The sequence below is a fragment of the Paenibacillus sp. SJS-P3 genome, from assembly GCF_056711585.1.
Window position 1 is genome coordinate 267,501 of sequence record NZ_CM160043.1, and the last position, 57,671, is coordinate 325,171.

Sequence of the window (57,671 nt, forward strand, 5' to 3'; positions counted from 1 at the left end):
AGCAAACCTCTTTCAAGCAAGATTTCTTCATCGTTTGGTGGCGATGGCGGAAGGGAACCACGCGTACCCATCCCGAACACGACCGTTAAGCCTTCCAGCGCCGATGGTACTTGGACCGCAGGGTCCTGGGAGAGTAGGACGTCGCCAAGCGGTGCATTCTTGCGCCAAAAAATAGTTGTGGTTATGTCTTCGGACATGATGATGACAAATATGGAAGTGTCTTTTACTGAGGTAATACTCGGAAGAAGGTTCGTCCGTAAAAACACTTGTTCCTTGAAAACTGGATACGAACGAATATGAAATGCTGAAACATCCTTAGCTGTTTCTTAACCAGGCTATACAGCCTTAGGTTAAGCTACTAAGAGCGCACGGAGGATGCCTAGGCGCCAGAAGCCGATGAAGGACGTGGCGAACCACGATAGGCCTCGGGGAGCTGTAAGCAAGCGTTGATCCGGGGATTTCCGAATGGGGAAACCCAGCTGGAGTAATGTCCAGTTACTGCAGAGTGAATACATAGCTCTGCGTGAGGCATACCAGGGGAACTGAAACATCTAAGTACCCTGAGGAAGAGAAAACAATAGTGATTCCGTCAGTAGCGGCGAGCGAACGCGGATTAGCCCAAACCAGGAGGCTTGCCTCCTGGGGTTGTGGGACGTCTCACATGGAGTTACAAAGGAATGGGTTAGGCGAAGAGGTCTGGAAAGGCCCGCTACAAGAGGTAAAAGCCCTGTACCCAAAAGTCCATTCCCTCCGAGACGGATCCCGAGTACCGCGAGACACGTGAAACCTCGTGGGAATCCGGCAGGACCATCTGCCAAGGCTAAATACTCTCTGGCGACCGATAGTGAAGCAGTACCGTGAGGGAAAGGTGAAAAGCACCGCGGGAGCGGAGTGAAATAGAACCTGAAACCGTGCGCTTACAAGAAGTCAGAGCCCTCTATATGGGTGATGGCGTGCCTTTTGTAGAATGAACCGGCGAGTTACGTTCACGTGCAAGGTTAAGTCGGGAAGACGGAGCCGCAGCGAAAGCGAGTCTGAATAGGGCGCCATAGTACGTGGGTGTAGACCCGAAACCGTGTGATCTACCCCTGTCCAGGGTGAAGGTGCGGTAACACGCACTGGAGGCCCGAACCCACGAATGTTGAAAAATTCGGGGATGAGGTGGGGGTAGCGGAGAAATTCCAATCGAACTCGGAAATAGCTGGTTCTCCCCGAAATAGCTTTAGGGCTAGCCTCGGTGTTGAGCATGCTGGAGGTAGAGCACTGATTGGGTGCGGGGCCCGCCAAGGGTTACCAAGTCCAGTCAAACTCCGAATGCCAGTCATGTATAACCGGGAGTCAGACGGTGAGTGCTAAGATCCATCGTCAAGAGGGAAACAGCCCAGATCATCAGCTAAGGTCCCCAAGTGTGTGTTAAGTGGGAAAGGATGTGGAGTTGCCCAGACAACCAGGATGTTGGCTTAGAAGCAGCCACCATTTAAAGAGTGCGTAATAGCTCACTGGTCGAGTGACTCTGCGCCGAAAATGTAACGGGGCTAAACACACCACCGAAGCTATGGCATGTACCATTTGGTACTTGGGTAGGGGAGCGTTGTGTATAGGTTGAAGTCAGACCGTAAGGACTGGTGGACAGTACACAAGTGAGAATGCCGGTATGAGTAACGAAAAGATCAGTGAGAATCTGATCCGCCGTAAGCCTAAGGGTTCCTGAGGAAGGTTCGTCCGCTCAGGGTAAGTCGGGACCTAAGGCGAGGCCGAAAGGCGTAGTCGAAGGACAACAGGTTGATATTCCTGTACCACCGCAAGCCGTTATGAGCAATGGAGTGACGCAGAAGGGTAGTGACGCGGACCGATGGATGTGTCCGTCCAAGCAGTGAGGCTGGTTTGTTGGCAAATCCGCAAACCGTAAGGCTGGGCTGTGATGGGGAGGGAAACTTTAGTACCGAAGGTCATGATCTCCAGCTGCCAAGAAAAGCTTCTAGCCAGGCGAAGGTGCCCGTACCGCAAACCGACACAGGTAGGCGAGCAGAGCATGCTAAGGCGCGCGGAGTAACTCTCGTTAAGGAACTCGGCAACATGACCCCGTAACTTCGGGAGAAGGGGTGCCTCGGTAGGGTGAATAGCCCGAGGGGGCCGCAGTGAAAAGGCCCAAGCGACTGTTTAGCAAAAACACAGGTCTGTGCGAAGCCGTAAGGCGAAGTATACGGGCTGACGCCTGCCCGGTGCTGGAAGGTTAAGGGGAGCGGTTAGGGGCAACCCGAAGCTGTGAACCGAAGCCCCAGTAAACGGCGGCCGTAACTATAACGGTCCTAAGGTAGCGAAATTCCTTGTCAGGTAAATTCTGACCCGCACGAATGGCGTAACGACTTGGGCGCTGTCTCAACGAGAGATCCGGTGAAATTTTAATACCTGTGAAGATGCAGGTTACCCGCGACAAGACGGAAAGACCCCATGGAGCTTTACTGCAGCTTGATATTGGACTTTGGTACGATCTGTACAGGATAGGTGGGAGCCTTAGAAGCCGGAGCGCCAGCTTCGGTGGAGGCACCGTTGGGATACCACCCTGATCGTATCGGAGTTCTAACCTGGTACCGTGAAGCCGGTACAGGGACCGTGTCAGGCGGGCAGTTTGACTGGGGCGGTCGCCTCCTAAAATGTAACGGAGGCGCCCAAAGGTTCCCTCAGAATGGTTGGAAATCATTCGCAGCGTGCAAAGGCATAAGGGAGCTTGACTGCGAGACCTACAAGTCGAGCAGGGACGAAAGTCGGGCTTAGTGATCCGGTGGTACCGAATGGAAGGGCCATCGCTCAACGGATAAAAGCTACCCTGGGGATAACAGGCTTATCTCCCCCAAGAGTCCACATCGACGGGGAGGTTTGGCACCTCGATGTCGGCTCATCGCATCCTGGGGCTGAAGTAGGTCCCAAGGGTTGGGCTGTTCGCCCATTAAAGCGGTACGCGAGCTGGGTTCAGAACGTCGTGAGACAGTTCGGTCCCTATCTGTCGTGGGCGCAGGAAATTTGAGAGGAGCTGTCCTTAGTACGAGAGGACCGGGATGGACGTACCGCTGGTGTACCAGTTGTTCCGCCAGGAGCACCGCTGGGTAGCTACGTACGGACGGGATAAGCGCTGAAAGCATCTAAGCGCGAAGCCCCCCTCAAGATGAGATTTCCCAGTATGTAAGACCCCTGGTAGACGACCAGGTTGATAGGTTCGGGGTGGAAGCGCAGCAATGCGTGCAGCTGACGAATACTAATCGGTCGAGGGCTTATCCTATGGGTAAGAAAAGCAAATGGACTCAGCATCCATGATATTCGTTCGATCCAGTTTTCAGGGCGCAATTGCCTCACGTTTCCAGTGTCGAGTACAATGGAGCGAGACCAATTGTTTGGGCATTTGGCGATGCCTTACCTGAAAAAATGTGGCGGTGTAGCTCAGCTGGCTAGAGCGTACGGTTCATACCCGTGAGGTCGGGGGTTCGATTCCCTTCGCCGCTACCACTATATGGAAGCTTAGCTCAGCTGGGAGAGCATCTGCCTTACAAGCAGAGGGTCGGGGGTTCGATCCCCTCAGCTTCCACCATATCTTCCTGGAGCTGTGGTGTAGAGGCCTAACATGCCTGCCTGTCACGCAGGAGACCGCGGGTTCGAATCCCGTCAGCTCCGCCATTTTTTCATTTAAGCACGGCTTGGTAGCTCAGTTGGTAGAGCAAAGGACTGAAAATCCTTGTGTCGGCGGTTCGATTCCGTCCCAAGCCACCATTGACTTTCTAAGTGAGCTATAAGGCGCATCTTAGAGCAATTGTGGAGGGCTAGCGAAGTGGCCAAACGCAGCAGACTGTAAATCTGTTCTCTGACGAGTTCGGTGGTTCGAATCCATCGCCCTCCACCACTTCATTTTTAAGAGCCATTAGCTCAGTTGGTAGAGCACCTGACTTTTAATCAGGGTGTCGAAGGTTCGAGTCCTTCATGGCTCACTTCTTCCCCAATAATTAACATTCCACGCACAGACGATGTCTGTGTTTTTTTGTTTTTTAATCGAAGATAAAATTTTAACAGGCATTTCTGGCTGGTTGAAGTTAATCGCAAAGCTGGTTGAAGTTAATCGCAAAGTCAGGTTATTTCAATCGCAAATCATGCTCTACCGGCGACGAGGTTGGCGGGTAGGAATGCCTTCATGGTAAACTTGCTTATATATGGATGCATACGGCCTGCAAGGGCTGGTGCGCAGGAGGCGGGACATACGATGGCATCAGGAGAGTGGCTGGAGGAACTGCGCGGCATTCTAGGGACGGATCTCGATATTCGCCAGCTCTCCGCGGCGCAGTGGCGGGACATGGCAGGCGGCGGCATCAAGGCGGAGCAGAATGGAAATTGGATTGTAGACAAGGACCGAATATTGGTGAGGCTGACCGGAGACGGGATGAAGGTCGAGTGCCTGGAAATCAACCGTACGGAGCCTCTATCAGAAACCGAAATGCGGCTTCTCCGTTTGACGCTTAAGTACGCCAGGCCGGATCGTGCCTGGAACGTCAAGCCGGCGACGGGGATGGAGAAGACGGCAGCCGAACTGGGTCGCTGGATCAATGGCCAGCTGGACAGCTCGAGACATGATCCGCTGCCGGCTTCGCTAGCCGAGGGCGGCCGGCTGTACGCCGAGATGATTCCGATTCTGCTCGTGCGGGAATACCCCGGAGCGGCCGACGATTCCTACAGCGAGCTTGAGAAGCTGCTCCTGTCTTTCTTCCCGGAGGAAGTGCTGCTGATTCCGCTTCAGCGCAATGAATGGCTCATTCTGAGTCCGGTATCCCTGCTTAGGGATTCCCAGCTGGAAGGAACCGAAGAGGACGAATCGGAGGAAGAAAGCTTGAAATCCATCGGCCTCGGCCTTCATGAGATGCTGGCGAGCGAATGGCTGGGCGAATGCCATCTTGCGCTGTCGCTGCCGATGCAGCCTCTGAAGTCGCTTGTCGACAGCGCGGCTCTGCTGAAGGAGACGGTGGAGCTGGGAAGACGGTTCCATGTCGGCTCGAACCTCCATCTGCCTTGGCAGCTGCATCTCGAGAGCTTGCTCAGCTCCATCCCGGAACGGGAGCGCAGCAAGTTCATCGAGCAGACACTCAGCCGGTCGGATTACTACATGGAGCCGGAGATCCTCACGACGCTGGAGACGTTCTTCGCCTTGGACTGCAATGTAAGCGAGACGGCGAAGAAGCTGTATATCCACCGGAATACCCTTCTTTACCGATTGGACAAGCTGAAGCAGGAAACGGGACTGGACGTCAGGCTCTTCCGGGACGCCGTCATGGTCAAGATCATTCTGCTATTGGATAAAGTCACGAAAAGACCTTAGTTTTTTTGTAGGGTTTGTGCATAGTCATACGCTTACATCTTCGGTTAATATAGATTCATAAGATCATTCAACCGTAGAGGTATCACCTACTCACTCACATAGGGGGAAACAAACATGGCAGGCGTACGTTTAGAACATGTTTACAAGAAATACCCTGGATCCGACAACGCATCGGTAAAAGACATCAACCTGGACATCAAGGATAAGGAATTCCTCGTCCTGGTCGGTCCTTCCGGCTGCGGCAAATCCACGACGCTCCGCATGATCGCTGGTCTGGAGGAAATCTCCGAAGGCAAGCTGTTCATCGGCGATCGCCTTGTGAACGATGTCGCCCCTAAAGACCGCGACATCGCGATGGTATTCCAATCCTACGCCCTGTACCCGCACATGAACGTGTACCAGAACATGGCTTTCGGCCTGAAGCTGCGCAAGTTCAAAAAAGCGGACATCGATAAGCGCGTTCGCGAAGCGGCAAAAATTCTTGACATCGAACATCTTCTGGAGCGCAAGCCGAAAGCTCTCTCCGGCGGCCAACGCCAGCGTGTCGCCCTGGGCCGCGCTATCGTCCGCGAACCGCAAGTGTTCCTGATGGACGAACCGCTTTCCAACCTTGACGCCAAGCTCCGCGGCCAAATGCGCGCTGAGATCAGCAAGCTGACGAAACGTCTGGAAACGACGACGATCTACGTAACGCATGACCAGATCGAAGCCATGACCATGGGCGATCGCATCGTTGTCATGAAAGACGGCCTCATTCAGCAAAACGCAACCCCGGATGAGCTTTACAACCACCCGCTGAACATCTTCGTAGCCGGATTTATCGGCGCCCCAGCGATGAACTTCATCACCGGCACGCTGAGCGAAGCAGGCGGCGCGATGCGCTTCAAGGCTTCGGGTGTTGATGTTGTTCTTCCTGAAGGCAAAGCCAACGTCCTGCGCGACAAAGGCTTCGTAGGCAAGGAAGTCGTTCTGGGTGTTCGTCCTGAGGATCTGCACGAAGAGCCGGTCTTCCTGGAAGCATCGCCTAACAGCATCGTCAATGCCAACATCGAAGTGGCGGAGAACCTTGGCCACGAAATGTACCTGTACCTGAACGGAATCGGCAACGATACGGTTATCGCCCGCGTTGACGGACGTTCCGGCATGCGTGACGGCACGAGCGTCAAGCTCGCTCTGGATATGAACAAAGTTCATGTCTTCGACAAAGCGACTGAGCTGAACCTGTTCGAGAACTAATCATAAGATAAAAAAGGCTGCCGATCATGGGAACATGATCGGCAGCCTTTTTGCATATAGGGCCAGGCCAGCCGACTCTTGCCGATTGGCCTTTATCCCGATGTCCATGAGCTGCTTTCAAAAAGAATAAACGGACTTACTTTCGATAGGCATCCAGCACTTTGAGGGCATCCTTATTGAGCTGATCGACCGAAATAGAGCTTACCTTGCCGTCTGTCATCTTGTACTGGAGCTTGCGAGCCATGATGCGGTAGACGCTTTCGTTCAGCCGAGAGGCGGATATCGTTCCGTCGGCAGCAGCTTGCCGAAGCTTCTGCAGCACATGGATGATATTGTCATTGCCATGCGAGACAATGACGATATCTCCGCCGGCAGATATGGTTCGGACAGCCGCATCTCCGACATCGTAGTTGTCCAGGATGGCCCCCATGGTCAGATCGTCGCTGAACACAAGTCCGTTGAATTTCATCTTATCCCGCAGCAGTCCGGTAATGACAGGCTTGGACATCGAAGCCGGATACTCGGAGTCCAGCTTGGGCAGCAGAATATGAGCGACCATCACGGCGTCCGCTCCCTGGTCGATGGCGGCCTGGAACGGCGGAAGCTCCACCTCCTCCAGCCTGCTTAAGCCGTTGCTGGTGACGGGAAGCTGCTTATGGGAGTCGACGGATGTATCTCCATGCCCTGGGAAATGCTTGAGGACACCGAGGATGCCCTCCTTCTTGAAGCCCAGCATGGCGGTAGTTCCCAGCCTGGATACAAGCTGAGGGTTGTTGCCGTAAGAGCGGTCGCCGATGACCGGATTGTCCGGATTGCTGTTGACGTCGAGTACGGGAGCAAAGTCAACGGAGAAGCCGAATGCTTTGACCCTCCTCGCCAGCAATTGGCTGACATCGCGTGCGTATGCCGCATTGCCTGACTGGCCGATGATGCCGTTGCTCGGTATTTTCTCGACCGATGCCGGCATCCGAGTCACTTTGCCGCCCTCTTCATCGACCCCGAGCAAAAGCGGGAGATTTCCTTCCGCCTTGTTCAGAGCCTTGAGGCTATTGAGGAAATCAACGGTTCCTTGCAGAGTCTTCATATTGTCTCGGAAAAGGATGAATCCCCCGACGCGGTAGTCTCGGACCAAAGTTTCGGTTTCTTTGTCCGGCTTGATTCCTTCCACGCCTGCGATGACCAGTTGTCCGACCTTCTCTTCTGTACTCATGGATCCGATTCTTCTAGCGATTTCCTGGCTTTGTGCATTCGTCAGGCCAATTACGGGCGGCCAGGAAACGGTCGACTCGTCCACAGCCCGAGTCTTGGCTGGAGCAGCCGCGACAGGCTGCAGTCCGGATGTCGATACGAAGCTATGATGGGAGGGGCCGTATTCGGCCCATGCCGAGCCGACAGCTGCAGCCGCAAGGGCAACGGCAATAAGAGCGGGCCGGGCGAAACGGCTCGGGCTGCCGCGATGAATTCGTTTGGAGCGCATTTTTCCACCTCGCTTGATGGTAGTCTGCTAGATCCATTGTAATGGACGCAATGGATCGCGTAAATGTTGTGGATGCACGCTACGTTGCGCTGGTGCCCGTTTTCCTTTAGGATGGAACTAATAGGCAGAAGGCTCTACGAATTGCCCGCAAGCAACGTACATATGCCCTGGAACAGGGAGACATACAGGAGGGCCCTCATGGCTAAAAAAGTCAAGGTATCCGAATTGGTGCAGCCGTTTCAACTGGAGATTCTGGCAGGAGAAGACGGCATGCAGCGAATCATAACGACCGACGATCTGTACCGGCCCGCGCTGGAGATGGCCGGCTATTTCCATTATTACCCGAAAGAGCGGGTTCAATTGCTCGGCAAGACGGAATTGGCGTTCATCCAGACGCTGGACAGCCGGGAGCGCAAGGAGAGATTGGAAAAGCTGTGCAACGATGAGACGCCATGCATCATGCTCACCCGCGGATTGGAACCGCCGCTCGAGCTGATCGAGCAAGCGGCGGAGAAGCATATTCCGGTGCTGCGAAGCCAGATTTCAACGACGATCTTCTCCAGCCGCCTGACCAACTTCCTGGAGCGCCGGCTTGCGCCGACAACGACTATCCATGGCGTTCTCGTGGATGTGTACGGCATGGGCATCCTCATTACCGGCGGCAGCGGCATCGGCAAAAGCGAGACGGCGCTCGAGCTCGTGAAGCGCGGCCACCGGCTTGTCGCGGACGATGCCGTCGAGATCAGGCAAACATCGGACGGCCAGCTGCACGGAACGGCTCCGGAGCTGATCCGGCATCTGCTGGAGATTCGGGGTCTGGGCATCATCAATGTGATGACGCTGTTCGGCGCGGGCGCCATCCGCAACAACAAGCGCATCAGCGTGGTCATCAAGCTCGAGAATTGGCAGCCGGAGAAGCAGTACGACCGCCTCGGCCTGGACGAGGAGACGACCCGTATCATCGAGACGGATGTTCCGCTCGTGACGGTTCCCGTCCGCCCTGGACGCAACCTTGCCGTCATCATCGAGGTCGCCGCGATGAACTACCGCTTGAAGCGGATGGGATACAACGCCGCGCTGCAGTTCACGAACAAGCTTACCGAAACGATCGCTGATGACATGGACGACTATGAATAAGGGCAATCTTCCTATGGAAAGAGGTCGGCAACGATGACGGAATACTCTCTTCGTATCAATCCCATAGCCTTCGAGCTTGGACCGATAACGGTCCACTGGTATGGAATCATTCTCGGACTGGGGGCTCTGATGGGACTGGTGCTGGCGATCCGGGAAGGCAAGCGCTTCGGCATCTCGTCCGATTTCTTCATGGACCTGCTCCTGCTCGGGGTCCCATCCGCGATCATAGCGGCCCGCGCCTACTTCGTCCTGTTCAAATGGGATTATTACCGCCAGCATCCAGGTGAGATCCTGGCGATCTGGAACGGCGGCATCGCTATCTACGGAGCCTTGATCGGCGCCATTATTTGCGCGATTTTCTATGTGCGCCGCAAAGGCTTCAATTTCTGGCGCATCGTCGATATATGCGCCCCGTCTCTGCTGATCGGCCAGATCATCGGCCGCTGGGGCAACTTCGTCAACCAGGAAGCCTACGGCGGCCCCGTAACGCGCCGGTTCCTGAGCGGCGAGCTGCATCTGCCGGACTGGATCGTGGACCAGATGTATGTGGAAAGCACCGGCCAGTTCCATCATCCGACTTTCTTGTACGAATCGGTGTGGAACATCATCGGCATCCTGCTTATCTTTGTCCTTCGCCGCCGTCCTTGGGTCCGCGCCGGAGAAATGTTCTTCACCTACCTGATCTGGTACTCGATCGGCCGCTTCTTCATTGAAGGGCTGCGTACGGACAGCCTTGCCTTTGCAGGTCCCGCTTGGCTCGAATCCCTGATGAACGGCCTGTGGTCCCCGATGAAGATCCTGTTCGAACCGGGCTATCTGGATCCGGCCTATGGCAACGTCCGCAGCTCTCAGCTGATCGCCGTTCTCGCCATCCTGTTCTGCATCGTCATGATTATTGTCCGCCGGTCGACAGGACTTGCCGCGGAGCGGTATTCCGACCCGGTCATCAACCGCAAGACCGGACTTCCCGCTGGCGAAGAGCCACAGGAAGCACAGCCCGTTTCCGAAGCAATAAAGGAGAATCATCACGATGAAAACACCCATACGAAACCTACTTTTTGACTTGGACGGCACCATTCTCGACACGAATGAATTGATCATGCGCTCCTTCCTCCACGCGCTGCAGGGAATTGTCCCCGCAGACTTCGGGCGGGAGCAGATGATCCCTTATATGGGCCTCACTCTGGTCGACCAGATGAAGCGTTTCTCCGGCCAGGAAGAAACCTCGCATCTGATTTCCCTGTACCGGGAAATGAATATGAAGCTGCATGACGATCTCGTCGTGCCGTTCCCGCATACGGCCGAGGTGCTGGAGCGGCTCAAGGCGGCAGGCTACAAGCTTGGCGTCGTCACGACGAAGATCCGCATGTCCACGGAAAAAGGGCTTCGCCTGACGGGACTGCTGGACTATATGGATGCCATCGTCACGCTGGATGACGTAGACAACCCGAAGCCGCACCCGGAGCCGGTCCTGCGCGCCATGGAGATGCTGGGAGCGAAGCCGGAGGAGACGATGATGGTCGGCGACAGCACGGTGGACATCCAGTCCGCTCTCGAGGCGGGAGCTGTGCCGGTCGGCGTCGCCTGGTCTCTCAAGGGTGAGGCGCTGCTGCGTCAATACGGGGCTGCCCATGTCCTTCAGGACATGAGGGATCTGTATGCCCTGCTCGGATTGGAGCAGGAGGCCCGGTGAGGAACGTCGAGCGTTATCCGACCGACGGGCCGAATGCGCTGTGGCAGGTATACCGGACGGTAAGCCGCTTCAAGGCGGTACGCAACTTCGCCGCCATCCAGATCTCCCGCTATTGCCCCTCCCTGCCGGTCAAAAACTGGATCTACCGCCGGATTCTCGGCATGCGGGTCGGCAAGACGACGTCGTTCGCGCTCATGGTCATGGTGGACGTCTTTTTTCCCGAGCGGATCACAGTGGGGGACAACTGCATCATCGGCTACAATACGACCATCCTGACCCACGAATATTTGATCCATGAATACCGGCTGGGAGATGTCGTGATCGGCTCCAACGTCATGATCGGAGCGAATACGACGATCCTCCCCGGAGTGACGATCGGCGACGGCGCTGTCGTGGCCGCCGGTTCTCTGGTCCATCGGGATGTGCCTGCCGGCGCATTCGTAGGAGGGAATCCGTTCCGGATCATTCGCGAACAGGACTGAAGCAGGACATAGACAGGACATGGATTGGGACATATTCAGGACATATTCAGGACATATTCAGGACATATTCAGGATTGAAGCCAGGAAGCCAAGGCAACTTTTTGCGGACAGGACTCGTTTACAGGATTGGCCTCTATTGAGGATGCCAGTCCACCCTGCAAGGAGAGAACGCGATTGAGTACCGTCAAGCGGTTTTGGCTGCTGTCGGCTGTCCTGGCCTTCGTTCTGTGCCTGACGGCTGCCGGCGCGGCTGCCGTTCGCTACCGGGAGCACTTCCCGGCCGTCAAGCGGCTGCTGTCGGAAGCCCCTGCGATGAGCGAGGAAGCAGCCGGAGGGGAATATAAGGATCTGAAGCCCGGAGAACGGACGCCCGAGGGCATCTATTACCGCAATAAAGTCATTGTCCTGATGTACCATGACGTTCAGCCGACCCCTTCGGACACGAAGGCGCTGGCCTTGGACAAGCTGGAGCGGCAACTCGAGCTTATGCGCGACAACAACTTCCATGTCATCAGCATGGATGAATACAAGGCTTTTATCCTGAAGCGCAAGCCGGTGCCCGATAACGCGGTTCTGCTTACATTCGATGACGGCTACGAATCCTTTTACCGATATGCCTATCCCGTATTGCTCAAGCAACGGCTGACCGCGACCAACTTCGTCATTGCCGGCACGATTGGAAACTCCAAGCATACCGGCGTGCCGAAGCTGACCTGGGAACAGATGAGAACCATGCGCAAGCATGGAATGGATTTTTACAGCCATACGTACGATTCCCATGCTTATGCGCCGGAGAATGAGAAGGGAAACAAGCTGGTGCCTCTTCTGGCCGGAAGGATTTACCGGAGCGGCCTTGGCAGACGGGAGACCGAGAAAGAATACGAAAGCCGCATTCGCGAGGACCTTGACCATGCCAATCGGAAGCTGCAGAAGGAACTCGGCGTGCGCAACGATGTGCTCGCCTTTCCATACGGGGCTTTCTCGCGGCCGCTGCTTCGCACATGCAAGGAGCTCGGCATCAACGTGACGTTGACGGTGAAGCCGGGCATGAACGGTCCAGGCAGATGGAACGGATTCCGGCTTAATGCCGGTGGAGCGGCGAACGATCCCGAGCTGCAGATCGAGCTCATGAAGGAGGCTCCCCGTCTGATCGGCCACAATCGCTATCAGCCTCCGGATCGGGCCTACTTGCTGCTCGCGCTTCCTCTGCTCGTCATGTTTGTCGGCGCCCTATGGCTGCGATCGGCCTGGGAGGTCATGATTCTGCGCCGCAAGAAGCTGTCTCAGCGTGCGTCGAAGTCTCAATAACCAATCAACGAGCTGTCGTCAAGCTCGGGGAAGCAATCCTTGAGGTCGGCCCATGGCGATCTCTGCGGTCCCTCATAAGGACCGATCTCTCTCACTCTAATACGGTATGGCACGAGCCGCCCGAACCCGCAAGCAAGACGGTTCAGGCGGCTCGTGTCCGGTTGACGGGAGAGACCGAATCATGATAGGATTACAAATACCTTTACTTTGGCAGTATGGTAACTTGGTAGCACATTAACTTACTAAAGCGAATGTTTGAAGCTCCTTGCTTCAAGCGTCTGTCTATATTAGGAGACAAGACCGATGTCCAAACCAAAAGTATTTGAAAAACCGGTAGGCGTCAAAGACTATCTCCCCCATGCCGTATCCAAGCTCAGGCAGATCGAAAGCAGCGTGCTGAGCTGCATGGAACGATGGGGCTACGATCAGATCATGACCCCTACGCTTGAATATTACGACACCGTAGGCGTCGCCAGCTCGACGTCCGATCAGCGGCTGTTCAAGCTGCTGAACAACCGCGGAACGACGCTCGTGCTTCGTTCCGATATGACCGCGCCGATCGCGCGTGTCGTATCCTCTCTGCTGCGGGAGCAGCCGTTTCCGCTGCGTCTCTCCTACCATTCCAGCGTATTCCGCGCGTTCGAGAACGAAGCGGGACGGGATGCGGAGTTTTTCCAGACGGGCGTCGAGCTGGTCGGCGATGCGTCTGCGGAAGCGGATGCCGAGGTCATCGCCCTTGCGATCGCATCCCTGCAAGCTGCGGGGGTAGAGAAATTCCGCATTGCGGTCGGCCACGTGGGCTTTCTGAACGGATTGCTGGAAGAGCTGCTGCCGGGGCGGGCGGAATGCCAGGGCAAGCTCAAGGATTATCTGCTCAACCGGGATCATGTCGGGTACCGGGACCAGCTTGGAAGATTGGGGCTGACCGAGCAGGTCCAGCAGGAGCTGAAGGGGCTGCTCCGCCTTCGCGGCGGCCAGGAAATCTGCACGCAGGCGATGAGCCTGACGCCGAATGACACGGCCCGAGAGTCGATTCGCCATCTGTGCGAGATATGGGATGTGCTGGAGGCGTACGGCGTGAGCGAGCATGTGCTGATCGACCTGACGATGATCGGAGATTTTTCGTATTATACGGGCATGACCTTCGAGGGTTATGCGGCGGATCTCGGATTTCCCGTCGTCGGAGGCGGGCGGTACGACAACCTTCTCCAGCAGTTCGGGCGCCCGGCGCCGGCAACCGGCTTCGCGGTCAAGACGACCCGGGTGCTGGAGCTGGTCGGTGAGGAGCAGGAAGCTCCGCGACGGATTCTGATCGGATACGACGGCCAGGGGCGTGAGCGCGCTCTTGCCGAAGCGATCCGGCTGAGAGGGCAAGGAGCGGCGGTCGTGACGGCCGGCATGGAGGCTCCGGGAATCCGCCATGGCGAATTCCAGGGCAGCGAAGAGCCGGAGCGGACCGCACGGCGTCTTGCCGACGGCGAGTCCGTGAAATATGGCGGCATGGTGTATGGGACGTTCCTGCCCTTCTTTGACGGGAACCAAGAGGAGGGGGACGAGCGATGAGAACGGACGGCAGGGCAGAAGGCGATATTCTCAAGGTCGCGATGCCGAAAGGACGCATCTACAAGCAAGCCTCCCGGCTGTTCCGGGAAGCGGGCCTCCTTATCAACGAAGAGGTCGACGAATCGAGGAAGCTGATCGTCGAAGTGCCGGAAGCGCGCATGGAATTCATCATGGCCAAGCCCGTCGACGTGCCTACGTATGTGGAATATGGCGTCGCTGATATCGGCGTCGTCGGCAAGGACGTGCTGATGGAGGAAAACAAGGACGTCTACGAGCTGCTTGATCTGGGCATCGCCCGCTGCCGCATGTCGGTCATCGGGCTGCCGGACTGGAAGCCGGTCATCAATCCTCGCGTCGCGACAAAATATCCTGCGGTAGCTTCCCAGTATTTCCGGGAGCGCGGCCAGCAGGTCGAGGTCATCAAGCTGAACGGCTCCATCGAGCTGGCTCCTCTGATCGGCCTTGCCGACCGGATCGTCGATATGGTGGAAACCGGACAGACGCTGCGCGACAACGGGCTTGTGGAGATGGAAGAAATCTTCAGCATCACGAGCAGGCTGATCGCCAACCGCGTCAGCTACCGCATGAAGAACGATGCGATCCAGAGTCTTTGCGATCGTCTTCAGGCGGCATTGGGCGCGAAGGCTTAGAGATCAGATGAGAATCATCGGTCCAAGAAGCCTTCACGGGACCGATTCAGACGGAGGAATGGCGATGACGGCAATCAAGGCAGTGGTCTTCGATTTTGACGGACTGATTCTGGATACGGAGACGCCTTCCTACGAGGCGTTCGATCGGGTATACCGCGAGCATGGAGCGGAGCTTCCGCTGGAAATGTACGCCAGGTGCGTCGGAACCTCCTTCGCGGCTTTCGACCCTTATGCTTATCTGGAAGAAATCCTGGGCAAGCCGATGGAGAGAGATCTCATCGAAACCCGGTTCAAGGAGATTTATTCGTCTATCGTCCAGGAGTCTTCCATCCTGCCGGGAGTCCGGGAGAATCTGGCGCGCGCCCGCGAGCTGGGGCTTGCCGTCGGTCTGGCATCCAGCTCTTCCTGGGGCTGGATCGAGCCTTTGCTGACGAAGCATGGACTGCTGGATCGCTTCGACTCTTTCCAGACGAAGGATAAAGTGAAGCGGATCAAGCCGGATCCCGAGCTCTACCTCGCCTCGCTGAGAGAGCTTGGCGTCCACGGACATGAGGCCGTATCGTTCGAGGACTCGCTCAACGGCTTCACGGCTGCCCGCGCTGCCGGCATGCGGACGGTAGTGATCCCAAACTCCGTCACGCGGCATTTGACGTTCAGCGGAGCCGACTTGCAGCTGGAGTCCATGGCGGATCTGACGCTGGACTTGCTTTTGGAGCGTCTGGAGTCGCACAGCTAGGAGGAGATCCGCTTCCGAAAGGGCTTGAGGCGAAAAACACCTCGAAGAAGCGATAATGATAGGAAGGGGGAAGCTGCATGCGCATAATGCGGGCGGAGCAGTTCAAGTTGACCCGGGAAGTGGAATATGGAACCCCGGAACAGAATGAGTCGGTGCGGAGCACGGTGGAAGCTCTGCGGACACGCGGCGATGAAGCGCTGCTGGAGCTGACGGAAAAATACGACGGCGTGTCTCTCTCGGCGTCGGACCTGCGGGTGACGGAAGAGGAGATCCAAGCCGCCTACAGCCGGGTGGAGCCGGATTTCCTGGACGCCATTCGCGGCGCGGCTGCGAATATCCGCCGCTACCATGAGCGCCAGCGGCGCCAGTCCTGGATGGACGTGCAGCCGGACGGCACCGTGCTGGGCCAAGTGCTGCGTCCCTTGAAGCGGGTAGGCGTTTATGTGCCGGGCGGCAAAGCCGCTTATCCGTCCTCCGTGTTGATGAACGTCATTCCGGCGCAGGTCGCCGGCGTTCCTGAGATCGTCATGGTCACGCCTCCGGCGACGGGTGGCAAAGCGGGCGTCGACCCGTACATCCTCGTGGCGGCGGCCGAAGCCGGCGTCAAGGAGATGTACCGCGTCGGCGGAGCGCAGGCGATCGCCGCGCTTGCCTACGGAACGGAGAGCATCCCGCCGGTGGACAAAATCTGCGGTCCCGGCAACATCTACGTCGCCCTCGCCAAACGCGCCGTCTATGGCGCCGTCGATATCGACAGCATAGCCGGGCCGAGCGAGATCGCGGTGCTGGCCGACGATACGGCCGAGCCGGCCTATGTTGCAGCCGACCTGCTGTCGCAGGCGGAGCATGACGAGATGGCGTCGAGCATTCTCATTACGCCGTCGAGAGAGCTTGCTGAAGCGACAGCAGCGGAGGTGGAGCGCCAGCTGGCGCTGCTGCCGCGCGCTGCGATCGCGAGGGAGTCGATCGACCGGCATGGAGCCATCCTGCTGGTCGATTCCATCGCAGCCGGCGTGGACATCGTCAACCGGCTCGCGCCGGAGCATCTGGAGGTGCTGACCGCCGACCCGATGGCGCTGCTCGGCTCCATCGAGAATGCCGGAGCGATCTTCCTCGGGCCGTACAGCTCGGAGCCTGTCGGCGATTACTACGCAGGACCGAACCATATCATCCCGACCAACGGCACGGCGAGGTTCAGCTCTCCGGTCAATGTGGACGACTTCATCAAAAAATCCAGCCTGATCTCGTACAGCCGCGAGGCGCTGCTGCGGGACGGCCAAGCGATCATGACGCTGGCTCGGCATGAAGGACTGGAAGGCCATGCCCGCGCGATCGAAGTGCGTTTGGAGCGGGAGGCCGCACCCGCCGCAGGAGCGGCGAACCAAGCAACGGACGGAAAGAGGGAATAAGAGATGGCACAAGACGACAACAAGCCGCAACAAGACCGCCGCGCCGAGGTGGCGCGCAAGACGAACGAAACCGACATCAAGCTCGCGTTCGGCGTGGACGGAAGCGGCCGCTCGGAGATCGAGACGGATGTTCCTTTTCTGAACCATATGCTGGATCTGTTCACGAAGCACGGGCAGTTCGACCTGAAGGTCGAAGCGCGCGGCGACGTCGATATCGACGATCATCACACGGTGGAGGACATCGGCATCTGCCTCGGACAGACGCTGCAGGAGGCGCTTGGCGACAAGCGGGGAATCAAGCGTTATGCGAGCGTGTTCGTCCCGATGGACGAAGCTCTCGCCCAGGTTGTCATCGATCTCAGCAACAGGCCGCATTTCGAGTATCGGGCGGAGTATCCTTCCCAGCAGGTGGGCAGCTTCTCGACGGAGCTCGTGCATGAATTCCTGTGGAAGCTGGCGCTCGAGGGCCGCTTCACCCTCCACGTCATCGTCCATTACGGCAAAAACACGCATCATATGATCGAAGCGGTGTTCAAAGCGCTTGGACGCGCCTTGGACGAGGCGACCTCCATCGACCCGCGCGTGCAGGGAGTGCCTTCGACGAAGGGCGTGCTGTAGATGATCGCGATCATCGATTACGGTCTCGGCAATCTGCACAGCGTCAGCAAAGCGGTGGAGCGGCTCGGATTCGAAGCCGTCGTGACCGCGGACAGGGACGAGATACTCGGCGCGGATGCCGCCATCCTTCCCGGCGTCGGAGCTTTCGGGGATGCGATGGCGTATCTGCGCGAGACCGGCATGGACGATGCAACGCGGGCATACGCGGCTTCGGGCAAGCCGCTGCTCGGCATCTGCCTCGGCATGCAGCTGCTGTTCGCCGAAGGCGAGGAGCATGGCAGCCATGAAGGGCTTGGCTTGCTGCCGGGCCGGGTCGTGCGCTTCGAGGGGGACTACAAGATTCCTCATATGGGCTGGAACCGCCTGGACTTCCTGCAGCCCAGTCCGCTGACGGCGGGTCTGGAGGAGGGGCATGTCTACTTCGTTCATTCCTATCATGTCCATGTCGGCGAAGAAAGCGATCTGATCGCGACGGCCAACTATCATCAGCCTGTTACGGCCATCGTAGGACGCGGCAACGTGTACGGCATGCAGTTCCATCCGGAAAAAAGCGGCGAGCTCGGCATGAGCCTTCTGCGCAATTTCCTCGGCTTGGCTCGCGGATAATCCGCAAGTCGGAGATGAGGCTGCCGGGCTGCTGTACTGAGCGGGCTGCTCGATTTTCCTCAGTCTGACTCTTGGAGATAAGCTGCCTGGCCGGAATCATCATCCTTTTCAGCAAGCCTGCGGCTTGCCCATCTCATTTGTGGAGGAATCAACGTTATGTCCAAGTTCACCATCTACCCGGCCATCGATATCCGCGGCGGCCGCGCCGTCCGTCTCGTGCAAGGCGACTACAGCCAGGAGACGGTCTACAACGACAGCCCCGTGAACGCGGCTCTGGAATGGCAGGCGCAGGGCGCATCATGGATCCATCTCGTCGATCTCGACGGAGCCAAGGCGGGATATCCTGTGAATGCGGAGCTGATCGGGCAGATCGCGGCCGCGGTCGACGTTCCGGTGCAGCTTGGCGGAGGCCTTCGCTCGGAGGCCGATGTGGAGCGGCTGCTCGGGCTTGGAGTCCGGCGGATCATTCTCGGCACGGCGGCGATTGAAGACCGCGCATTTGTGGAGAGAGTGCTTGGCCAGCACGGAGACCGGGTAGCGATCGGCATCGATGCGCGCGACGGACTGGTCGCGACGCGAGGATGGCTGGAGACGTCCGAGGTCCGGGCGGAGGAGCTGGCACGGGAGCTGGCGGCGAAAGGCGCAGCGACCTTCATCTTCACGGATATTTCCCGCGATGGAATGATGGAAGGTCCAAACGTCGAGGCCATCCGTTCGCTGGCGGCGTATTCCGGAGCCGATGTCATCGCTTCGGGCGGAGTCAGCCGGATCGAGGATCTGCGCGCGCTGGCGGCCTACAAGGAAGAGGGCATCAGCGGAGCCATCGTCGGAAAAGCCCTGTATACCGGAGCGATCGCGCTATCCGATGCCGTACGCGAGCTGAACTAGCCGCAGAGTTCGATTTTCAGAAAAGAGGTAGCGCCTATGTTAGCCAAACGCATCATCCCCTGCCTGGACGTGAAGGACGGACGCGTCGTCAAGGGCGTCAACTTCGTCAATCTCCGCGACGCGGGCGATCCGGTCGAGCTTGCGGCGCTTTATGACCGTGAAGGCGCCGACGAGCTCGTCTTTCTCGACATATCCGCCTCTGTCGAAGGCAGAGCGACGATGATCGAGGTCGTCCGGCGCACGGCGGGGGAAATTACGATTCCGTTCACAGTGGGCGGGGGGATCTCCCAGGTCGACGACATGAAGCGGATTCTCCGCGCGGGAGCGGACAAGATCGGCATCAACACGGCGGCGGTGCTCAATCCGCAGCTGATCTCGGACGGAGCGCGGCGCTTCGGCTCCCAGTGCATCGTCGTTGCGGTCGACGCCAAGTTCAATCCGGAGTGGGGAGAGTGGGAAGTCTACACTCACGGCGGCCGCAAGGCTGCCGGCATCCGTGCGCTGGAGTGGGTGCGGCAGGCCGAGTCTCTCGGCGCGGGGGAGCTTCTCTTGACCAGCATGGATGCAGACGGCACGAAGGACGGTTTCGACATCGCGCTGACCCGGGCGGTCTCGGATGCGGCAGGCATTCCGGTCATCGCCTCCGGCGGCGCCGGGCGGACGGAGCATTTCGGCGAGGTGTTCCGCGAAGGACGCGCCGATGCGGGGCTGGCGGCGACGATCTTCCATTATAAGGAGCTGACGGTCGCGGCAGTCAAGGATGAGCTGCGCCGGGAAGGAGTCGAGGTCCGATGAGCGGCAAGGAAATGGCGCGCGGGACGGCGGGTGCCGCCGATCTCGATGCGATCAAATATGATGCGTCCGGGCTTGTGCCCGCCATCGTGCAGGACGCGGTTTCCAAGGAAGTGCTGATGCTCGCCTACATGAACGAGGAATCGCTGCGCCTTTCGCTGGAAAGCGGCGAAACCTGGTTCTGGAGCCGCTCCCGCAGCGAGCTGTGGCATAAGGGCGCGACGAGCGGCCATACGCAGCGGATCCGCTCGCTGAGCTATGACTGCGACGGGGATACTCTTTTGGTCCTCGTGGATCAGAAGGGGCCGGCCTGCCATACGGGCAAATACAGCTGCTTCCACAATCCGCTTCCGGTGGCGGGCTCTTCGGGAGATTCCGTATCGGCTGAGGCGAGCCGCTTCGACATGCTGGGCGAACTGGAGCGGACAATCTCGGAGCGGTATGCGGAGCGGCCCGAAGGAGCTTACACGTCCTACCTGTTCGAGAAGGGGCTGGACAAGATCCTCAAGAAGTTCGGCGAGGAGAGCATCGAGGTGGTCATCGCGGCCAAAAACGGCGACAACGCCGAGCTTGGCTCCGAGGCGGGCGACTTGATCTTCCATTTGATGGTTCTGCTTCGTGAACGCGGGCTTCCGTTGGACTCCGTCATGGACGTTCTCCGCGAGCGGCATGGCAAGCCGACGACGAACAAGATGAACCGCTGACCACTTTGGTGGCCCGCTCGCTTTTAGCGATGCGGGCTGCTGTTGTAGGTGAAGGCGGCTTCGCGGCTGACTGGGGGAGCGTCGCTCCGTGGGCATGCCGTAGAAGATCGCTCCGCGGGAATACCGTAGAATACCGCTCCGCGGCTGACTGGGAGCGCCTCTCTCTGCGGGCATACCGTAGAAGATCGCTTCGCGGCTGACCATTCTTCCGATCGCTGTTGAAGCCGTATTCCTTTTATTTGGATAATATTTGGTTGGAATACGCCTTCAAAGGCGAACGCTTACGCTTCTACAGAACGGTCAGTCCGCTGCCGCTAAACTACGGAAACCCGCAGAGCCCGCGTGCGCTCATCGCGCCGCGGAGCAGGGCCCGCGTGCGCTCATCGCGCCGCATAGCCAGGGCCCGCGTGCGCTCATCGCGCCGCATAGCCAGGGCCCGCGTGCGCTCATCGCGCCGCGAAGCCGGGCCCGCGTGCGCTCGTCGCGCCGCGAAGCCGGGCCCGCGTGCGCTCATCGCGCCGCGAAGCCGGGCCCGCGTGCGCTCATCGCGCCGCGAAGCCGGGCCCGCTTGCGCTCATCGCGCCGCGAAGCCGGGCCCGCGTGCGCTCATCGCGCCGCGAAGCCGGGCCCGCGTGCGCTCGTCGCGCCGCGTAGCAGGGCCCGCGTGCGCTCGTCGCGCCGCATAGCCGGGCCCGCGTGCGCTCGTCGCGCCGCGTAGCCGGGCCCGCGTGCGCTCATCGCGCCGCGAAGCCGGGCCCGCGTGCGCTCATCGCGCCGCGAAGCCGGGGCCGCGTGCGCTCGTCGCGCCGCGAAGCAGGGCCCGCGTGCGCTCATCGCGCCGCGTAGCAGGGCCCGCGTGCGCTCATCGCGCCGCGTAGCAGGGCCCGCGTGCGCTCATCGCGCCGCGTAGCAGGGCCCGCGTGCGCTCGGATTTAGATGCACATATCCGCGAAAGCGGACTGACCGTTCTGAAGAAACGCAAGTGGTCGCCTTTGAAGACATATTCTTACCTATAAATACCTTTTAATGAAGAGAATATGGCTTCAACAGCGATCGGAAGAATGGTCAGCCGCGAAGCGCAACAATTGTGCATACCCAGCCGCGAAGCGCACCGAATGCGCATACCCAGCCGCGAAGCGCACCGAATGTGCATACCCAGCCGCGAAGCGGCCCGCAACCTCAAGTGAATTCCATCCAAGCGAAGGAGAAAACCCAATGAGCATCCGCATCGACTATCACACCCACCACGAGCGCTGCGGCCACGCCGTCGGCGGCCTGGAGGACTACGTCCGCCAGGCGATCGCGACCGGACTGGACCAGATCGGCCTGTCCGACCACATGCCGCTGCTGCACGTCAAGCCGCATGAGTATTATCCCGGAATGGCGATGGCGATGGACGAGCTTCCCCGTTATGTCGAAGAGGCGCTGGCGCTCAAGGAGAAATACAAAGGCGACATCGACATCCGGGTCGGAATGGAAGGCGATTATATCGAAGGCTGGGAGGAAAAAATAGCGGAGCTGATCGATGCATATCCGTGGGATTACGTCATCGGCTCGGTCCATTTTCTCGGCACTTGGGACATTACCGACTTTCGGCAGACGGGCGGCTGGGAGATGCGCGACCCTATGGCCGTCTACGAGCGCTACTACGATGCGGTCGCCAAAGCCGCGCGAAGCGGCTTGTACGATTATATCGGGCATATCGACGTCATCAAGCGGTTCGGCTTCCGTCCGCAGGACGACGTGACCCGCCTGGAGGACGCGGCGCTGGAAGCGGTCCGGGAGGCCGATCTGGCGATCGAGCTGAACGCATCGGGACTGCGGATGCCTTGTGCGGAAATGTTCCCTGGGCCGCGGATGCTGAAAAAAGCCTGCGAGCTAGGCATTCCGGTAACTCTCGGCTCCGACTGCCATCAGCCCGAGCGGCTGGAGCAATACTTGCCGGAAGCGCGCATGAGGCTGAAAGAAGCCGGTTACGGGCAGCTTGCCACGTTCCAGAGCCGAAAACGGGTACTTATTGATTTTTGAATTCTGCGGCATACCATGTATAATAGACGTGTCGAACATGCAGGAGTTTAGCAGGATGATGTCAAATTTTTGGTTGGAACGCTCAGGAGGGTATCATGTTTAGCGACAAGTTGCGAATTTTCTCGGGTTCGTCGAATCCGGAACTGGCGAAGAAGATCAGCGGGGAACTGGGACTGCCGCTCGGGGCGATCAAGCTGTCCAAGTTCAAGAGCGGAGAGATTTACTGCCACTACGAGGAGACGATCCGGAACTGCCACGTGTTCCTGGTGCAGTCGTTCTCGTATCCCATCAACGAGCATCTGGTGGAGCTTCTCGTCATGATCGATGCCGCCAAGCGCGCATCGGCCAAGACCGTCAACATCATCATGCCGTACTACGGCTATGCGCGCCAGGAGCGCAAGTCCGCGCCGCGCGAGCCGATCTCGGCCAAGATGCTGGCGGACATCCTGACTACAGTCGGAGCGACGCGCATCATCACCATCGATCTTCATGCTCCGGCTATCCAAGGCTTCTTCAATATTCCGGTGGACCATCTCACGGCTCTTGACCTCATCAGCGACTATCTCAAGAGCAAGAACATCAAGAATCCCGTCGTCGTATCTCCGGATGCAGGCCGGGCATCTACCGCTGAGAAGCTGGCCAACTACCTGGACTCGCCATTCGCAATCATGATCAAAAAACGCCCGGCCCACAACGAGTCGGTCATCACCCACGTCATCGGGGACGTGGAAGGGCAGACGCCGATCATCATCGAGGATCTGATCGATACCGGCACGACGATCGTCAACGTCGTCGAGGGGCTCAAGGAGCGCGGGGCCGAGGACGTTTACGTCTGCGCGACGCATCCGCTCTTCTCAGGCAACGCCATCCAAAAGCTAGACCATCCGCTGATCAAGGAGGTCGTCGTGACGGATTCGATTACGCTTCCCGAGATCCGTTCCGACCGCTTCAAGGTCCTCTCCGTCGCGCCTATGCTCGCGGATGCGACCAAGATCATCATGCAGGGCGGCTCCATCAGCACCCTGTTCAAGAACGCCGGCATCTAGCCGCCTCGGAGGCGGACAGGTCCCTTCCCAATCGTCGAGGGAGAGCCGGCATCATCAAAGCGGAAGGCCGTCCCGGCCTTCCGCTTTTTTTTCTCTAGGGGAATCGGTCGTTCATTCCACATTTTCTACCGTGTAAGGAAGGAACGGTTATGGTATAATCGGATGCATTCGAGTTTTGGGAGATAGAAGAAGGAGGTGCCTTGACCGGGTGGAAGAGGAGAAAAGAACGGCTGCGGACCAGGCAGCAAAGATTATACCGATCCAGTGGGACGCAACGTTCTTCTTCGAGCGCGCCGTGCGCTCGATGGACCGCTATCACTACGACAAGGCGCTGAAGTATTTTCGCCGGGCCGTCGAGTACGAGCCGGAGAATCCCGTCAATCACTGCAATCTGGCCGGCATCCTGTCGGAGATGGGCAGCTACGAGGAATCGAACCGGATCCTGATCGAGATTTTGGAGTCTGTCGATTCGGGCATGACGGAATGTTACTTCTATCTGGCCAACAACTACGCCAACATGGAGCAGTACGAAAAAGCGGAGCATGCGCTTGTCCGCTACCTGGAAGAAGACGCGGAAGGGCATTATCTGGAGGATTCCGAGGAAATGATGGAGCTGCTGCAGTACGAGCTGAAGCGTCCGACCCCGGTCGTCACGATCAAAGCCCGCGGCGGAGCCGCCGAGCATGACCAGGCCCGCGCTCTTCTGGAGGAAGGCAAGTTCGCCCAGGCCGCCAAGCTGCTGGAATCGATCGTTGCCGGCAATGCCGATTTTCTCGCCGCGCGCAACAATCTGGCGCTGGCTTACTATTATATGGGGCAATTCGAGAGGGCGATGGAAACGATTCTCGAAGTGCTCGAGCTGGAGGAAGGGAATCTCCACGCTCTCTGCAATCTGGCTATTTTCTATCAGCATGCCGGCGAAGCGGAAAAGCTCGCGCCTTTGGCTGGCTTGCTGAGCCGGACGCTTCCTTTTCATCAGGAGCATGTGTTTAAATTGGCAACTACGATGGGCATTCTAGGGGAGCACGAGTGTGCGCTGCGCCACTTCAAGCGTCTAATTAAGGAAGGTTCGGCGGAGAGCGACGGCTCCTTGTACCACTATGCCGCCGTTGCCGCGCTCCATGTCGGCCGCCCGGAAGAAGCCCGCCAGCTATGGCGCCAGGCGCTGAAGCGGGATCCGCAGTCCGACGTCGCTCCTTATTACTTGGAGCAGCTTCAGCGGGGAGAACTTTCCAGGGAGCCGATCGCGGCCAGCTACCACTACCACCTTCCGTTCGAGGAGCAGTTCCGGATGTGGGAGAAGCTGCCGGGCGGCATGCCTGACGTCATGAAGACGAATCCTCTCGTGCGCTCCTCCTTCTTCTGGGCGCTGCGCAACGGAGACCGCAAGACGAAGCTTCAGGTGATTCAGGCGCTCGCCTTGATTGCGGACCATGAGGTGAAGGAAGCCCTTCAGGCGCTCCTGCTCGAACCGGAAGAGGATGACGATCTCAAGCGGATGGCGCTGTTCGCTCTTCGTTCCATCGGCGTGGAGGATACCCTTCCTGCGGTGATGGGCGGAGAAGCCAGGCAGCTTGCCCCAGGCTCCGGGCCGTCCAGGCTGCCGGTATGGGAAGAGAAATGGCAGCTCGTACTGGATGCGGCCTATGAGAAAATGGGCAAGCAGTACGGCTTGATCCAGCAGTATGAGCTGATGACGCTCTGGGTCGACTTCCTGACGCGCGTCTATCCAGATGTGCCGAAGCTGGGCAAGGCGGAAGGATGGTCTGCGGCGCTGGAATACTTGACGGCCAAGATGCACCGCCGCGCCATCTCCTACCAAGAAGTGGCGCAGCGCTACGGAACATCGGTCGCCACCGTCAGCAAGAACGCGAAGCGCATCGATGAAGTATGCGGCATCAAGGAAAAGGCCAGAAGCATCCGATCGGTCTTCCTTCCTTGATGGAAGATTAATCCAGCACATGAACGTTTCATGAAGAAGCGGCGGCGTCTTTGACGGATTGCCCTGCCATGGATTAGAATAAGAATAATTATAATCAAGCAGGGCAATTTAGGAGGTAACATTCATGTACAAATCCATTATCATCGGTACCGGCCCGTCCGGTTTGACCGCTGCAATCTATCTGGCTCGCGCCAACCTCAACCCTCTCGTCATCGAAGGTCCGGAGCCGGGCGGCCAGCTGACAACGACGACGGAAGTCGAGAACTTCCCCGGTTTCCCGGATGGCATCATGGGCCCTGAGCTCATGGCCAACATGCGCAAGCAGGCCGAGCGTTTCGGCGCAGAATTCCGCACGGGCTGGGTCAACAGCGTCGATCTGTCGGAGCGTCCGTTCAAGATCCAGGTGGAAGGCCAAGGAGAGCTTGTCGCCGAATCCCTGATCATCTCGACCGGCGCATCCGCGCGTTACCTCGGCATTCCCGGAGAGAAGGAGAACGTCGGCCGCGGAGTGAGCACTTGCGCTACATGCGACGGATTCTTCTTCCGCGGCAAAAAGATCATCGTGGTCGGCGGCGGCGATTCCGCCATGGAGGAAGCCAACTTCCTCACCCGCTTTGCGACCAACGTCGATCTGGTCCACCGCCGCGACGAAATGCGAGCCTCCAAGATCATGCAGGACCGCGCCAAAGAGAACGAGAAAATCAACTTCGCACTCAACCGCACGCCGGTTGAAGTCGTGGCTGGCCCGCTCGGCGTAACCGGCCTGAAGGTCCGCAACAACGAGAGCGGACAAGAGGAGATCCTGGAGACGAACGGTATCTTCGTCGCCATCGGCCACACGCCGAACACGAAGTTCCTGGGCGGCCAGATCGATACCGACGATCATGGCTACATCATGGTGAAGCCGGGAACGACGGAAACGAACGTCCCGGGCGTATTCGCTTGCGGCGACGTGCAGGACTTGAAGTACCGCCAGGCCATTACGGCCGCCGGCAGCGGCTGCATGGCAGCGCTGGACTGCGAGAAGTTCCTGGAAGGCTCCATGGTGCATGACTGGAGCCAGACGCTGTAATCGAGCTTATCCCATAGAGCTGCTATCCGGATCAATGCCAGTTGACCGGGTGGCGGCTTTTTTCAGCCTTTCCGGGGAGATTCGGTTCAGATAAGGAGAGTTCAAGAGACTCGAATTCACGGTTTTCCGGGATTTTCTCGGCTGCGCTTGGAACCGGCAGGCGCGGCGGCGGCGCGATTCGCCGGGCCGCGTTGTTACCTTGACCTGGACTATGGCTTGCCTTATAGTAACTTAAAGAAGTTAACTTATAATTGAGGTGGCTAACACATGTCAGAAACAATCTACGTTGGAGCGGATATCGGCGGCACCGCCATCAAAGTTGGAGTTTGCAGCGCGGTGGGCGAGCTGCTCCGGACGTATGAGGGCCCGACGGAAGCTTCCCAGGGCGCAGAGCGCATCGTGGACAACATCGTGGCGTACGTGCGCCATGTAGTCGGCGAGGCGGGCTTTGCCTGGGAACAAGTAGGCGGAGTCGGCGTCGGGATCGCAGGTTTCCTGGACATCCCGAATGGCATCGTGAAGTTCTCCAACAATTTGAATATACGCAACGTGCCTCTCAAGCAGCTGCTTGAAGAGAAGCTGAACAAGACCGTCAAGGTCAACAACGACGCCAATGTCGCCGCTCTCGGCGAAGCTTGGGCCGGAGCGGGCCGCGGCATTCCGAACTGCGTCTGCTACACGCTCGGCACCGGCGTAGGGGGCGGAGTCATCATCAACGGCCGCATCTATGAAGGCTTCGGCGGCATGGCCGGAGAGCTCGGCCACATGTCGATCGTGCCCGATCTGGAAGCGATCCAGTGCACTTGCGGCAAAACCGGCTGCCTGGAGACGGTATCCTCCGCGACCGGCATCATCCGCATGGCCAAGGATGCCGTTGAGCGCGGCGACCGCACGTCGCTGTCTCTCGAGCCCAACATCATGGCCAAGGAAGTCATCGACGCCGCCAAAGCAGGCGACGAAGTGGCATCCCGCATCGTGAACCGCGCCGCCTATTACCTGGGCAGATCGATGGCGGCTACCGCTGTCATCCTGAATCCGCAGCGCTTCATCATCGGCGGAGGCGTTGCCAAGGCCGGCGATTTCCTGTTCGATCAGATCCGCGAAGTGTTCGCCAAATATACGCAGGACCAAGCCAAGGAAGGCGTAGAGATCGTCGCCGCTACACTCGGCAACGATGCAGGCGTCGTCGGCGCGGCCGGACTCATTCTCCGCTCTTAGCAGGCGAAGCCAACCCGGGGGCTGGATATGGATCGGCGGATTTATTCCGGCACCCCCCTAGGGAGGAACGGCATATGGAAACGAATACGCCCAAGCTGGTCATCATTACGGGCATGTCCGGCGCAGGCAAGACGATCGCAGTTCAGAGCCTCGAGGATCTCGGGTTCTTTTGCGTCGACAATCTGCCTCCGGTGCTCATCCCGAAGTTTGCCGAGCTGATCGACGGCTCCAACGGCAAAATCGCCAAAGTGGCGCTCGTCATCGATTTGCGCGGCCGCGAATTTTTCACCGCTTTGTCGGAGTCGCTCGATTATATCAAGAACCATTTCACCTTCCAGCATGAGATTCTGTTCCTGGACGCGACCGACGACGTTCTCGTGCGCCGCTACAAGGAAAGCCGGCGCCGGCATCCGCTCGCTCCCAACGGCTTGCCGCTCGAAGGCATCCATCTGGAGAGGCAGCTGCTGGAGGAGCTCAAGAATTCGGCGACGCAGACGATCGACACGAGCAAGCTGAAGCCGGCCGAGCTCAAGGAGTCCATCATTTCGCGGTTCACCAATGCCAAGCAGGCGCCGTTCTCGGTCAATGTCACCTCGTTCGGCTTCAAGTACGGCATTCCGATCGACGCCGATCTGATCTACGACGTCCGGTTCCTGCCTAATCCCCATTATGTCGAGCATCTGCGTCCCCGCACCGGACAGGAACAGGATGTATATGAATATGTTATGAAGTGGCCGGATACACAGATGTTTCTTACCAAGCTTCTCGACATGCTGCAATTTCTCATCCCCCTGTACCGCAAGGAGGGCAAGAGTCAAGTCGTCATCGGAATCGGCTGCACGGGCGGCAAGCACCGTTCCGTAGCCATTTCGGAATATCTCGGGCGCATGCTCGGCAGCAGCGAGACGGAGTCTGTCCGGGTAAGCCATCGCGATGCCGGACGTGACCGTCCATAAGGCGGGGCTTATATGGCAAGCAGCAAAACAAAGACTCCACTTCCGAAAATCGTTGTCATCGGCGGTGGCACCGGGTTGTCCGTCATGCTCCGCGGCCTCAAGGAGAAGCCGCTCGACATCACGGCGATCGTCACTGTAGCCGATGACGGAGGCAGCTCCGGCGTCCTTCGCAACGAGCTCCAAATTCCTCCTCCGGGCGACATCCGCAACGTGCTCATGGCGCTGGCGGATGTCGAGCCGCTTTTATCGGAGATGCTCCAATACCGGTTCCCGAGCGGCACCGGACTTGCCGGCCACAGCCTGGGCAATCTCATGCTGGCGGCGATGACGGATATATCCGGCGACTTCGTGACCGGAGTCAGGGAGCTGAGCCGGGTGCTCGCCGTGCGCGGCACGGTGCTGCCGGCGTCGGATCAGGCGATCGTGCTCAAGGCCGAGCTGGAGGACGGAAGCATCGTCGAGGGCGAGTCCAACATTCCGCTGGCCGGGCAGCCGATCAAGCGGGTGTTCATCGAGCCTCCCGACGTGGAGCCGCTCGAGGAAGCGTGCCAGGCGATTCAGGAAGCGGATGCGATCCTGATCGGACCCGGCAGCCTGTACACGAGCATTATTCCCAATCTCCTTGTGCCGAAGCTGGCGGAATGCATCGTTCAGTCGAATGCGATCAAGATTTTCATCTGCAACGTCATGACCCAGCCGGGAGAGACGGACGATTATGCGGTGAGCGATCATCTGGAAGCGGTGCACCGTCATATCGGCCACCAGCTGTTCGATTACGTCATCGTCAACGACGGCGAGATTCCGCCGCAGGTCCAGGACCGTTATGCAGAATTGGGAGCGAAGGCTGTCCAGCTCGATCTGGACGAAGTCACGCGCCGGGGATACAAGGTCATCGCGGACCGCCTGGTGTTGTTCCGTACTTATTTACGGCATGATGCCGTGCGGTTGAGCCATCATATATATCAGCTTGTAGAAAGCTGGATGCAGAGAAAGGGGTGAAGAGATGAGCTTTGCGGCCCAGACAAAAAAAGAACTGACGCTCGTGGACAACCAGGACGCCTGCTGCGAACGGGCGGAGCTGTCCGCTCTGATCCGGATGAACGGATCGGTCCACTTGGTTAGCCGCAAGGTCATCCTCGACATCTCGACGGAGAATGCGGCCATCGCGCGCCGGATCTACAGCCTGATCAAGAAGATATTCGACGTCCACACCGAGCTGCTTGTCCGTAAGAAGATGAGGCTGAAGAAGAACAATGTCTACATTGTCCGGATTCCGGCCAAGGTCCAGGAAATTCTCAAGGATCTGAACATCGTTTCCGAAGGATTCATGTTCAATCAGGGCATAGATAAGAATATGATCAAACGTCCTTGCTGCAAGCGCGCTTACCTGCGCGGCGCTTTTCTGGCCGGCGGCTCCGTCAACAACCCCGAAGGCTCCTCTTATCATTTGGAGATTTCCTGCATGTACGAGGAGCATTGCGGGGCATTGGTGGCGCTGGCCAACAAATTCGGGCTGAACGCCCGATGCATCGAGCGCAAGAAGGGATTCATCTTCTACATCAAGGAAGGCGAGAAGATCATCGAGCTGCTGAACATCATCGGCGCTCATCAGGCTTTGTTCAAATTCGAGGATGTCCGCATCATGCGCGACATGAGGAATTCCGTCAACCGCATCGTCAACTGCGAGACGGCCAACCTCAACAAGACGATCGGGGCAGCTGTGCGCCAGATCGACAATATCCGTCTGCTGCAGAAGGAAATGGGGCTGGAGAACCTGCCGGAGAAGCTCCGCGAGGTGGCGGAAATCCGTCTTCTGCATCCCGACATGAACCTCAAGGAAGTCGGCGAGATGCTGAAGGGCTCCGTCAGCAAGTCCGGCGTGAACCACAGGCTTCGCAAGATCGACGAGCTGGCCGAAAAATTGCGTGGAAGCTGAACTTTTAACTTACACGGGCCGATGGTATAATGGTAGCAATCGTGGCCAGATTTCCTCATACCTGAAACGGATGATGTTACCGAGCGCGTGAAGCGCCGTTGCAGCAGTGAAAATGAACTAGGGGGTATAGATTTCATGACCAGACAACCCGTTGTCGTTAGACTCAAGACGGGTCTTCACGCAAGACCGGCTGCACTCTTCGTGCAGGAAGCGAACAAGTTCTCTTCCGAGATTTTCGTGGAAAAGGACGAGAAGAAAGTAAACGCCAAGTCCATCATGGGCATCATGAGCCTTGCGATCAGCTCCGGCACGGAAGTTTACGTCAGTGCCGAGGGTTCCGATGCAGAGCAGGCTGTAAACGCTTTAGTTTCCCTGGTGAGCAAGGAAGAGCTCGAGAACCAATAAATCAGCCTCCGGGCGCTGCAAGAGCAGCTTTGGACGCGCTTCACGAAAGCTCCCGTAGGGGGCTTTTTTTGATTTCTGCAGGCTGTTTGTCACGAGTGTGTTTCTGATCTGAAACCGGCTTTGGTTGGTTGGCGGAACTTTTGAAACAGCCGTCGTTATAGGGTTGTTAGGGCCGGTTACTGGTTCGGAGTGTCGGAATGGAGCATGGGCGGGGTGACATTGGGGTCGCAGTATCCTGGCAAGCGTTGCTTCTGCATCAGGTATTCAATGAGCATAGTCGGTTGGAGGCAGAGCAATGCCTTTAGCGAAGAAGCTGAAATCGGTATCGGACATAGGATCCGCTATTTGGTTCGATTTTGCCATTAAAATAAATTTAACGGACATGAAATCCGTTATTTTCTTTAAAAAGGGTCGAATGGACACGTTTGGCCCGAAATAGCGGATCGTATGTCCGATAAGATTCAAAATGGGCTGAAATCGTTGAAATAGCGGATCGTATGTCCGATAACATGGAATTGGGCTGGAGCCGGCCGATGTCGAAGGATACCCGATACAAACTAAATCGGGATTAAGGCTGTTGAAACAATATGGTTACCGTATGTGATGTTCGTCGTCAAATCGAATTGGGGCGCCGGAAACGGAAGGTATGTCCGATGCAAATCAAACCGTGCTGGGACAGCGGAGACGGAAGGTATGATCAATGCAAATTGAACCATGCAGGAGACGGCGGAAACTCAATGCGGTGCTCGACATCAATCGTGCTAGAGGCTTCGTATGTTGAAGGTATGTCCAATACAATCGGGATTGAGGCTATTAAGATCCTGCATGCTATGCCCGATATCAAACCGAACTTGGGCGCGGATACGGAAGGTAGGCCCGATGCCAATCAAACCGTGCTGCAGCCGGCGGATACTGCAAGCTATGCCCGACATGGAACCGGGCTGAGGCTGGGATTTTCGGCAAGCCGGGCCATCCCTTCTCAGGCTGGGTCCGCCTGAGACTCGGCTCCGTCCGCTTTCAGGTCTCAAAGTAAACAATATCGTCAATCCTTTAGGATAAATGCAACCTTTTGGATCTGCATGCCGTTTCAAGAGGACAACACCTAAGGAGGCGCTGGGAATGGACAAACGAAATGCGGCTGGCGGGCTGATGCATAAGAGCAAGGTGCTGCTTCTAGCGGCGGGAATCACAGCGGGATCTTTGATGGCGTGGAATGCCTTTGGCGGTCAGCCGCTCAACAAGCCGGCATTTGCCGCAGGAACGGAGAATGCAGTGTTGAATACAGTCGCCGTAACGGGTACAGGCAAGGTGTCGGTCGCGCCGGATATCGCCTATGTATCGGCTGGCGTTTCGGTGACGGCCAAGACGGCCAAGGAAGCGCAGGCTGGAGCGGCCAAGAAATACGACGCCGTGCGCAAGGCGCTGACAGGCACTTTCGGAGTCGCGGAGAAGGATCTGAAGACGACGAACTATTCGGTGCAGCCGCAATACCGCTATACGGATAAGGAAGGCCAAGTGCTGACCGGATACACGGCGGTGCAGGACATCCAGATTTCCTACCGCAACATGGATAAGACAGGCGATCTCGTCGACGGTCTTGCAGCGGCCGGCGCCAATCGGATCAACAACATCTCCTTCGGAACGGAAAAAGGAGACGCCTACACGCAGCAGGCGCTGCAGAAGGCAGTGGAAGCCGCCAAGGTCAAAGCGATGACGCTGGCCCAGGCATCGGGCCGCACGCTCGGCGAGGTCGTTTCAATCTCGGAGAATGGAGCCCAGGTCGTGCAGCCGATCATCGAGAGAGCACAGATGAAGATGGCAGCAGCGTCGGATTCTTCGGCCAACACCGTCGTGGATGCAGGCGAGGTCGACGTCACCTCCGACATTACCGTATTGTTCTCTCTCAAATAGACAAAAGAACAGCAGCCCCCGGAAAATCCGGGGGCTGCTGTTCTTTTGTCTATTCAGCCGAGCTTACAGCTTCTCGATGACTTTGTCGACGAGGCCGTAAGCCGTCGCCTCTTCCGCGCTCATGAAGTTGTCGCGGTCGGTATCCTTCTCGATGCGCTCCAGCGGCTGGCCGGTACGTTCGGACAGGATGGCGTTCAGCTTGTCGCGCATCTTGAGGATGCGGCGGGCACGGATCTCGATGTCGCTCGCCTGGCCTTCGGCTCCGCCGAGCGGCTGGTGGATCATGACCTCGCTGTTCGGCAGCGCGTACCGCTTGCCCTTGGCGCCTGCTGTCAGCAGGAACGCACCCATGGAAGCCGCCATGCCGACGCAGATCGTGGAGACATCCGGCTTGATGAACTGCATCGTGTCGTAGATCGCCATGCCGGCCGTGATGGAGCCGCCGGGGCTGTTGATATAAAGCGAGATGTCCTTCTCCGGGTCGTCCGCTGCAAGGAACAGCATTTGGGCGATGATGGAATTGGCCACCACATCGTTGACGCCGGTGCCGAGGAAGATGATGCGGTCCTTGAGCAGCCGGGAATAAATATCATAGGCGCGCTCACCGCGGTTGCTTTGCTCGATGACCATAGGCACAAAATTCATGTCCAAGTGCGAATCCCTCCTTATAACCTTCATAAATAGTGGAGTATGCGGGGTGCTGCTTTTTCATTTTAATGGATTGCGATTTTAAAGTCAAATTTGGTCAAAGAAGTCGGGACAGCCGTCAATAGCCCAGTTTAACCGGCTTCCTTATTCTTTAAACGCGGAGTTTCCGTTCCGGCAGCCGGAAGCGATGAGGCGCCTTTCGATCCTAAGTCCGATCCCCTCCGGATGCAAAAAAAAGGATCGGCACGGATGCCGATCCTTCTATGTATGTATCCATATGTGTAAATTGGCGCGCCCGCTAGGAATCGAACCTAGATCTCAGGCTCCGGAGGCCTACGTCATATCCATTGGACCACGGGCGCTTGTAAAAACGTAACGTCTAAGATTGTATAACAGCTGGCAGGAAAAAGCAACACTAAAGGTTTCCGTGAAAAGAAATCCGAAAATCGGGTGTCGGCAACCGTTTACATCGGGTATTCCTCACTTGCGGGGGTTATCTAAAAGAGGTAAAATGATGGTGTGGGACGTAAAATGAATGGCTGGGACTAAAAATGTCCCATTATGGCCATGCACGAGTGGAGTGGGGGCGCTCATGCGCAGCATTATTGATTTGCAGCGTCAGCTCGTTCCGGATCTCGTCGATACGCTCCGCCGCCGTTATGCGATCCTGCACCAAGTCATGCTCTCGGATATGATCGGCCGCCGGACTCTGGCTGCCTCCCTGTCGATGACAGAGAGGGTGCTGAGGGCGGAGACGGATTTTCTCAAGGAGCAAGGCTTGCTTGAGATCAAATCCTCCGGCATGTCCATCAGCCCGGCCGGACGGCGGCTGCTGGAGGAGATGGAGCCCGAGCTCGGAGGGCTGCTTGGCCTCAGCGATCTGGAGGAGAAGCTCAAGCAGCGGTTCGGCTTGCAGAAGGTCATCATCGTTCCCGGCGATTCCGAGAAATCGGATAGCGCCAAGCGGGAGCTTGGACGCGCCGGAGCCGCAGCGCTCCTGCAGGTGCTGGGCGAGCGGGATGTCGTGGCGGTGACCGGAGGCACGACGCTTGCGGGCGTCGCGTCGCAGCTCGCCTCGAGCTCGCCGCGTCGGAGCAACCTGTTCGTGCCGGCACGGGGCGGGCTCGGAGAGAGCCTGGAATACCAGGCGAGCACGATCGTCTCGACGATGGCCAAGCGGACGGGAGCGCAGTACCGGATGCTTCACGTCCCGGACCATCTCAGCGAAGAGGCCTACACGAGCCTCATGCAGGAGCCCGGAGTGAAGGAGATCGTCGAGGTCATCCGCAGCGCGCGTATCGTCATTCACGGCATCGGAGATGCCATGGTGATGGCCCGGCGCAGACGGATCGACGGCGCGCTTGCCGACTCGCTCAAGGCGGAAGGCGCGCTTGCCGAAGCCTGGGGCTACTACTTCGACCGCAGCGGCAACGTCGTGCACAAGATGCAGACAGCCGGCATCCGGCTCGAGGACATCGTGACGACCGAGGTCGTCATCGGTGTGGCCGGCGGCCGCTCCAAGGCGGAGGCCATCTCGGCGGTGCTGAGGTTCGGCCACGAGGACATCCTCGTCACCGACGAGGCTGCCGCCCTCGAAATCGCGGCGTTGACGGAATAAGAGCCATGCCGCAAGGCGATAATGGTTCTTGTCCATGCGGTCGCCGCGGACAAACTTGTTTTCATGGCAATCCGCGGGCTCTGCGCCTGCCAGGGGCAGGGCATGCGAATTGCTTTGAGATAAATGCATCATCAAACTTCATTTAACAGGAGGAATATCAACCATGGTTAAAGTTGGTATTAACGGATTTGGCCGTATCGGACGCAACGTCTTCCGCGCAGCACTGAACAACAGCGAGGTTCAAATCGTCGCTGTGAACGACCTGACGGACACGAAAACGCTGGCCCACCTGCTCAAATATGACACCACCCACGGCGTCCTGGACGCTACGGTAGAAGCTAAAGAAGGCGCGCTTGTCGTCAACGGCCGCGAGATCAAAGTCTTTGCAGAGCGCAACCCGGAGAACCTGCCTTGGGGCTCCGTAGGCGCCGAGATCGTCGTTGAATCGACGGGCATCTTCACGGCTAAAGAAAAAGCCGAGCTTCACCTTAAAGGCGGAGCGAAAAAAGTCATCATCTCCGCTCCAGCTACGAACGAAGACATCACGATCGTTATGGGCGTAAACGAAGAGCAATACGACGCTTCCGCTCACACGGTCATCTCCAACGCTTCTTGTACGACGAACTGCCTGGCTCCTTTCGCCAAAGTTCTGAACGACAAGTTCGGCATCGTAAAAGGCATGATGACGACGATCCACTCCTACACGAACGACCAATCCGTACTGGACGTTCCTCATAAGGATCTGCGCCGCGCTCGCGCTGCCGCAGAAAACATCATTCCTTCCTCCACGGGCGCTGCCAAGGCCGTATCCCTCGTTCTGCCTGAGCTCAAAGGCAAGCTGAACGGCATGGCTATGCGCGTTCCTACGAAAAACGTTTCCGTAACGGATCTCGTAGCCGAAGTGAAATCGAATGTAACGGTTGAAGAAGTGAACGCTGCCCTGAAGGAAGCTTCCGAAGGCTCCATGAAAGGCATCCTGTTCTACTCCGAAGAGCCGCTCGTATCGAGCGACTACAACGGCAATGCCGCTTCCTCCACGATCGACGCCCTGTCGACGATGGTTGTTGAAGGCAACATGGTCAAAGTCATCTCCTGGTACGACAACGAGTGGGGCTACTCCAACCGTGTCGTCGACCTGGCTGCTTACATCGCTTCCAAAGGCCTGTAAGAAGTCCCTAATCGCATAGACGATTCCACAGCTAAAGAGGAGAGACGATTGATCGTTCTCCTCTTTAGCAATGTTTTATCCATAGAAATCACTACCGGGAGGGCGAGCAGCTGTGAACAAGAAGAGCGTTCGTGATGTGGAAGTAGCGGGCAAGCGCGTATTCGTACGCGTCGATTTCAACGTGCCGATGGAAAATGGATCGATTACCGATGACACCCGGATCCGGGAAACGCTGCCTACGATCCAGTACCTGATCGAGAAGGGCGCGCGCGTCATTCTGGCCGCGCACTTCGGCCGTCCTGGCGGCGAAGTGAAGGAAGAGCTGCGCCTGACTCCGGTCGCTGCGCGCCTGGCCGAGCTGATCGGCAAGCCGGTCGCCAAAGCCGACGATACCGCCGGTCCCGATGCGCAGGCCAAAGCCGCCGCGCTGCAGGACGGCGACGTCCTGCTGCTCGAGAACACCCGCTTCAACCCGGGCGAGGAGAAGAACGATCCGGAATTCGCCAAGCAGCTTGCTTCTCTGGCCGACCTGTTCGTGAATGACGCCTTCGGAGCCGCTCACCGCGCCCATGCCTCCACGGAAGGCATCGCCCATCTGCTTCCGGCCGTATCCGGCCTTCTGATGGAGAAAGAGCTGGATGTGCTCGGCAAAGCGCTGAACAATCCGGAGCGTCCGTTCACGGCCATCGTCGGCGGTTCCAAGGTCAAGGACAAGATCGACGTCATCAACAAGATGATCGAGATCGCCGACAACATCATCATCGGCGGCGGCTTGTCCTACACGTTCTTCAAGGCTCAAGGCCATGAAATCGGACAATCCCTCGTGGACAACTCCAAGCTGGACCTTGCTCTCGAATTCATTGAGAAAGCCAAGAAGCTCGGCAAGAACTTCCTGATTCCGGTCGATATCGTCGTATCCGACGACTTCAGCAAGGATGCCAACACGAAGATCGTCGACGTAGACGGAATTCCGGCTGACTGGGAAGGCATCGACATCGGGCCGAAAACCCGTGAAATCTATGCCAAAGTCATCAAGGAATCCAAGCTGGTCGTCTGGAACGGCCCGATGGGCGTATTCGAGATCGAGCCGTTCTCGCATGGCACCCGTGCCGTTGCTCAAGCATGCGCCGAGACGGAAGGCTACACGGTCATCGGCGGCGGAGATTCCGCTGCGGCAGCCGAGAAATTCCATCTCGCCGATAAGATGGACCATATCTCCACGGGCGGCGGCGCTTCCCTGGAGTTCATGGAAGGCAAGGTTCTTCCGGGCGTAGTCGCCCTTAACGATAAGTAACATCTCTTTCTCACGAGTGGAGCGAGGGGAAAAGGCTTCGTGTTTGGTCCGCAACAGCGGAGTGGGCGAAATGGCCGTGGAAAAGTCGGACCCTGTTCTCACCGTTGACATCGTCAATGGACGGAACCGGGCTGACGTTCGCATTTGAAGACCGGATTCCAACCTTTGAAGGGCTGAAGGAATGAAGGAATCCGGTGTTCAAGAGCGATTGGAGCGGTCTTTCGCCTGCGCAGCCGCCTGCGGATCCAAACCATGCCAGTTTTCAGGAGAGGAATGATATTCATGGCAAGAACTCCAATCATCGCAGGCAACTGGAAGATGTTCAAAACGGTATCCGAGGCCCTATCCTTCTTCAGCGAAGTGAAAGGCGGAGCCGAGGTTGACGGCGTCGAGAGCGTCATCTGCGCTCCGTACACGACGCTGCCGGCCCTCGTCGAGGCGGCCAAAGGAACGAAAATCGCCATCGGCGCCCAAAACCTTCATTTCGAAGACAACGGCGCGTTCACGGGCGAAATCTCCGGTCTCATGCTGGCCGATCTCGGCGTGAAATACGTCATCGTCGGCCACTCCGAGCGCCGCGCTTACTTCGGCGAGACGGACGAGATCGTGAACAAGAAAGTCGCAGCTGCGTTCAAGCATGGCCTGACCCCGATTCTCTGCGTCGGCGAGAAGCTCGAAGAGCGCGAAGCCGGCGACACGAAGAACGTATGCAAAGTGCAGACGGAAGGCGCGTTCCAAGGCCTGTCCGCCGAGCAGGCTGCGGAAGTCGTCATCGCCTACGAGCCGATCTGGGCGATCGGAACCGGCAAGTCCTCCACGGCTGAAGACGCCGAGGATGTCATTGCCTACATCCGTGAAGTCGTTGCCGGACTGTACGGCCAAGCGACGGCGGACGCGGTCCGCATCCAATACGGCGGCAGCGTGAAGCCCGCCAACGTGAAGGAATATATGAGCCAGGCGAACATCGACGGCGCCCTCGTGGGCGGCGCAAGTCTGGAACCGGCTTCCTACATCGCTCTGGTCGAGGGGGCGAAGTAACATGGCTCCCAAACCGGTCGCACTGATCATCATGGACGGCTTCGGCCTCCGCAATGATGTCGTGGGCAATGCGGTCGCTCAGGCCAACAAGCCGAACTACGACCGCTTCATGGCCCAGTTCCCCCATACGACGCTGACCGCCTGCGGCGAAGCCGTCGGCCTTCCTGAAGGCCAGATGGGCAACTCCGAGGTAGGCCATCTGAATATCGGCGCGGGACGCATCGTCTATCAGGATCTCACCCGGATTACGAAGTCGATCCGCGACGGCGAGTTCTTCGACAACGATACGCTGCTCGGCGCCGTGCGCCATGCCAAGCTGAACGGCAAGAAGCTGCATCTGTACGGCCTGCTCAGCGACGGCGGCGTGCACAGCCATATCCAGCATCTGTTCGCGCTGCTTGAGCTGGCCAAGAAGGAAGGACTGGATCAGGTGTACATCCATGCCTTCCTCGACGGACGCGACGTCGCTCCGGACAGCGCAGTCGGCTACCTGACCGAGCTGCAGGCGAAGATCGAAGAGCTCGGCGTCGGCCGGATCGCTACGGTCCAGGGCCGCTACTATGCGATGGACCGCGACAAGCGCTGGGAGCGCGTGGAGAAATCCTACCGCGCGATGGTGTACGGAGACGGTCCGAAATACACCGATCCGATCCGCGCCGTGCGGGAATCGTACGAGAAATCGGTCATGGATGAATTCGTCATGCCGACGGTCATCACGGAAGGAGACGGCTCGCCGGTCTCGCTCGTGAAGTCCGAGGACGCGGTCGTGTTCTTCAACTTCCGCCCGGACCGCGCCATCCAGCTGTCCCAAGTGTTCATGAACGAAGACTTCCGCGGCTTCGACCGCGGCGACAAGGCTCCGAAGGATCTGTACTTCGTCTGCCTGACGCTGTTCAGCGAGTCGGTCGGAGGCTTCGTCGCCTACAAGCCGAAGAACCTCGACAACACGTTCGGCGAGGTGCTCGTGCAGCAGGGCAAAACGCAGCTGCGGATCGCCGAGACGGAGAAATATCCGCATGTGACGTTCTTCTTCAGCGGCGGACGCGACCAGGAGCTGCCGGGCGAAACCCGCGTCCTGATCAACTCCCCTAAGGTCGCGACCTATGACCTGCAGCCGGAGATGAGCGCTTACGAGGTGGCGGACGCCGCCGTGCGCGAGATCAACTCCGACAAGCATGACGCGATCATCCTGAACTTCGCGAACCCCGACATGGTCGGCCACTCCGGCATGCTGGAGCCGACGATCAAGGCTGTCGAGGCGACGGACGAGTGCATGGGCCGCGTCGTGGACGCCGTGCTCGCCAAAGGCGGCGTCGTGCTCATCACGGCCGACCACGGCAACGCGGACATGGTCATCGGACCGGATGGACGCCCGTTCACGGCGCATACGACCAACCCGGTGCCGCTGATCGTCACCAAGCAGGGCGTCACGCTTCGCGAGAACGGCATTCTGGCCGACATCGCGCCGACGCTGCTCGACCTGCTCGAGCTGCCGCAGCCGGTTGAAATGACCGGCCAAAGCCTGATCAACAAAGCATAAGCTGCCCTCTTGCGGCCAAGCCGCCAGGCGGTTTTAGGCGGAATAGATGCAAAGGGAGCCGGAGCGAACCGGCCAGCCCGGATAATCCGGCCTCCTTTTGCCAAAAATCAAAGGCGGAAACTCGTCCCGAAGCGCTGTGACTGGTATACTGTTCTCAGTGCCAGCCAAGCAGGCGGATCTGTCTGCAACCCCACATTCGATAAGGAGTGTTCAAACATTATGTCTATCATCGTTGACGTATACGCACGCGAAGTGCTCGACTCCCGCGGCAACCCTACGGTTGAAGTGGAAGTATCCCTGGAATCCGGCGGCAAAGGCCGCGCCATCGTACCATCCGGCGCATCCACCGGCGCTTACGAGGCTGTAGAGCTTCGCGACGGCGACAAAGGCCGCTACCTCGGCAAAGGCGTTCTGAAAGCCGTTGAAAATGTAAACACGCTGATCGCCCCGGAAATCATCGGCCTCGACGCTCTCGATCAAGTGCTGATCGACCGCAAGATGATCGAGCTCGACGGCACGCACAACAAAGGCAAGCTGGGCGCGAACGCGATCCTGGCCGTGTCCATGGCTGTAGCCCGCGCGGCTGCGGACGCTCTGGACATTCCGCTCTACACATACCTCGGCGGATTCAACGCCAAAGTGCTGCCGGTTCCGATGATGAACATCATCAACGGCGGCGAGCATGCCGACAACAATGTCGACGTGCAGGAGTTCATGGTTCTGCCTGTCGGCGCTGAAAGCTTCAAGGAAGCTCTGCGCATCGGTGCTGAAATCTTCCACAACCTGAAGTCCGTCCTCAAGGACAAAGGCCTGAACACGGCTGTAGGCGACGAAGGCGGCTTCGCTCCAAACCTCGGCTCCAATGAAGAGGCGATCACGACGATCATCTCCGCAATCGAGCGCGCAGGCTACAAGCCGGGCGTCGACGTCTTCCTCGGCATGGACGTTGCTTCCACCGAGTTCTACAAAGACGGCAAGTACCATCTCGAAGGCGAAGGCAAGTCCTACACTTCGGCCGAGTTCGTCGACCTGCTCGCCAGCTGGGCGGACAAGTACCCGATCCTCACGATCGAAGACGGCTGCTCCGAAGACGACTGGGAAGGTTGGAAGCTGCTGACCGACAAGCTCGGCGGCAAAGTCCAGCTCGTCGGCGACGACCTGTTCGTCACCAACACCGAGCGCCTCTCCGATGGCATCGACAAAGGCGTGGGCAACTCCATCCTCGTCAAAGTCAACCAAATCGGTTCCCTGACCGAGACTTTCGACGCGATCGAAATGGCGAAACGCGCCGGCTACACGGCTGTCATCTCCCACCGTTCCGGCGAGAGCGAAGACAGCACGATCGCCGACATCGCCGTTGCGACGAACGCCGGCCAGATCAAAACGGGCGCTCCTTCCCGTACGGACCGCGTAGCGAAGTACAACCAGCTGCTCCGCATCGAGGACCAGCTCGGTTCCACGGCTCAATACGCCGGCCGCAGCGCGTTCTACAACCTCAAAAACCTCAAGAAATAAGAACTTCCGGACATTTCCGGCTGGCTTGATGCCGGCCGGGAAGGCTCATCGGAATCCCCTGCGTGTAGCGCGCAGGGGATTTTTTTGCATTCGGCTGGCGCGGCACAGAACAAGCGGGTGGGGGAGTGAAGGGTTTGGATTAGGGGAGTGATGGCAAGGGCGGTCATGGGCGGTCTTGGCGGTCATGGGCGGTGCAATAGACTTTTATTTGCTTGAGCGAGTCGGAGATGAGGCTGAACGATTCTTTTGGACCGGTGGAGGTAAGGGGGGATTGGAATGGGATTGGATAAAACAAGGAAAAGGCAAGGAAAAGGCAAGGAAAAGGCAAGGAAAAGGCAAGGAAAAGGCAAGGAAAAGGCAACGGCAAGGAAACGACAACGGTAAAGGCAAGGTAACGACAACGGCAAGGAAACGACAACCGCAACGGCAACGGTAACGGCAACGGCAACGGTAACGGCAACGGCAACGGAGACGGCAAGGTAGCGGCAAAGGACCGGCAAGGGTAGGGATTGGGCTAGACAACTGAGTAGAATGAAGATCTGAATGGATCAGGCATAGAATGAGAATGAGAATGAGAATGAGAATGTAGATGGAGACTAGATTCAACGCGGATATGCTGAAAAAGCGGGCTGGATCAAGCTATCGGACATAGGATCCTTTATTTTCGAGGATATCCCGGAATTACATTTTTATCGGACATACGTTCCGTTATTTCCTCGTCTTCAATCGGGAAAAGGATAATTGTTCACAAATAACGGATCGTATGTCCGATACGATCTGAAAAGAGCTTAATCGGGATAAATAACGGATTGTATGTCCGATACGATCTGAAAAGAGCTGAATCGGGACAAATAGCGGATCGTATGTCCGGTACGTTCTGAAAAGAGCTGAATCAGAGAACAAACAACAAAACGCATGTCCTCAAGACCGGTTTGATACCCGGTTCGAAGGCTATGCGGCGGGACGAAAAAAGGAACGGACCAATGGCTCCCAATAGTGCCGATTCCCCAGTGGACAGCGGCACTCCTGAATGGAGGCTCAGGACGCTCGTGCCAAAATCACAAACAAACGGCACAAAAACGGGCATAGCTTGTGTACGATTGAAAGCGCTATACTGTAGCTATCCCAATCGAACAGGCGGTGTTTGGAATTATGGCAAAACCTCAAGTCGGATTGCAGCTGTACACGCTCCGCGACCAGACGGAAAAGGACTTCCTCGGAACGATCAGCAAGGTAGCTGAAATGGGCTATGAGTACGTGGAATTCGCCGGATATTTCAACACGAGCGCGGCAGACTTGAAAAAGGCGATGGAGGAAGCCGGCATCAAAGCGGTATCCGCACACGTCGGCCTGAGCTTCAACGAACCGGACAAGATCGAATCCGATCTGGCCAAGCAGATTGAATTCGCCAAGGAAATCGGACTCAAGTATATTATTACTCCGTGGGCTCCGCTGCCTGAGAGCCCTACAATGGCCGATGTAGACAGCCTCGCGGCGACTCTCGAGCGCGCGGCTCGCCAGGTCAAGGAAGCAGGCCTGATGTACGGCTACCACAACCATGACTTCGAATTCAAGATGGTGGACGGCAAGCCGCTCATCGACATTCTGCTGGAGAAGATTCCTGCCGATCTGATGATCATGGAATTCGACCTCGGCTGGGTGCATATGGGCGGCCAATCGCCTGCGGGATACGTCAAGAAATATGCCGGACGCACTCCGGTCATCCATCTGAAGGACTTCGGGGACGGCCGCCGCGATACGGAAGTGGGCAGCGGAGTCGTTGATTTCGAGAGCGTCTTCGCCATTGCCGAGAATGCCGGCATCGAGTATTTCATCGTGGAGCAGGAGGAGTTCGCCAGTTCCTCGCTCGAGAGCGCGAAGCTCAGCCTCGACTACCTGCGCAGCAAAGGCTACTGAGAGAAGCGCCGATGAGCCGCTGGACTCTTCCGGCCCGGAAGAGTCCAGCGGCTTTCTCTTGTTCTCGGGCGGATGCCTATGGTACAATCAGAGTGCTGTTCATGAACGGTTTTGCCCATGCAAACCGTTTTCCGCGGCGTGGAAGGCGATCTGCATGTGCAAAACTTCAGCTATTCATTAGCGGCAGGCAGCCGGGAGGCTGTACGAAAGCTGGGAGGTAACAAACGCATGGATACATTTCTGAAAATTCTGCTCGTGATTTTTTCCCTTGGTTTGATTGCGGTCGTATTGCTGCAAAAGGGCAAGAGCGCAGGCCTCTCCGGAGCGATCTCCGGCGGAGCGGAGCACCTGTTCGGCAAGCAGAAAGCTCGCGGACTGGATCTGTTCCTGCAGCGCCTGACGATTGGACTGGCAGCCGGATTTTTCATCCTGGCGCTTCTGGTCGCTTACCTGAAATAGCAAGCCGAATGCATCGATAAAGCGGGGGAGATCCCCGCTTTTTCTTTTTTTTGTCGCGCAGGTAGGTTGATGAAGCCGTATTTCGTGTATACTACATGATATAGAGAAAGTGGTTGGATCTGCCAGCACCTACGGGCGCCCGACGGCATGAGGTGAGAAGGAGAACGATGACAACGAAACAAGACTTGCTGGACTTGATGAACCAGCCGGCGTACAAGCCGATGACGTATCAAGAGCTCGAAAGGCAGCTGGGCATCGACAATGCCTCCGATTTCAAAGCGTTTCTCAAGCTTCTCAATGAACTGGAAGACGAAGGCACCTTGCTTCGCACCGACAGCGGGGCTTATGGATTGCCTCAGCATCTGAATTTGTTGAAAGGACGTCTGCAGGCGCATGCCAAGGGCTTTGGCTTCCTCATTCCGGAGGACAAGACCCATGCAGACGTGTATATCGGCGCGAATGACCTCGGCACCGCCATGAACGGCGATATTCTGCTCGTCAAAGTGACGGAGCGGACTCCTGGCGGAGGCCGCATGGAAGGCGAAGTCGTCCAGATCGTGGAACGCGCCGTTTCCCAGCTCGTCGGAACGTTCGAGAGCCATGAGACGTTCGGTTTTGTCACGCCGGACGACAAGCGGATCAATCGCGATATTTTCGTGCCCCAGGGATCTTTCGGCGGCGCTGTGACCGGCATGAAGGTCGTAGCCCGCATTACGAATTATCCGGAAGGCCGGGCGGCAGCTCAAGGCGAGATCGTCGAGGTGCTCGGGCACAAGAACGATCCCGGCGTCGACATCCTCTCCATCATCCGCAAGCACCAGCTGCCGGAGAGCTTCCCCGACGACGTCATGGAGGAAGCCGAGGCGGCTCCGGATGCCATTACCGAGGAAGAGATCATCAGCCAGGGCCGCCGCGATCTGCGCGGCAAGACGGTCGTCACGATCGACGGCGAGGATGCCAAGGACCTCGACGATGCCGTTCAAGTCGAGCGGCTGCCCAACGGCAATTATTTGCTCGGCGTTCATATTGCCGATGTCAGTTACTATGTCCGGGACAAATCCGCTCTGGACCAGGAAGCTTACCGCCGCGGGACAAGCGTCTATTTGACCGACAGGGTCATTCCGATGCTGCCGCATCGCCTCTCCAACGGCATCTGTTCCCTGCATCCGCAGGTGGACCGTCTGACGATGTCCTGCGAGATGGAGTTCGACGCCAGCACGCTGAAACGGGTTCGCCATGATATCTTCACGAGCGTCATTCGGACCAAGGAGCGCATGTCCTATACAAATGTGCGCAAGATACTGGCTCCGGACGAGGCGGAGGAGGATGTCGTCAGCACGAACGCGCTGATGGAGGAATCCCATCGCCGCGCCCAAGGAGATGCTGGCGAGGACATTCGCCATGCCGGTTCCGATGAGGAAGCGGAAGTGGACGAGAGCCTGCGCGGCCATGCCGAGCGGCTGCCTGAGGGCGGTATGGGCCTCATCATCGAAGGCGGAGACGCCGGCATTCCCGAAGAAGAGGAAACGGACGAGCATTCGGCCGATTACCTGGAGGACGAAGAGGATGCGGCTGAGCTGCTGCAGGCCGAGAAGCTGCCTCCGGGCGGCATGGGCCTCATCATCGAGACCAGCGATGCCGGTCCTCTGCCGGAGGATTCGGAGTTCGCCTCCGACGAGGACGGCCATGTGCCGGACGAAGGCCAGGCTGCTGCTGGACATTCCGCCGCGCTGGACAAGTCCGGTCCCGGACCGCAACATCCTTGGCTGTCGGAAACTCCGGAGCCTACCCGCAACCGGAACCGCAACCGTAAGGGAGAGGTTGTCCGGAGCAGTCCGGAGGATTTCGACCAGCTGGATGCTTTTGCAGCCGGAGAAGCTTCCGTTCCTCAAGAAAGCGAGGAGGACCGGGCCGTTCGGGAAGCTGCCGAGCGCCAGGAGCGCGCCGAGCGCCGCGAGGAAAAAGCCCGCCTGATGGAGCGTTATGCGGATCTCGTGCCGATGTTCCATCTCATGGAGGAGCTGGCGATGAAGCTTCGCCGCCAGCGCATGAAGCGCGGCGCGGTCGACTTCGACTTCCAGGAGTCCAAGATCATCGTGGACGACGAGGGCAAGCCGATCGACATCGTGAAGCGCGAGCGTTCCGTCGCCGAGATGATCATCGAGGAATTCATGCTGGCGGCCAACGAGACGGTAGCGGAGCATTTCTACTGGCTCAAGGTTCCGTTCCTGTACCGGGTCCATGAGAATCCGGACAACGAGAAGCTGATGACCTTCATCACGATCGCTTCCAACTTCGGCTACGCCATCAAGGGCAAAGGCAACGCGGTCCATCCCAAGGCGCTTCAATCGCTGCTGGAAGAGATCAAAGGAACAAAGGAACAGACCATCCTCTCGACGATGATGCTCCGTTCCATGAAGCAGGCCCGCTACGACGCCCAGAGCCTTGGCCATTACGGCCTGGCCGCGGAGTTCTACAGCCACTTCACGTCGCCGATCCGGCGTTATCCCGATCTGGTCATCCACCGGGTGATCCGAGAGGTGCTGGAGAGCGGCGGAACGCTGTCCGAGTCGCGTCTGGAGACGCTGACTGCCCGGATGCCGGAGATTGCCCAGCAATCGTCCGAGCGCGAGCGGGCAGCCGTAGACGCGGAGCGGGATACGGACCAGCTTAAGAAATGTCAATTTATGCTTGATAAAGTAGGAGAAGAGTTCACGGGCATCATCAGCAGCGTGACCGGCTTCGGAATTTTCGTGGAGCTGCCGAACACGGTAGAAGGTCTGATTCGACTCAGCGATCTGAGCGACGACTATTACCACTTTGACGATCAGAAAATGGTCCTCATCGGTGAGCGCACCTCCAACATGTATCGCATCGGGGACGAGGTGAAAGTGCGCGTGGAGCGTGTAAATATGGATGACCATACGATCGATTTCGCCATGGTCGAGAGCGGCAATCGCGCAGGAGCCCAGCAGGGCGGAGCGCGGGGCAACCGCAACCGCGGCGGCAGAGGCCGCCGCGGCAAGGAAGGCGCTGCGCCAAGAGGCGGCAGCGACAACGGCCAAGCCGCACGCGCTGGAGCCGGCGGCAAGACCGCCGAGCGCAGCGCAGCCGCGCCGGCAGCACCGGCAGGCGGCGGACGCGGCCAGGCAGCGAAGCGCGGCGGCGGAGCTCCTGCCGGCGCGCGCGGCCAGGGCGCAGCAGCCGCACGCGGACCGCGCAGCGGCGGCAGAGGCCGCCGCGACAGCGGGTTCGGGCCGAATGGCTGGCGGGGCAGCATGCCGGAGGACATCCCTAATGTACGGGATGACAATCCGTGGAGCGTGCGCGAGGGCGGCAAGACAGAGAGCTCGAAGCGTATGGATATGTGGGGCCTTCCGGTTCCGCCGAGCAGCATGGGCAACCGTGCCGGCGGACGTCCGGGCGCAGGCGCTCCGGGCGGCGGCAAAGGCCGCGGCCCGGCAGCCGGCGGAGAGGGCGGCCCTCGCGGCGGCTCCCGTCCTGCTAAGAGCGGACGCGGACCTAGCATCTCCGCCGTCCCTCAGGAGACGGCGGCAGCGCCGCAGGACAGCACGTCGGCAGGCAATCGCCAGCGCCGCAAGAAGCGCAAAGGCGGCAGCACGGCGCCTTCCATCCGCCAGGTGACGGATGTCGATATCCAAGAGATCTTCGCGGACTTCGACCGCAATGAAGGCGACTCCGCGGCGGCTCCGGCCGCTGCCGAGGGCGGCCCTTCCAAGCGCAGCCGTTCCCGCCGCAAGAAGAACAAAGGCGGCGCGGGAGCTCCTCCTGTGAGCGGCGGCGATGCCGGCGCGAACCAGGGCGGCAGCACGCCGAAAGCATAAGGTATAGCTTGTGGCGCAGGGCAAGCCTTCTCAGCCAGATGAATGATTCGATATCCCGCTGAGGCGGGTATGAACACGGGGATTGCCGATGCGGCAATCCCCGGTTTTTCATCTCGAAGAAGATGGCGGTAGCCGCCATAAGCAGCTCAGCCTTCTCGAACCATGTCATTCACATTCGCCAAATAGCCGTTACCTAATCCATCGGCATCAAGAAGAACGGTCCTGCATAAGTCAGAGCGATTGCTGAGCGGCGATTTCCTTTGCTACAATAAGATCCGATAGGAATTAAAGCAGTCAATCAATCCATTCCGACGACAGAAGGGAGCGAAGCACCATGGCTCCGAAGAAGGACCAGTCCCAGAAGCCGCTGGCTCAGAACAAAAAGGCTTCCCACGATTATTTCATCGAGGAAACCTACGAAGCCGGCATGGTGCTCATGGGTACTGAAATCAAATCCCTGCGGACCGGACGCGCCAATCTCAACGATGCGTTCGCCACGATCCGCAATGGCGAGATGTTCCTGAACAACATGCATATCAGTCCGTTCGAGCAGGGCAACCGCCACAATCCGACCGATCCTACGCGTGCTCGCAAGCTGCTGATGCACAAGTCGCAGATCGCGAAGCTGTACGGCCAGTCCAAGCAGGAAGGCTACTCCATCGTGCCGCTGAAGATTTATGTGCGCAACGGTTATGCCAAGATTCTGATCGGGCTCGGCAAGGGCAAGAAGCAATACGACAAGCGCGATACGGCCGCGAAGCGGGATGCCCAGCGCGATATCCAGCGGGCTCTGCGCGAGAAGCAGAAGGTGGCTCGGTAGCGAGCAAGCAACCTGTTGCAGGGGAGTACGCTAATCCGACTTGTGCAGGACTGCTTTCAGCAATCCGAGGCAAAGGAACAACGAGACTTTCGATTGCAAATCATCAAGATCTGCATGATCGGTGATTGAAAATTAGCTGTGTCTCATCCAGTTGGATGGTGGATTGGCTCCATCACCAGATATCAGCGTTGTTTCCAGCACTTCCTTCGCAATTGCGGCGTCATCTGTGTTATACTAAGTCCATAGCAATCGTTACGTTGGTCTTTGATTATTTTTGCAATGCTGTGCCGCTTGTCTCGTCACAGTCCTTGCGCTTCGGACCGCCGCGCTTACCCTGCAGCTTAGGTGCAGGATAAGGCTGGACGGATCTGTTCGGGGGCGTTTATGGATTCGACGGGGGTAGTTCGAGCATGGGTTGCGGGTAGTGGGGACGCGTCCGCTTTATCAACGCTAAAGCCTATTAAATGGCAACCAACGTACTTCTTTAGCAGCAGCCTAAGAAACTGTATGCTAAGCTCCTCTCCAGCATCGCCTATGTGCCGGATGTAGGGGCTCACTCTTAGTAGGCTACGCTGTCACATCTCCGCCTGGGGTGTGCTGAAGAAGACAATCAGGCTGACCCAGATCGCAGCCGGTTACGGGGCGTCGGCCTGGGTGACATCAAATCCGTGACTACACCCGTAGATGCCTGTGTGCCGTTGCCTTCGGACAGGGGTTCAAATCCCCTCGCCTCCATACTGAAAATCCACAACCTTGAGGTTGTGGATTTTTGCTTTCGCTGACTTGTAATCGGGGATTGCTTCAAGTTATGAATTGACTTCGGACCCGGAACTCATTTGTCGGATACTTTCACTTGGTTCAATTGCGAGCCGGGTTAGGGTACAATTGATTTATATGGGTTGATAGGTAAAGGAGTTATGAAATGGATTTAGATTTGGAAAAAGAGATGCAGCAGCTGAACGTCAACCATGCGATCAAAGGTTCAGTCGTGACTGGTTTGAAGGATATTCTTGCACGGCTGAACAAAGATCGATTGAATTTCATTGCGGCGAATTGCGCGCTGGCGGGGCGCTCCAAGCTGAAGAAGCAGGAGCTCATGGATGCGCTGTACGAGCGGATTACGAATGCGAATCAAGTGCGTTTGGCTTTCCTTACAGCGGAAGAGCAGGAATGGGAGCTTGTGTGCCGGCTTCTAAAAGCCCCGTATATTCAGGATAATGCTGTTTTTGCGAATGCTTACTTGTTTTTGATGGATAAAGGCTTGGTGTTCAGCTTCATGGAGCGGGACCAGCTGTTCTTTGTCATGCCGGAGGAAGTGAAGGCTGCATACAAGACGCTTGATCAGAAATCATTCCGTGAAGAACGCAGTAGAACCCAGCTAGTACTTCGGTATATTGAAGCTGCGGCCAATCTGTATGGCATCTGTCCCGTTTCGAAGATTATCGAGATTATCAATGATCAAAACGGCGGCGGCTTGACGGAGGAGCAATTCAATCGAATCCGATCATCCGTCTCGGATAAAATGCTGACCTGGGACATTCAGCGAGGGTTTCTATATAGCGATGGCTTGGATGGAGAAAGCCTGGACGATTATGAAGCGTTCTTGGAGAGTGTACAGAACAAGCCGTACTACATTCCTCCCAAGGAAGAGCTGCTGCGTTACGCGGAAATGGATTACTTCGAGATGACGCCTCAGCTGGAAGCATTGAAGGATTATATCATGCGGCAGTTGGGCGAAGGAGAACGGATGGCTGACGCGATCGTGGATGATATCCAGCTTGCATGCTCGATGGAAGAGCCGCTTGACGTCATCATGGAAGAATTTGAGAGGCGCAGCATCCGCTTGAGCAAGAAGCAGCTGACCGATATGATGCCGCTCATTATTGATGTGCACAATACGACGAGAATGTGGTCCAATCGCGGCTTTACTCCTCATGAGTTAAGTCCGAGGCGAAGCCGGAGCGAGAATGCCGGCAACGTGGTCCAGTTCCCATCGGCATCCTCGAAAATCGGCAGAAACGAACCTTGTCCATGCGGCAGCGGGAAAAAACATAAAAAGTGCTGTCTTTTGAAAAAGTCCCACTAATGAAGACATTTGAACGATCGTCGTACGATGGGTTAAACGAGGCTAGGCTAAGCCAAGATCAGACAAGCAGACAGGTTGATTGCGCAGCTTCCCGAAACATCTGAATCATTAAGCGGGTGTCGAATTATGGATTTACCCATACGACCCCTCGCCTCCATACTGAAATCCACAACCTCAATGGTTGTGGATTTTTGCTTTTTCTCCGGATTGCTAATGGTTTGTGCAAGGCAACTTTCCTCTCTACCTAGGAAGGATGATCATGCCGAACAGCGAATATTGTTCCATACTTGTCGGGAGGAGCTGGAGATGCGGTGATCATTGGATGAAGCCTACAAGTAGGAAGATAAGTTTCTTGCGCATGCTGCGCAGCCGGTTCATGTTCTCCTCTCTCCGCAAACGAATCATGGTGCTTTTGACCGTCGGCCTTGTAGGATGCGCCGTCTTGATGGCGTCTGTGTCCTATAATGCGATCTACACGATGCAGCGAGATAAAATCAAGACCTCCATGGCTTTTGATCTGCACCAGCAAACATCGAAGGTGAACCAGATGTACAGCAGCCTGCTTCAGGTTACGCAGCAGATGACGCCGGAAGGAACGGTCGGCAACCTGATGGAAACGTATCTCTCTGCCACGGATATTTATAGCCAGCGTCTTCTCTCGCGCGATATTTCCTACAATATTGGCTTGATTACGTTTTCGAACCCGGCTATGGAACTGGTGATGTATTATAATCCTGCAAGCGGGAATGCTGCTTATTCGAATTTGCCGCTGCGCGGCGGCTTCACGCGCCAATCCTTGCCCGATGTAGCCGGCATGGGGGAGTTGAAATACCAGTCTCCGCATAAATCTCTATGCCGATTCAGCGATGATCAGGTTGTGTCGGTGACACGGGAAATTCGATTTTCAGACGGAACGCAGCTAGTCGTGTATGTCGAAGCCAAATCCGATATCATCACCGATATGAATTCGTTGGCGGAAAGCTTGAATATCCCCTATACGCTTATATTCACCGACACGACGGGCTCGGTGACCTACAGCAGCAACTCAACTGCTTATGCGGTTGGCCAACATCTCCGGCTAAGCGGCCAATCCGGGATGACGGACGGTTATGTATGGAACCGGATGCAAGGCGAATACGGCTACGACATCACGCTGCTGCTTCCCGTCTCCAGCTACAACCACGAGCTCTACACGTGGAAAAATCATATGTATTGGATTCTCGCCGTTGCTCTCTTCATGATGGTTATGCTCACTCTGTTATTGCGGCGGCTCATCAACAGGCCGTTTCTAATGATCGAAAAGGAGATGAGGACGTTCGGCAAGGGATACATGGGCACCAGCCGCTATCATACGGGGATCGATGAATTTGACCGAATATTCCATCAGTTCAATGTTATGAAACGGCAAATTCAACAGCTGATCCTGGATGTCGAGCAGAAGGAGAAGCGCCGCCATCAGCTGGAGATCGAAAAGCTCGCCTATCAGATCAACCCGCATTTTCTGATGAATACGCTCAATTCGGTCCGCTGGCTGGCGGTCATGCATAAGCAGGCGGAGATCGAGAGATTTGTTTCCTCGCTTATTTTTTTGCTTAGCTACAACCTGGGAAAGTCGAAGGAGAGGGCTACCTTACGGTCGGAAATAGAGGTCATGCGGACCTATCTGGAGCTGCAGCAGATGCGGCATGATTTTGAGGTGGAGCTGGCTGTTGCGGAAGGGGCCTACCTCGACAGCTCTGTTGCGAGGTTCATCCTGCAGCCCATCGTGGAAAATGCCGTCTGCCACGGCCTAGACGATCACGGCAAGCTGGAAATCAGCATTTGGCCGGATGAAACGGCGCAGATGGTGCGTATCGTCATCCGCGACGACGGCAAAGGGCTGAGTCGGGAGACGCTAGCCTTGCTGCAGCGCGACACGCCGGATCAGCAGCAGACAGGCTGGGGGATCGGGCTTCGTTATGTTCGATCCATGCTGGAATCATTTTATGGCTATAAGGCCCGCATAGGGATAGAAAGCACTCCGAATCAAGGCACGACGGTCACGTTAGAGCTTCCTGTTCTCCATCCCAGAAAGGAGAGTGCGAGTTGATCCGTGTATTGATTGTCGACGATGACAAGCTTGCCCGCAAAGGCTTGATCTCGATTATGCCCTGGTCCGATCACGATATGATGGTTGTGGGAGAGGCGGCGAACGGCGCGAAGGCACTGGAGTTCATGGAAAGGCATGAGGTGGATCTCATGTTCGTGGATCTCTCGATGCCCGTGATGTCAGGAATGGAGCTGCTTCAAGTAACAAGGCAACGATTTCCGGGGCTGCGCTCCGTGATTTTATCTTTTCATGAAGAGTTTGAGAATGTGCAGACGGCCTACCGTATGGGCGTGCTCGATTATATATCCAAGGTGCGTCTGGAATCGGAGGACGACGAGCAGATATTGAAGCGGATCCGGCAGCAAATGACAGGAGAAATGCCTCAGCGTTCAGCCAAGCCTTCGGTGTCATCCTCGCCTGCGCCTGCCCCCGAGCAAAACAACGGCTCACTGGAGGAAGAAGAGTGGTGCGCATTGGAGCAGGAATGGCGCTCTCTCTACTGGCTCTATAACGAATCGGTCTTCCAGCGCCTATGCAAACAGACCGCAGAAGCCAAGGTTTCCTTGCGCCGTCTGGAAGGGCTGTGGATGCGTGTGCTGTCGCAGCTGGAGTCTGCTTTCGCCCTGAATGCCGAGCTCCGGTCGGATGCCAACGATGTCCGGTCGGCGCTGGAATGGCTGCGCGATTTCAGGAGACGTGTCCATGCGCAGGTCGAGGCTTCAACCGATCTTGCCAATACGACCATAAGCATTCTGAAGGCGGTGTTGTTCATTCGCGAGCAGGCTTCGAGTACGCTGCATGCCGAGGATGTCGCCGATCATGTCCACATGAGCCGAAGCTATTTCAGCCAATGCTTCAAGAAGCTGACAGGGTCGACGTTCAACGAATACTTGAGACAAGAGCGGATAAGAGCCGCCGAGCGGCTGCTCTGCGAGACCAACCAATCGATTGCTTGGGTTGCTCATGCCGTAGGCTACAACGACTCCAAGTATTTCTCCCAGCTGTTCTATGAACAGACCCGTCTTCTGCCTTCCGAATTCCGGGCCCAATTCCATAGGGGGGATGAATGATGGCAATCTATCGCACAAATGCCTGCCTCATCCCCGTATCCGCCACAAAACACGGCACATCCGTCCGACTTTTTTTCCCCGCTTCAAAGGTACAATGAGAGGGCAAGGAACCACGGGGAGGGACCAGGATGAAAAAGAATATGGCAAAGCTGCTTTCCGTCGTAATGCTTGGCCTAAGCGTAACAGCGTGTAGCTCCAATTCTTCATCGGATAATTTGAAAGCGTCTTCAGATCCGGGGACAAACTCTGCAGCCCCGGCACTTTCCGGAGATGACCTCGCCTTCTCCAAATTCCCCAAGCCTGTTGACGTCCACATCGGCATGATGGTGGATCCGACAGACAAAACGCTGCCTGAAGGCGACAGTGTGGGCAACAACCAGTACACGCGCTACCTCAAGGACAAGTACAACATCAATGTGATTGTGGATTGGACCGCGGCTACCGGCAACGATTTCAAGCAGAAGGTCAGCTTGACGATCGCATCCGGCAAGCTGCCTGACGGCATGGTCGTCGACGACCGCTCCTTCATGACCAAGGCGGCCAGCTCGGGACTGCTGTATGATATCACCGATCTGTTCCAGCAGTACCAATCCTCGCAGGTGAAGGACATTATGGCAAGCACCGATGGCCGCGCATTGGAAAACGCCAGCTATAAAGGCAAGATGGTTTCGATCCCGAATATTACGGTGGATACGGACGGCGTGCACGTTCTGTGGATCCGCAAGGATTGGCTCGACAAGCTGCAGCTGCCTGTGCCGAAGACGGTGGCGGATATCGAAAAGACGGCGAAGGCTTTCATGGACAACAAGCTTGGCGGCGACAAAACGATCGGCATTGCCGGTCCTTCCAAAAACACCTACCCGTATTCCACCTTCCTCGTATCCTCCAACAATATGGGGGGCTTTGACCCTATCTTTGGCGCGATGGATGCGTACCCGGGATACTGGCTCGACAATGGCGATGGATCGGTAACGTACGGAACGACGACGGATACGACGAAAAAAACGTTGGCATTGCTGGCCGACTGGTACAAAAAAGGGCTTATCGATCCCGAGGTTGGCACCCGCGACAACGTAGGGGATCCCATCAATGCGAACCAGACGGGGATATTCTTCGGTCCATGGTGGAACGGCGGCTATGGCAACGGGGACTCCTTCAAGAATGATCCTACTGCGAACTGGCAGGCCTATCCGGTCTATTCCGACGACAACAAGTGGAATGCGCATATGAAGACGACGGGCAGCACCTACACCGTTATCAGCAAAAACGCCAAGCCGGATGTCGTCAAAGCCATCCTCATCATGAACAATGCCCTCGTGCGCGATGAAGCGACATTTGATTTGTCGGTCAGCGTGGGCTGGTATCCGCTTCGCAACGTGCTGGCTGCGGCCAACGAAACGGAATACGAGTATGTCGAGCTTCTGAAAGTGCTGAAGGGCGAGACCAAGCCCGAGGATTACAATAAGCCGAACAGCTTGTACAAACTGATGTATGCGGATGCGAAAAAGGTGCAGAGCGTCATCAAGCCTCCGTATGAGGAGCTGAATGTCGGCAACTTCAACACATCCAACTTCGGCGACTTCCAGCGCTTGTATTCCATCATGATCGGCGATCGTCCGTTCGCGACGATTCCCATCGATAAGAAGGTTTTCAGCGTCACCTACAACCAGACCCCTACAATGGAAACGAAATGGGCCAACCTCAAGAAAATGGAGGATGAGACGGTGCTGAAAATCATCCTTGGCCAAGCGCCTATCGACTCCTTCGACAAATTCGTGAAGGACTGGAAGGCTCAAGGCGGAGATGAGATCACGGCGGAAGTCGCAGAGCTCTTGAAGAAGTGATCAGGCAGAAGCTTGCGGAAAGCGCTGGCCGCTCCGGTGCTTTGCGCAGGCTTCAGATCCTGTTAGGGAGACGGGAGGTTGGCCATGATGAGGAAATTAGGCCATCAGAAACACTATTATTTGATGCTGCTGCCGGGTATGGTCTGGCTCGTTATGTTCAGCATTGTGCCTATGTTCGGTATTCTGATGGCATTCCAGAATTATAATCCGGGAGCGGGGCTGCTCAAATCTCAGTGGGTCGGGCTGGAAAACTTCAAGTATATGTTTCAGCTCAACGACAGCAAGACGGTTATCATCAATACCTTTATTATCGCCGTCGGCAAAATCGTGCTCAATCTGCTTATTCCGCTTATCTTTGCCATCCTGCTGAACGAAATCCGCAGCCTGCGCTACAAAAAGCTGGTCCAGACCGTCGTTTACCTGCCGCATTTTCTGTCGTGGGTCATCCTGTCGACGATAGTGATCGGGATATTCGGCTATTATGGCGTCGTGAATACGGTCGCCGGGATGTTCGGCTTTGATCCGAAGCTGTTCATGGCCGATTCCGGCATTTTCCGGCAACTGCTCATCGGCACCGACGTGTGGAAGGAGTTCGGCTACAACTCCATTATCTATCTCGCGGCGCTGACAGGAATCAACCTCAATCTGTATGAAGCCGCAGCCATTGACGGCGCCAACCGCTGGCAGTTGATCCGGCACGTCACGCTGCCGGCGCTGACGACCACAGTCGTGCTGCTGGGCGTCTTGAGTCTCGGCAACGTGCTGAATGCCGGATTCGATCAAGTGTACAACCTTTATAACCCGCTAGTGTATTCAACCGGAGATATTCTGGACACATGGGTGTACCGGCTGGGCTTGCAAAATCTTCAGTACTCGCTGGCGACGGCGGCTGGATTGTTCAAGTCGGTCATCAGCTTTGTGCTGATTTTCATCTCCTATCGCCTGGCATATCGCTATGCCGACTACACGGTATTCTGAGGGAGGAGGGCGCTGCATTGGTCCGAAATACAACATTAGGCTCGCGGACGTTCGACATTGCCAATATCGTCATTCTCGGCCTCCTGCTCATCAGCTGCTTATACCCGCTGTGGTACACCTTCTGCGTGTCGATCTCCGACAAGTCCGCCGCCAATGCAGGCTTGGTTACGATTTATCCCATCGGCTTCTCCTTGACGCCGTACAAGGAAATTATCAATGACAGGCTGTTCTTCAACGCGTTCTGGATTTCCATTCAGCGCACCGTGCTCGGTACGTCGTTTTCCTTGCTGATGACGGTACTGATGGCTTACCCGCTTGCCAGGCCCAAGAAGGATTTCAAGATGCGCAATACGTTCATGTGGATTCTTGTCTTCTGCATGCTGTTCAACGGAGGGCTGATCCCGTGGTATCTCACGATTCAAAACTATCATCTGATCAATACGATCTGGGCGTTGGTGCTGGGCGGAGGCGTACCGGTTTTCGACGTGATCCTGATCATGAACTTCTTCCGCAATCTGCCCAAGGAGCTGAATGAGGCGGCCGTAGTCGACGGCGCCGGTCCGTGGTCGATCTTGT

The 57,671-nt window shown here is 57.3% G+C and carries 45 protein-coding genes, 7 tRNA genes, 2 rRNA genes and 1 other RNA gene (1 of these 55 only partly in view); 52 read left to right on the top strand and 3 right to left on the bottom strand.

The window, feature by feature from the left end; all coding sequences use genetic code 11:
- The first annotated feature begins 33 nt into the window (after positions 1-33).
- From rrf to AC06G8_RS01290, 10 genes are all read left to right on the top strand, one after another.
- Positions 34-150 (top strand): 5S ribosomal RNA (gene rrf, locus AC06G8_RS01245).
- 198 nt (positions 151-348) lie between these two features.
- A 23S ribosomal RNA gene (locus tag AC06G8_RS01250) occupies positions 349-3,277 on the top strand.
- Between the two features lie 147 nt (positions 3,278-3,424).
- Positions 3,425-3,501 (top strand) — tRNA-Met (locus AC06G8_RS01255).
- Positions 3,502-3,507: 6 nt separating this feature from the next.
- Positions 3,508-3,583 (top strand) — tRNA-Val (locus AC06G8_RS01260).
- Between the two features lie 9 nt (positions 3,584-3,592).
- Positions 3,593-3,669: transfer RNA gene (locus AC06G8_RS01265), tRNA-Asp, on the top strand.
- Between the two features lie 17 nt (positions 3,670-3,686).
- A tRNA-Phe gene (locus AC06G8_RS01270) sits at positions 3,687-3,762 on the top strand.
- 44 nt (positions 3,763-3,806) lie between these two features.
- Positions 3,807-3,892, top strand: a tRNA-Tyr gene (locus tag AC06G8_RS01275).
- Between the two features lie 12 nt (positions 3,893-3,904).
- Positions 3,905-3,977: transfer RNA gene (locus tag AC06G8_RS01280), tRNA-Lys, on the top strand.
- Positions 3,978-4,246: 269 nt separating this feature from the next.
- Positions 4,247-5,353, top strand: coding sequence for a PucR family transcriptional regulator (locus AC06G8_RS01285; protein WP_480284166.1), 1,107 nt, complete (start codon positions 4,247-4,249; stop codon positions 5,351-5,353).
- A gap of 114 nt (positions 5,354-5,467) precedes the next feature.
- Complete coding sequence (locus AC06G8_RS01290; RefSeq protein WP_480284167.1) at positions 5,468-6,589, top strand: ABC transporter ATP-binding protein; 1,122 nt, start codon at positions 5,468-5,470, stop codon at positions 6,587-6,589.
- 136 nt (positions 6,590-6,725) lie between these two features.
- Here AC06G8_RS01290 and nagZ read toward each other — a convergent pair whose 3' ends face one another.
- Entirely contained in the window at positions 6,726-8,066 is a 1,341-nt protein-coding gene (gene nagZ, locus AC06G8_RS01295) for a beta-N-acetylhexosaminidase (protein WP_480284168.1), read from the bottom strand.
- 198 nt (positions 8,067-8,264) lie between these two features.
- On the opposite strand from nagZ, the gene hprK reads away from it, so the two are divergent.
- The 24 genes from hprK (at position 8,265) to AC06G8_RS01415 (ending at position 33,166) form a co-directional block, all read left to right on the top strand.
- Positions 8,265-9,203 carry an HPr(Ser) kinase/phosphatase gene (hprK, locus tag AC06G8_RS01300; RefSeq protein ID WP_048748380.1) on the top strand — a complete coding sequence of 313 codons (939 nt, stop codon included), beginning with the start codon at positions 8,265-8,267 and terminating at the stop codon, positions 9,201-9,203.
- Positions 9,204-9,236: 33 nt separating this feature from the next.
- Positions 9,237-10,265 carry a prolipoprotein diacylglyceryl transferase gene (gene lgt, locus AC06G8_RS01305; protein ID WP_480284169.1) on the top strand — a complete coding sequence of 343 codons (1,029 nt, stop codon included), beginning with the start codon at positions 9,237-9,239 and terminating at the stop codon, positions 10,263-10,265.
- Positions 10,234-10,896, top strand: coding sequence for a pyrophosphatase PpaX (ppaX, locus tag AC06G8_RS01310; RefSeq protein ID WP_480284170.1), 663 nt, complete (start codon positions 10,234-10,236; stop codon positions 10,894-10,896). The genes lgt and ppaX overlap by 32 nt, the downstream gene beginning before the upstream one ends.
- On the top strand, positions 10,893-11,378 hold the full coding sequence (locus AC06G8_RS01315; RefSeq protein ID WP_447663434.1) for an acyltransferase: 486 nt from the start codon (positions 10,893-10,895) through the stop codon (positions 11,376-11,378). Before ppaX ends, AC06G8_RS01315 begins: the two co-directional genes overlap by 4 nt.
- A 174-nt stretch (positions 11,379-11,552) precedes the next feature.
- A complete protein-coding gene (locus AC06G8_RS01320; RefSeq protein WP_480284171.1) occupies positions 11,553-12,686 on the top strand; it encodes a polysaccharide deacetylase family protein in 1,134 nt (377 codons plus the stop codon).
- A gap of 303 nt (positions 12,687-12,989) precedes the next feature.
- A complete protein-coding gene (locus AC06G8_RS01325; protein WP_480284172.1) occupies positions 12,990-14,249 on the top strand; it encodes an ATP phosphoribosyltransferase regulatory subunit in 1,260 nt (419 codons plus the stop codon).
- Positions 14,246-14,899 (top strand): ATP phosphoribosyltransferase, encoded by a 654-nt coding sequence (gene hisG / locus AC06G8_RS01330; protein WP_447663437.1) that lies wholly within the window; start codon positions 14,246-14,248, stop codon positions 14,897-14,899. The genes AC06G8_RS01325 and hisG overlap by 4 nt, the downstream gene beginning before the upstream one ends.
- Before the next feature lie 64 nt (positions 14,900-14,963).
- Positions 14,964-15,635 (top strand): HAD family hydrolase, encoded by a 672-nt coding sequence (locus AC06G8_RS01335; protein WP_480284173.1) that lies wholly within the window; start codon positions 14,964-14,966, stop codon positions 15,633-15,635.
- A gap of 77 nt (positions 15,636-15,712) precedes the next feature.
- A complete protein-coding gene (gene hisD / locus AC06G8_RS01340) occupies positions 15,713-17,044 on the top strand; it encodes a histidinol dehydrogenase (RefSeq protein WP_447663439.1) in 1,332 nt (443 codons plus the stop codon).
- A 3-nt stretch (positions 17,045-17,047) separates the two neighbouring features.
- A complete protein-coding gene (hisB, locus tag AC06G8_RS01345) occupies positions 17,048-17,662 on the top strand; it encodes an imidazoleglycerol-phosphate dehydratase HisB (protein ID WP_447663440.1) in 615 nt (204 codons plus the stop codon).
- Positions 17,663-18,268: an imidazole glycerol phosphate synthase subunit HisH gene (gene hisH / locus AC06G8_RS01350; RefSeq protein WP_480284174.1), complete on the top strand. Its 606-nt coding sequence runs from the start codon at positions 17,663-17,665 to the stop codon at positions 18,266-18,268.
- A gap of 156 nt (positions 18,269-18,424) precedes the next feature.
- Positions 18,425-19,156 carry a 1-(5-phosphoribosyl)-5-[(5-phosphoribosylamino)methylideneamino]imidazole-4-carboxamide isomerase gene (gene hisA / locus AC06G8_RS01355; protein WP_480284175.1) on the top strand — a complete coding sequence of 244 codons (732 nt, stop codon included), beginning with the start codon at positions 18,425-18,427 and terminating at the stop codon, positions 19,154-19,156.
- 36 nt (positions 19,157-19,192) lie between these two features.
- The gene (gene hisF, locus AC06G8_RS01360; protein WP_447663443.1) at positions 19,193-19,951 is read left to right on the top strand and encodes an imidazole glycerol phosphate synthase subunit HisF; all 759 of its coding nucleotides are present in this window, start codon (positions 19,193-19,195) and stop codon (positions 19,949-19,951) included.
- Between the two features lie 11 nt (positions 19,952-19,962).
- Complete coding sequence (hisIE, locus tag AC06G8_RS01365; protein ID WP_480285363.1) at positions 19,963-20,652, top strand: bifunctional phosphoribosyl-AMP cyclohydrolase/phosphoribosyl-ATP diphosphatase HisIE; 690 nt, start codon at positions 19,963-19,965, stop codon at positions 20,650-20,652.
- A gap of 1,221 nt (positions 20,653-21,873) precedes the next feature.
- The gene (gene hisJ, locus AC06G8_RS01370) at positions 21,874-22,680 is read left to right on the top strand and encodes a histidinol-phosphatase HisJ (protein WP_480285364.1); all 807 of its coding nucleotides are present in this window, start codon (positions 21,874-21,876) and stop codon (positions 22,678-22,680) included.
- 95 nt (positions 22,681-22,775) lie between these two features.
- Positions 22,776-23,726 (top strand): ribose-phosphate diphosphokinase, encoded by a 951-nt coding sequence (locus tag AC06G8_RS01375; RefSeq protein ID WP_048745346.1) that lies wholly within the window; start codon positions 22,776-22,778, stop codon positions 23,724-23,726.
- Between the two features lie 208 nt (positions 23,727-23,934).
- Positions 23,935-25,668, top strand: a complete 1,734-nt coding sequence (locus AC06G8_RS01380) for a tetratricopeptide repeat protein (RefSeq protein WP_480284176.1) — start codon at positions 23,935-23,937, stop codon at positions 25,666-25,668.
- 124 nt (positions 25,669-25,792) lie between these two features.
- Positions 25,793-26,740: a thioredoxin-disulfide reductase gene (trxB, locus tag AC06G8_RS01385; RefSeq protein WP_447663446.1), complete on the top strand. Its 948-nt coding sequence runs from the start codon at positions 25,793-25,795 to the stop codon at positions 26,738-26,740.
- Between the two features lie 267 nt (positions 26,741-27,007).
- On the top strand, positions 27,008-27,958 hold the full coding sequence (locus AC06G8_RS01390; protein WP_480284177.1) for an ROK family glucokinase: 951 nt from the start codon (positions 27,008-27,010) through the stop codon (positions 27,956-27,958).
- Positions 27,959-28,032: 74 nt separating this feature from the next.
- Positions 28,033-28,914: an RNase adapter RapZ gene (gene rapZ / locus AC06G8_RS01395; RefSeq protein WP_447663448.1), complete on the top strand. Its 882-nt coding sequence runs from the start codon at positions 28,033-28,035 to the stop codon at positions 28,912-28,914.
- Positions 28,915-28,926: 12 nt separating this feature from the next.
- Entirely contained in the window at positions 28,927-29,913 is a 987-nt protein-coding gene (locus tag AC06G8_RS01400) for a gluconeogenesis factor YvcK family protein (protein ID WP_480284178.1), read from the top strand.
- Positions 29,914-29,917: 4 nt separating this feature from the next.
- The gene (gene whiA, locus AC06G8_RS01405) at positions 29,918-30,850 is read left to right on the top strand and encodes a DNA-binding protein WhiA (RefSeq protein ID WP_447663450.1); all 933 of its coding nucleotides are present in this window, start codon (positions 29,918-29,920) and stop codon (positions 30,848-30,850) included.
- Positions 30,851-30,985: 135 nt separating this feature from the next.
- The gene (locus AC06G8_RS01410; protein WP_048745351.1) at positions 30,986-31,255 is read left to right on the top strand and encodes an HPr family phosphocarrier protein; all 270 of its coding nucleotides are present in this window, start codon (positions 30,986-30,988) and stop codon (positions 31,253-31,255) included.
- Positions 31,256-32,374: 1,119 nt separating this feature from the next.
- Positions 32,375-33,166, top strand: coding sequence for an SIMPL domain-containing protein (locus AC06G8_RS01415; protein ID WP_480284179.1), 792 nt, complete (start codon positions 32,375-32,377; stop codon positions 33,164-33,166).
- A gap of 63 nt (positions 33,167-33,229) precedes the next feature.
- Here AC06G8_RS01415 and clpP read toward each other — a convergent pair whose 3' ends face one another.
- Together clpP and AC06G8_RS01425 are read right to left on the bottom strand one after the other, a co-directional pair.
- Complete coding sequence (gene clpP, locus AC06G8_RS01420) at positions 33,230-33,811, bottom strand: ATP-dependent Clp endopeptidase proteolytic subunit ClpP (protein ID WP_174806401.1); 582 nt, start codon at positions 33,809-33,811, stop codon at positions 33,230-33,232.
- Positions 33,812-34,101: 290 nt separating this feature from the next.
- Positions 34,102-34,176 (bottom strand) — tRNA-Arg (locus AC06G8_RS01425).
- A gap of 230 nt (positions 34,177-34,406) precedes the next feature.
- Here AC06G8_RS01425 and AC06G8_RS01430 point away from each other — a divergent pair.
- The 18 genes from AC06G8_RS01430 to AC06G8_RS01515 form a co-directional block, all read left to right on the top strand.
- Complete coding sequence (locus tag AC06G8_RS01430; protein ID WP_480284180.1) at positions 34,407-35,432, top strand: sugar-binding transcriptional regulator; 1,026 nt, start codon at positions 34,407-34,409, stop codon at positions 35,430-35,432.
- 163 nt (positions 35,433-35,595) lie between these two features.
- On the top strand, positions 35,596-36,600 hold the full coding sequence (gene gap / locus AC06G8_RS01435) for a type I glyceraldehyde-3-phosphate dehydrogenase (protein ID WP_447663453.1): 1,005 nt from the start codon (positions 35,596-35,598) through the stop codon (positions 36,598-36,600).
- Between the two features lie 112 nt (positions 36,601-36,712).
- The gene (locus AC06G8_RS01440; RefSeq protein ID WP_480284181.1) at positions 36,713-37,894 is read left to right on the top strand and encodes a phosphoglycerate kinase; all 1,182 of its coding nucleotides are present in this window, start codon (positions 36,713-36,715) and stop codon (positions 37,892-37,894) included.
- Between the two features lie 282 nt (positions 37,895-38,176).
- A complete protein-coding gene (gene tpiA / locus AC06G8_RS01445; protein WP_480284182.1) occupies positions 38,177-38,932 on the top strand; it encodes a triose-phosphate isomerase in 756 nt (251 codons plus the stop codon).
- 1 nt (position 38,933) lies between these two features.
- The gene (gene gpmI, locus AC06G8_RS01450) at positions 38,934-40,472 is read left to right on the top strand and encodes a 2,3-bisphosphoglycerate-independent phosphoglycerate mutase (protein ID WP_480284183.1); all 1,539 of its coding nucleotides are present in this window, start codon (positions 38,934-38,936) and stop codon (positions 40,470-40,472) included.
- A 219-nt stretch (positions 40,473-40,691) separates the two neighbouring features.
- Positions 40,692-41,987 carry a phosphopyruvate hydratase gene (eno, locus tag AC06G8_RS01455; protein WP_076359093.1) on the top strand — a complete coding sequence of 432 codons (1,296 nt, stop codon included), beginning with the start codon at positions 40,692-40,694 and terminating at the stop codon, positions 41,985-41,987.
- A 175-nt stretch (positions 41,988-42,162) separates the two neighbouring features.
- Positions 42,163-42,423 carry a hypothetical protein gene (locus tag AC06G8_RS01460; protein ID WP_480284184.1) on the top strand — a complete coding sequence of 87 codons (261 nt, stop codon included), beginning with the start codon at positions 42,163-42,165 and terminating at the stop codon, positions 42,421-42,423.
- A 716-nt stretch (positions 42,424-43,139) separates the two neighbouring features.
- Positions 43,140-43,904: a sugar phosphate isomerase/epimerase family protein gene (locus tag AC06G8_RS01465; protein ID WP_480284185.1), complete on the top strand. Its 765-nt coding sequence runs from the start codon at positions 43,140-43,142 to the stop codon at positions 43,902-43,904.
- 228 nt (positions 43,905-44,132) lie between these two features.
- Entirely contained in the window at positions 44,133-44,363 is a 231-nt protein-coding gene (secG, locus tag AC06G8_RS01470) for a preprotein translocase subunit SecG (protein ID WP_048744964.1), read from the top strand.
- A 167-nt stretch (positions 44,364-44,530) separates the two neighbouring features.
- Positions 44,531-48,208 carry a VacB/RNase II family 3'-5' exoribonuclease gene (locus AC06G8_RS01475; RefSeq protein ID WP_480284186.1) on the top strand — a complete coding sequence of 1,226 codons (3,678 nt, stop codon included), beginning with the start codon at positions 44,531-44,533 and terminating at the stop codon, positions 48,206-48,208.
- Between the two features lie 334 nt (positions 48,209-48,542).
- On the top strand, positions 48,543-49,028 hold the full coding sequence (smpB, locus tag AC06G8_RS01480; RefSeq protein WP_447663460.1) for an SsrA-binding protein SmpB: 486 nt from the start codon (positions 48,543-48,545) through the stop codon (positions 49,026-49,028).
- A 374-nt stretch (positions 49,029-49,402) separates the two neighbouring features.
- Positions 49,403-49,766, top strand: a transfer-messenger RNA (tmRNA) gene (gene ssrA, locus AC06G8_RS01485).
- A gap of 184 nt (positions 49,767-49,950) precedes the next feature.
- Positions 49,951-51,114: a YecA family protein gene (locus AC06G8_RS01490; RefSeq protein WP_480284187.1), complete on the top strand. Its 1,164-nt coding sequence runs from the start codon at positions 49,951-49,953 to the stop codon at positions 51,112-51,114.
- Positions 51,115-51,472: 358 nt separating this feature from the next.
- Complete coding sequence (locus tag AC06G8_RS01495; RefSeq protein ID WP_480285365.1) at positions 51,473-53,203, top strand: sensor histidine kinase; 1,731 nt, start codon at positions 51,473-51,475, stop codon at positions 53,201-53,203.
- Positions 53,200-54,273 carry a response regulator gene (locus AC06G8_RS01500; protein ID WP_447663463.1) on the top strand — a complete coding sequence of 358 codons (1,074 nt, stop codon included), beginning with the start codon at positions 53,200-53,202 and terminating at the stop codon, positions 54,271-54,273. The genes AC06G8_RS01495 and AC06G8_RS01500 overlap by 4 nt, the downstream gene beginning before the upstream one ends.
- A gap of 320 nt (positions 54,274-54,593) precedes the next feature.
- Positions 54,594-56,117 (top strand): extracellular solute-binding protein, encoded by a 1,524-nt coding sequence (locus AC06G8_RS01505; protein ID WP_480284188.1) that lies wholly within the window; start codon positions 54,594-54,596, stop codon positions 56,115-56,117.
- An 87-nt stretch (positions 56,118-56,204) separates the two neighbouring features.
- Complete coding sequence (locus tag AC06G8_RS01510; protein WP_447663695.1) at positions 56,205-57,095, top strand: ABC transporter permease; 891 nt, start codon at positions 56,205-56,207, stop codon at positions 57,093-57,095.
- 17 nt (positions 57,096-57,112) lie between these two features.
- Positions 57,113-57,671, top strand: partial view of a carbohydrate ABC transporter permease gene (locus tag AC06G8_RS01515; protein WP_447663465.1) — the 5' portion only. It continues 329 nt past the right edge of the window; only the first 559 of its 888 coding nucleotides appear in the window; its start codon is at positions 57,113-57,115; the stop codon falls past the right edge of the window.

Excerpts from the sequence above, each read along its gene's own strand:
- AC06G8_RS01285 (WP_480284166.1), top strand. The coding sequence starts at position 4,247 with ATGGCATCAGGAGAGTGGCTGGAGGAACTGCGCGGCATTCTAGGGACG.
- AC06G8_RS01290 (WP_480284167.1), top strand. The coding sequence starts at position 5,468 with ATGGCAGGCGTACGTTTAGAACATGTTTACAAGAAATACCCTGGATCC.
- nagZ (WP_480284168.1), bottom strand. The coding sequence starts at position 8,066 with ATGCGCTCCAAACGAATTCATCGCGGCAGCCCGAGCCGTTTCGCCCGG.
- hprK (WP_048748380.1), top strand. The coding sequence starts at position 8,265 with ATGGCTAAAAAAGTCAAGGTATCCGAATTGGTGCAGCCGTTTCAACTG.
- lgt (WP_480284169.1), top strand. The coding sequence starts at position 9,237 with ATGACGGAATACTCTCTTCGTATCAATCCCATAGCCTTCGAGCTTGGA.
- ppaX (WP_480284170.1), top strand. The coding sequence starts at position 10,234 with ATGAAAACACCCATACGAAACCTACTTTTTGACTTGGACGGCACCATT.
- AC06G8_RS01325 (WP_480284172.1), top strand. The coding sequence starts at position 12,990 with ATGTCCAAACCAAAAGTATTTGAAAAACCGGTAGGCGTCAAAGACTAT.
- hisG (WP_447663437.1), top strand. The coding sequence starts at position 14,246 with ATGAGAACGGACGGCAGGGCAGAAGGCGATATTCTCAAGGTCGCGATG.
- AC06G8_RS01335 (WP_480284173.1), top strand. The coding sequence starts at position 14,964 with ATGACGGCAATCAAGGCAGTGGTCTTCGATTTTGACGGACTGATTCTG.
- hisD (WP_447663439.1), top strand. The coding sequence starts at position 15,713 with ATGCGCATAATGCGGGCGGAGCAGTTCAAGTTGACCCGGGAAGTGGAA.
- hisB (WP_447663440.1), top strand. The coding sequence starts at position 17,048 with ATGGCACAAGACGACAACAAGCCGCAACAAGACCGCCGCGCCGAGGTG.
- hisH (WP_480284174.1), top strand. The coding sequence starts at position 17,663 with ATGATCGCGATCATCGATTACGGTCTCGGCAATCTGCACAGCGTCAGC.
- hisA (WP_480284175.1), top strand. The coding sequence starts at position 18,425 with ATGTCCAAGTTCACCATCTACCCGGCCATCGATATCCGCGGCGGCCGC.
- hisF (WP_447663443.1), top strand. The coding sequence starts at position 19,193 with ATGTTAGCCAAACGCATCATCCCCTGCCTGGACGTGAAGGACGGACGC.
- hisIE (WP_480285363.1), top strand. The coding sequence starts at position 19,963 with ATGGCGCGCGGGACGGCGGGTGCCGCCGATCTCGATGCGATCAAATAT.
- AC06G8_RS01375 (WP_048745346.1), top strand. The coding sequence starts at position 22,776 with ATGTTTAGCGACAAGTTGCGAATTTTCTCGGGTTCGTCGAATCCGGAA.
- trxB (WP_447663446.1), top strand. The coding sequence starts at position 25,793 with ATGTACAAATCCATTATCATCGGTACCGGCCCGTCCGGTTTGACCGCT.
- AC06G8_RS01390 (WP_480284177.1), top strand. The coding sequence starts at position 27,008 with ATGTCAGAAACAATCTACGTTGGAGCGGATATCGGCGGCACCGCCATC.
- rapZ (WP_447663448.1), top strand. The coding sequence starts at position 28,033 with ATGGAAACGAATACGCCCAAGCTGGTCATCATTACGGGCATGTCCGGC.
- AC06G8_RS01400 (WP_480284178.1), top strand. The coding sequence starts at position 28,927 with ATGGCAAGCAGCAAAACAAAGACTCCACTTCCGAAAATCGTTGTCATC.
- whiA (WP_447663450.1), top strand. The coding sequence starts at position 29,918 with ATGAGCTTTGCGGCCCAGACAAAAAAAGAACTGACGCTCGTGGACAAC.
- AC06G8_RS01410 (WP_048745351.1), top strand. The coding sequence starts at position 30,986 with ATGACCAGACAACCCGTTGTCGTTAGACTCAAGACGGGTCTTCACGCA.
- AC06G8_RS01415 (WP_480284179.1), top strand. The coding sequence starts at position 32,375 with ATGGACAAACGAAATGCGGCTGGCGGGCTGATGCATAAGAGCAAGGTG.
- clpP (WP_174806401.1), bottom strand. The coding sequence starts at position 33,811 with ATGAATTTTGTGCCTATGGTCATCGAGCAAAGCAACCGCGGTGAGCGC.
- AC06G8_RS01430 (WP_480284180.1), top strand. The coding sequence starts at position 34,407 with ATGCGCAGCATTATTGATTTGCAGCGTCAGCTCGTTCCGGATCTCGTC.
- gap (WP_447663453.1), top strand. The coding sequence starts at position 35,596 with ATGGTTAAAGTTGGTATTAACGGATTTGGCCGTATCGGACGCAACGTC.
- tpiA (WP_480284182.1), top strand. The coding sequence starts at position 38,177 with ATGGCAAGAACTCCAATCATCGCAGGCAACTGGAAGATGTTCAAAACG.
- gpmI (WP_480284183.1), top strand. The coding sequence starts at position 38,934 with ATGGCTCCCAAACCGGTCGCACTGATCATCATGGACGGCTTCGGCCTC.
- eno (WP_076359093.1), top strand. The coding sequence starts at position 40,692 with ATGTCTATCATCGTTGACGTATACGCACGCGAAGTGCTCGACTCCCGC.
- AC06G8_RS01465 (WP_480284185.1), top strand. The coding sequence starts at position 43,140 with ATGGCAAAACCTCAAGTCGGATTGCAGCTGTACACGCTCCGCGACCAG.
- secG (WP_048744964.1), top strand. The coding sequence starts at position 44,133 with ATGGATACATTTCTGAAAATTCTGCTCGTGATTTTTTCCCTTGGTTTG.
- AC06G8_RS01475 (WP_480284186.1), top strand. The coding sequence starts at position 44,531 with ATGACAACGAAACAAGACTTGCTGGACTTGATGAACCAGCCGGCGTAC.
- smpB (WP_447663460.1), top strand. The coding sequence starts at position 48,543 with ATGGCTCCGAAGAAGGACCAGTCCCAGAAGCCGCTGGCTCAGAACAAA.
- AC06G8_RS01490 (WP_480284187.1), top strand. The coding sequence starts at position 49,951 with ATGGATTTAGATTTGGAAAAAGAGATGCAGCAGCTGAACGTCAACCAT.
- AC06G8_RS01495 (WP_480285365.1), top strand. The coding sequence starts at position 51,473 with ATGCTGCGCAGCCGGTTCATGTTCTCCTCTCTCCGCAAACGAATCATG.
- AC06G8_RS01505 (WP_480284188.1), top strand. The coding sequence starts at position 54,594 with ATGATGGTGGATCCGACAGACAAAACGCTGCCTGAAGGCGACAGTGTG.
- AC06G8_RS01510 (WP_447663695.1), top strand. The coding sequence starts at position 56,205 with ATGAGGAAATTAGGCCATCAGAAACACTATTATTTGATGCTGCTGCCG.